The sequence below is a fragment of the Mycoplasma nasistruthionis genome, from assembly GCF_006228185.1.
GTDB lineage: Bacteria > Bacillota_I > Bacilli_A > Mycoplasmatales > Metamycoplasmataceae > Mycoplasmopsis > Mycoplasmopsis nasistruthionis.
Genome location: NZ_CP040825.1, coordinates 173,015 through 230,685, shown reverse-complemented (window position 1 = coordinate 230,685; position 57,671 = coordinate 173,015). Strand labels below are relative to the sequence as shown.

The following is a 57,671-nucleotide window of genomic DNA, read 5'->3' as shown; positions in this document are numbered from 1 at the left end:
AACTTCAAATTCAAGCTAGAATTGATAGCGAATTTGTTGATGTAACTGCACCGGTTTTAAAAAATGCATCATTACACCCAATCACTTTAATCGAAGAAAGATTAAAAGACTGATTTATTCAACACGGATATTATCAACAAGAAGAAGGTGAAATAGTTTCGGATTTATATAACTTCGAAAAACTGAACATTCCACAAAACCACCCTGCTAGAGCGATGCATGATTCGCTTTATTTAAATGCAACCACCTTATTAAGAACTCACAACACAGGAGTTACAGCTAAAGTTTTAGAAGAATTCGCTAATGAAAATATTTCAACTTTTGCTATCGGAAAAGTTTACCGTAATGATGAAGATGATGCAACTCACTTACACCAATTTACTCAAGTTGACTTTGTATGTGTTGGTAATGTTTCGTTTTCTAACTTAATTTGAACTCTTAAAAGTTTATTGTCATATGTTTTAGAAGAAGAAGTTGAAATTCGTTTAAGACCTAGTTATTTCCCATTCACAGAACCAAGTGTTGAAGTGGATGTTTATTACAAAAACCGTTGAATTGAAATCCTAGGTGCTGGAATGCTACATCCAAATGTTTTAAAAATGGCAGGATACAAACCTGAATTTAACGGTTTTGCAGCCGGAATTGGTATTGAAAGAATTGCAATGATTAAATATGGATTTACTGACATTAGAGATTTATACTGTAATGACTTAAGAATAATGGAACAATTTAGAAATGAAAGATAGTTTTTTAAACATTTTACAATCAGAAGGTAAAAAACCATATTTTCAGACAATCATCACGAAACTGCAACAAGCAGAAAAAGACGGTCAAATTTACCCTTATCAAGAAAATATTTTTAGAGCATTTGATTATTTTCAAACAAAAGACACAAAAGTTGTAATTTTAGGTCAAGATCCATATCATACACACGGTGTAGCTGATGGTTTAGCTTTTTCAACACGTCATGATAAAAAAACACCATCATTAAGTAACTTATTTAAAGAACTAAAATCTGATTATCCAAAAGTTAAACTAAACACTACATCATTGGTAAATTGAGCCAAACAAGGTGTTTTATTACTAAATACAGTATTAACTGTCACAGAAGGAAAACCAAACTCACATAAAGATTTTGGATGACAATTTTTTACTAAAAAAGTTTTACAAGAAGTTTTAATAGATAATCCAAACGTAATCATTGTAGCTTTAGGAAAAGAAGCTCAAAAATTTGTCTCAGATTTAAACATTAACACTGACAATTTAATTGAAACTTCACACCCATCGCCTTATAGTTATTCAAAAGGTCTACAAGGATTTAAATTATTCAAAAAATTAATCAAAAACTAGTTAAAAACAATCAAGAACCAATTGATTGAAATCTGGAGTAAGGAGTAATATGATACTTTCATTAAAACATTTAAACAAGTTTTTACCTAAAATCACATTAGATACAACTGTTGAAAAAGCATTTAATAACTTAGGTTTTGAAGTTGAATCAGTTCATCCGTTTTCAGATGTTCAAGGATTGGTTTTTGCTAAAGTTTTAAGCGTTAAACCAAACCCTAATTCAGATCGTTTAGATGTTGTTGAAGTTTTAACAAAACATGGACAAGCAACCATACAAACAACAGATAGAATTTTAAAACCAGGTGATTTAACAATTTGCTTTCCAGTTGGATCATCAAAAGGAAATCAATTATTCAGTGAAGTTAAACTTAAGGGAATTGTTTCACAAGGTATGTTTGCTTCATGAAGTGAAATTGGATATGATTCAACACTTTTAGAAGATGAAGATCATGTTTTAGTTTTACCTAATGATTTTGCTAAATTAGAAGACGATCCGATGGAACTTTTAGGTTTAACTGACTACATTATTGAAATTTCAACAACAGCTAATCGTAATGATGCTAATAGTTATTATGTCTTAGCTAAAGAATTAGCAGCTTATTATCAAACTGAATTTAAGTTTGATTTACACAAACCACAAAACACTTTTGAATCTAAAATTCAAGCACAAAACGGATTAAGCAAGCATTTATCGTTTATTCAAGTTCAAGGTCAAAAACAAACAACACTGCAAGAAAAAATGTTGCTTGCTAAATCAGGTATTGATACTAAATTGGACTGAGCAGTTAATTTAACAAACTTAACTTTAATCAATATCGGAGTTCCTACTCATGTTTATGATGCAAATATAGTAAACAAAGATCTAAAAGCTGACTTATACAGTGGCGATGTAGTTGTTTTAGGAAACAAAGAACTTAAAGTTTCTGATGCTTTAGCTATTTATTCAAATGACAAAGTGGTTTCATTAGCTGCTAATATGGGTCTAGAAGCTTATAAAGTTTTACCTAATCAAACAAACAATTATCTATTTGAAATTGCTAGCTTCGATCCAAAACTAGTTCGTCATACTTCAAAAGAAATTAAATTAATTTCTAACTCAGCAGCACAAGCTGGAAGAGTAATTAGTTTAGAACAAGTTAATTTAGCTATCAAATTCATTCAATCATACTGTCAAGACTTGAAAGTTTCAAGTACTATTAATCCGATTGCTAAAATCAACAGAAATAAAATTGCTTTTGACGCATCTAAATTACGTAAATATGCCAATACAACTAGTTTAAATAAATTTAATGTAGCAATTGAAAAATTACAAAAACTAGGCTTTGACTTTGAAAATGACACGGTAAAAATTCCAAATTATAGATATGACGTTGAGTTATTTGAAGATGTTATTGAAGAAATTTTCAGATTTTATTCATATGACTCATTTAAACCAAAAACATTCAAAAACACTCCTGTTTTAACTCAAAAAAGAGACAACACTAAATCATTGTTCGTTGCTCAAAACTATTCAGAAGTTAGAACATTTACTTTGGTTTCAAAATCAAAAGCACAATTTGATCCTTTTGAATTTAATCAAGACATTGACTTAATGACTTTTGTTTCTAAAGAAAGAGAAACAATCAGAAATTCTATTGTTGTTTCACTACAGGAAGTGGTTGAATATAATCAAAAAAGAAAATTAAATTCAATTAATATTTTTGAAAGAGGAATGATTAACAATAACTTGGAAGTTTATGGACTGGCATCAACCACTAAATCATTCCAACAAATTAAAAGTGATATTTTAAACATCACAAAATTAGACTTAGAATTCATTCCGTTTTCAGATAATAACCAAATTCACCCTAATGTTTCAGCTAAAATTCTTTATAATGGTGAAATGTTTGGTTGAATAGGTAAATTACACCCACAATTTGATAACACCAATGCCTATTATGCTGAATTTTTCAAAACTAATTCATCAAAATCAACTAAATTTACAGATGTGAATTTAGAGCCTTTAAAAACAGTTGATTTAACCTTTGAATTGGGCTTAAATGATCATATAAGTTCATTTATTAGCCAAATTAAACAAGTGGCAAATATTTATGAAATTAATATTATTGATGATTATGTAAAAGCTCAATCGCACAATGTTACTTTGAGAATAACAGCCCAACCAGAATCAATTGACGCAATCAATAAACACTTTAACAAGGAGGCTTAATGTACTCAAAAATTTCATTAAAAGATAAATTAATTGAACAAGCAATAAATGATGAACTAGAAAGACAACAAGATCACATTGAGTTAATAGCTTCAGAAAACTATGTTTCAGAGGATGTTTTAAAAGCTCAAGGTAGTGTTTTAACAAACAAATATGGTGAAGGTTATCCAAAACGTAGATACTACGGAAGTTGTGAAAACGTCGACGTAGTTGAACAAGCTGCAATCGATCGTTTAAAAGAGATTTTTAAAGTGAATTTTGCAAATGTTCAACCTTATTCAGGATCAGTAGCTAATGCAGCTGCTATTGCTTCAGTTGTGCCAAGTGGTGGCAAAATAATGGGATTATCTTTAAATTGTGGTGGTCATTTAACGCACGGTTATAAAATTTCATTTAGTGGTATTTTCTACAATTCAATTTCATACGATCTAAGTCCTGAAGGATTATTAGATTATGATGCAATTGAAAAACAAGCAATGGAAGAAAAACCAGATTTAATTATTTGTGGTTATTCAGCGTACTCAAGAACTATAGACTTTGCTAGATTCAGACAAATTGCAGATAAATGTGGTGCTAAATTAATGGCTGATATTGCTCATATTGCTGGTTTAATTGCTGCTGGTGAGCATCCATCACCTGTTGGTTATGCAGACATAATCACTTCAACAACTCACAAAACTATGCGTGGCGGTCGTGGTGGAATCATCATGACTAATGATGCTGAAATAGCTAAAAAAGTTGATCGTTGAGTTTTCCCTGGGTATCAAGGTGGACCATTATTTCATGCTATAGCCGGTAAAGCAGTTAGTTTTTATGAAGCTATGCAACCAATGTTTAAAGAATATGCTAAAAACATTCGTTTAAATGCAGCTAAGTTTTGTCAAGCTTTTAAAGATAAAGGTGCTTATATAATTTCGGGTGGAACAGACAATCATTTATTTATGATTGATGTTTTAAAAACTTATAACCTAAACGGTAAACAAGCTGAAATTTTACTTGAAAAACTTAATATAACAATTAATAAAAATACAATTCCATTTGATACATTATCACCAAATCTAGGGAGTGGCATCAGATTAGGAACAGCAGCTATGACAAGCCGTGATTTTACTAAATGAGACCAGCTTTCTGATATTATCGATTTTGCTTTAAGAAATCATGATTTTCTAACATCAGAAGAAGGTGAAGCAAAAGTTTTAGAATTAAAAAATCAGGTTTTAGACTTATTGAAAGAGTTTCCAATTAAAAAATCATATTTATAATTTAATGGAAAGAAGTCATGAGAAATGACTTCTTTTTTCATTTTGTTCCATATAAATTTAATTAGATAAAGGTTGAATTTTATAAGAACTTATAATTAAAATAGTAAGGAATAAAATGAAGAAAAGTATTTGAAAATTATTAATTTTACCATTATCAACATTACCTCTAGCAGCATCATGTAATCAAACGCAAACAAAAAATGTTTTACAAGATGATCAACCAAAAAATAACTCTAACACTCAAAACACACCTAAATCAGAAGAAGGGTTAAAAAATCCAAATCAAAGTCCTGATCCCAATCCAAATAATAGCAGCCCAAATGTTTCAGAATTGGAAAAAAATAAGCAAAACCCTGAAGCAACACCAAATGAAGAAATTACTCCATCTGACAAAACTACTAAAGAGCCAACTGCTTCAACAGAAACTGAAAATTCTAATCAAAACCCTTCAGCTGAAACTATCGGCAACAATCAAACTGTTTCAGAAGAAAACAGAAATAATCAAAGCTCAGATTTAACATCAAATGAACAACCTGGTGAAACTCATGGCAATCCTAATGACACTAACACACCACCAGAAACTACTCCTAACCCAGGGGTTACTGGAAATGAAGAAAGAAACAATGAAATAACCGAAGAATCAGATACTGATACTGAAGAATTAACAACTTTATTTTCATTTAAAACAGAAAGCTCTGAAGAACAGTTTAATAACTACTTAGAAAGTCTAGAACTAACAGAAGGTGCTCAAAACGATGAAATAACAGTAAGATTTTCAGTTAATTCTAAGGGCGATTTAACTCTAGCAAAAAGAAATGCTAATATAGAAAATAAAGTTATTTTCAACACAACAGAAGTGCCTGGGCAACAAATTTTTGAAAATGAAGAAGCAAGCAAAAAAACCAATGCAAGAAACCGTTATGTTGTAGGTGTTTACAATAAAAAACGAAAAGATTTCAAGTTTAAATATTTCGATAAAAGAAAAGGTAAACTATTCAGAGAAAAATTCAGTTTTAGAAAACATTTAGCAAAATCTAAAGATGCTGAAATGACTTCAAATATACCTACTCCACAACCGAACAATGAAGTAGTTAGAACAGAAAACCTATCAAACAGTGAATTAAAAACAGTTTATGTAAGACCACCATTTGGAGTTCAGTTTGAAATTAAAAATCTTGATAAATTGCCTTCGATAACAACTATTTTTGGACATTTAGATTCACCAGGTTCTAAAGGTACGAAAAGATATCAAGAAAGTCCTATTTCATCAAAAGAGAACTTGCATTCGGGGGTAAAAGAATCATTAGGTTCACAAGAATTAGCTGAATTTTTAGCAATCCCAACATTAATTAATAATTTCAAAGATCAATCTGATGAAGACTCTGTTGTAATTTTTGGTGGAGATACTAACATTAAAGCCAAGAACTTTGGATTACAAAATTCATTCCCTACTGACATTAAGCCGGTAATTTCTGATTTAGGGACTTCAGATGCTTATAAAACATCTTTAGGTAGAAATAATAATTATTCAGAACCATACGACAAAATTTTCTTCAAAGCAAGTCCTAGCGAAGTTTTAGAATACAGAACACAATTAACCGATCCTGTTTTGGCTTTTAAAAATGATATTCTTAAAGCATTTGCAAATCATACCTTATCTGAGCAAGATAAGCAACTAGAATATTATAAATCTGATGCTAATAATCCTGAATTTTACAATATCAGAAACAGACTTTCAGACCATGCTCCAGTATTTATTGATATTAGAGTAAATGATGAACAATATCATTCAATAAACAATTCTGAAAGCTTAATCAAGGATGAAAAGGCATTAAGAATAGCACACTGAAATGTGTTAAATTATGGTGGTGATAATTTTGATGTTGCTAATGCTTTCAAATACGTTGCAATTGCTAAAATTATTCAATCATCAGGATTTGACATTGTAGGATTGACTGAAATAAATTATGGAGCAAGTAATGATGTTGCCTCATTACTAAGAGAATTAAACAAAAAAGAAGGATCAAATTGACAAATGGTAGCACAAAGTACTACTGATGCTATTTATTCAAATGATCATGAATTTAGTTTTTTAAGTGCAGGGGAAGCAAAAGAGCAAGTTGTTGTAATTTATGATGCTAATGTAGTTGAACCAAAAGCATTTAAAAATCAAAATGTTGGACTATCATTTAAGGATAAAATCAACACCTTTAAACGTTTAGTACCAACTGCATAATTAAAATAAGCCACTGAGTTTTCAGTGGTTTTTTGTTAAAATTATTAATATATTAAAGGGGAACAATGACAGTACAAGACGGTATATTAGCTGCGTTAGGTTTGACAACTTTTATAATGTTTGCACTTTATATTATTTTTAACAGCAGTTTTATTAATCATTCAAAATTAAATCTACAAACTTATTCTGAAAACGATGGTTTTTTCACTAAGGTTGAACTAGATGAGAGAATGTATAAGTACTTTAAATTCAGATTTTATTTATTCTTATTATTTAGTGTTATTTTGATTTTATTATTCTGAACTACAACAGGATATGCTGCTTATTATATTTATCATATTTTTACACTTCCAGCACAAACAACAGCGTCAGGTGCAAATGAAAGTGGAGTTTTAAATAAACTACCAGCTGCCGGTGTTTCATTAGTGGTAGCAAGTATTTGCTTATATTTAACTTATGTTGTGGCTAATTTGATTTTAAGAGACACTTTTCCATTTTATAAATTAATGCAACAATGAGCAATTAATGATTTGGAAGAACCAATTTCATATTTTGATTTTTTAAAATCAAAAGTTTCTAAAAAAGACTTTCCTAAAAAGGTTGATTTAAGCTTAAAAAATATTATCAAAAACAAAAATACAACTCTATCATTCAGACAAACTGCATTTAATAAATTATTTACTAAATTAAATAAAGTTTCATTAAAACAAAATACATTAAACAGATTTTTAAGTCAGTATTACCTAGGAAAAGGTTTATTTAACACTTTATTCTACTATGAAAAAACAACGTTTAATGATGTTAATATCGAAGATACTGAACTAATTGCAAAATTAATCAAGTTATTAGAACAGCATATATAAAAATACAGGTTGCCCTGTATTTTTTAATTCTAACTTTGCGCGTTTTCTGGCGCGTTATTTTCAGAAGTTTGTCTTGTTCTTTCTAAGAATTTACTCATTCTAGGGAATGAACTTAACTCTGGAAACTCATTTGTGTAAACAAAGTATTTGTACACATTATTTAATAATTGGATATTGGTGTTATAAGCAGCATCTTTACGTTCTTCAGAGAAATATTGATCTCTATAAATCATATTAAACGCTTCAGAGATAGGGAAATTAGCCGGATTAACCATTAAAGTAGCTTGATCTGTTGTAATTTGGAATATATCTCTTAGCATCGCAATCGTAGCTAGTAGCACTGTGGACGATGGTTGAACACCAAATAATTGTGTTTTTGATTGTCCATTTTTGAAATCATTTGCATCAAATAAAACAGAAGTATTTGTAGCAATTCTTTCGGCTTCAGCTGCCACAATGTTTTCTCATGAAATTGAAGGATCTAAAATAATAGCTTCATTTTCATGACCATTTGTAAATTCTTTAATAAACTCTACTGCATCAGCATCTCTAAATGCTGGGTGAAGTTTATAAATGTAGTTATATTCAGATGTTGGATATAATTCAAGCATTTTGTTAAAGTACTTATGAATTTCTGCTCTAGGTATTTCTTGAGTTTTTAGTCTCAATTCACCTCTTAATTTAGTAAATAATGACGACCCAATGAAAACTAAGTTTTTCTTAGATTTATCTAAATTATTTGCGCCTGAAACGATTAAATCTTCAAATGACTTACCTTTTAAGTTATATAGTGAAGTTAATTCATCAATATAACGCACAGTGTCAATATTATCAATTGACTTAGCTAAGGTTGTATAGTTTAATGGACTATCTTCAATTTTAAAGTTAGCTCATTCTACACCACGTTGAGCAAATTGTTTTTTAAAGTATTCAACATATTTTCCAGTGATATTATAAATTCTAACTTTGTCAGTATATCTTAAAAAGTTTTGGAAGTGAACTTTATCACCAGTGTCATTGTGATAGTTTTCTCAGTATGTAGCTAACTGACTTGCATCTTTGACTTGTAATCCTTTTTGACCGTTTACAAACTGTGCATAATTACTATTAACAAAATAATATGGTTGTGCATTTCCATCAGATAAAATAACAACTTTATTTGCATATTTTAATAAAGTTTTGTAAGTGTCACGGTATTCCATTTGACTTAAACTTATATCTGGAACATAAAAGTCAAATTTAGTAATACCTTTATCTAAATAAGGTTTTAGGTATGCTTCTAATTCAGCAGGTGATTTTGGATAATCGTTGTAGTCAACATTTTTGATTGTTGAAGTGACTCTGCCAGTATTTTCAGCAACTAAAACTCTACCATCTTCAAGATTTAATGAACCGTCTGCTTTTGTTTTTAAAACGTCTCCGTATTTATCTAATAATACTTTAAAGTTAAATCTTTGTTTTTCGCCAGCTAGGGTTTTTTCATATGAGTTTTGATTTTTGTTAATTACAAAAATTGCATCATTATAAGGTTTGTCTATTTCTTTTTCTGATAGTTGTAATTGTGCAACCATTGACATCATTGAAGCCATAAAAACTTGTGATGCATTACGTGTTAAAAAGACTGATGGATATTCGTTTTGTGCTGATTCAATAATTTCATTTCTAAATGCTGAATAATCAAAAGTACGATCAGCAAATTCTTGATTACGTTTAGTAATACTTCTTTGAATATCTTCTTCTGTTACTGTGTAGCTGTTTAGTGTAAAAGTCACTGATGTGGTTTTTTGGTCATCAAAAATTTGACTTAAAACATTACCATCTTTATCCGCATAAATCCCAACTGGATTTTCAGGTAAGGTTAAATTTAGGTCATAAACAAAGTAATTACCATCACCTTTAGCTTGCAATCTTGGCGAAGTAACTGAAACATTTAAATCACTTAATAAAGTTTCAGGAACAGTATAAGTAAATTTATTAGATTTTTCAGTAAATTGTGTTGTTGAAAGTTTTAATGAGTTTTTAATTATTTCAGGAGTCAATTCTGCCATTTTAACTTCTGACATAGCAGACTTGTTTAAACTTTGTAATAATTTAGTTTCATCAATAACAATGAAGTTTTCTAAATTAAATAAATTTGAATAAGCTGCAGGAGTTAGTCTTAACTTAGCTGAATCATTTAAATTTGCAACCAATAAATTGTTTTGATTATCAGTAGATCTGTAGTATTTAAATCCATCAGGTTGTTCTTTTAAAGAACCAACAACGTTTAATCAAACTTTACCTGAAACAACATCCGCTTTGACTAATTGAACTGAAATATTGTATTTGTAATCAACTGGAATTGATAAAGCTGATTTTAGACTTTCTGATTCATAAGTTCCTTGAATTAATTTAGCAAGAGCTGAATCTGTTTCTAAAGCATTATTAACTTCAATTTGAAGCGAAGTCCCTAATTTTTGGGTAATATTTAATTTATTAACTTCAGCCTCAATATCTTTGAGTGCTTGAGTTTTTGTTAAATAACCACCAATTTCAAAGGTTTTGTCAAAATAAATCTTGTTTTCTGGATATTTTTTATGAATAGCATAAAAACTAACTTTAACCAATGATTTACCTTGATTAATTAAGTCTAAAGCTTCGTTAATTTTATTTAAATCATCTGAAGTTTTTACAATTTTAGCTAAATCAACAACTTCTAAATTGTCATTGTAAAAAACATTGTAAGTTTCTGTTTCTAGGCTGTTTTGTGGCAATTGGTAATCTTCTGTAGATGCTGAATAAACAGATTTATTAGCTCCTATATTTACTTTTAAGCTTGGAGTTAATGAACTAAAATCTATTTCATTTAGTTTGTTATTTTTAACTGTTTCAATTTGGTTAGCTAAATCTATAAACTGGTCAATTTTAGCTTGGATTTGTTTGATTAGATTTTGTATTTCTGAAGCAGAAGTGTTTCTACTTATCTTTTTATTTACTTGGGTTATAAATGTGTTAATTTCTTGATATTGCGGTGTAGAGACACCAATTTTATTCGCAATAGTTTTTAATTCTTCAATTTTGTCTTGATATTGATTTTGTTGTTTTGCATCTGCAGTATTTTCACAAGCAACTACCCCTAAAATGCTTGAACTACTAAAAACTAAAACTCCTCCCAATCTCAATCATTTCTTTTTCATATAATCCTTTTAAATGTCTAGTTTTAATTAATTTATTAATTAAATAATAACTGAATAAAACTTGAAAAAATAAAAAATCGAATAAATTTTTAAAAAAATTCGACTTTTTCAGATATGTCAAATTTTCAGCAGGTTTATTCTGCTGATTTTGTGCTTTTAGTTTATAATATTAAAACTAAATACTTAATTAAGTATTGTTTCACTTTTATTACACTTAATAATTTTTAAAATCAAGGAGAGTTTATGATTCCGACTCGTATTTTTGCACTAGGTGGTGCAGAAGAAATTGGTAAATCAACTTTAGTTGTTGACCATGCTAATCATGTATTTTTAATTGATGCAGGAATTAAATTTGCAGACACTTTTAACACAGGTGTTAGAGGTATTATTCCTGATTATTCTTACTTAAATAAACCAGAAAAAATACTTGAAGGTTTATTTATAACTCATGGACACGAAGATCACATTGGTGGAGTTGTTTATCTGGTTAAACAAACAAATTTAAGCAAAATTTTTGCTCCAAGAATTGCTATTCAATACTTGAAGTTGAAATTTGAAGAACACAAAATCACTCGTAAGATTGATTTTGTTGAAATTGTAAAAACTGATGCTCATAAATTCCCTGAAGGATGTAAAGTAGATTTCTGAACTGCACAACACTCAATTCCAGATGCGTTTGGTATTAGAATAACTACTCCAAACGGTTCTTTAATGTGTACTGGTGATTTCAGATTTGACTATACTCCAATTGGAAACTATACTGACTTTGCTCGTTTAGATGAAATTGGAAAACAAGGCTTAACAGCGCTTTTATCTGATTCAACAAATGCAATGCGTGAAAATCACTCACCTTCTGAAAGTGATATTTTAACCGATATTGAAGCACATATGCGTGCAGCTAAAAAGAAAATTATTATTACTGCATTCGCTTCTAACTTAACAAGAGTTAAGGTTATTATTGAACTAGCTGAGAAGTTAAAGAAAAAAGTTGTTGTTTTTGGTCGTTCAATGGTGCAAGGGATTAAAATCGGTCGTAAATTAGGATACATAAATGTTTCGAATGATGTTTTAATTGACAAAAAAGAACTAAACAATATTAAAGATTCAGATTTAGTTGTTCTAACAACTGGTTCACAAGGTGAACAAATGGCTGCTTTATCAAGAATGAGTTATGGAAAACACAACAGTATCAAAATCATTAAAGGTGATATGGTAATTTTCTCATCAAGCCCAATCCCTGGTAATAGAATGGTTGTCGAACTATTAATTAACCGTTTATACAAACAAGGTGCATTAATCAAAGAAAATGGAATTGATGGATATTTACATACATCAGGACACGCTTATAAATGAGAGCATGATAAAATTTTTCAATTAACTAAACCTAAATACTTCTTACCATACCATGGTGATTACAGAATGTGTGTTGAGCATGGGAAAACCGCAATTGAAAATGGTGTAAAGACTGAAAATGTCATGGTGCCGCGTAAAGGTCAAGTTTTTGAAATGTTAAATGGTGAAATTAAACCAACAAATTCGTTTGTTAAATATGGGCCTATTTACATTGACGGAAACTCAGTTTTAGGATTGTCAGAACAAATACTAGAACAAAGAGCACAGTTAAAAAATGCTGGTTTTGTTAACATCATTTTCTTATTAGACAAAAAGAAAAACACTATTATAGGACGTCCGCAGATTGTTACTAGAGGTAGTTTCTTTGTTAAAACTTCAAAAGAATTAATTGAAGAAGCCAAGAGAATAGCGCATGGTGCTGTTTTATACCACATTAAAAACGCTAAGGCTAATGGAAACAACAAAAGTTGAACTACACAACAACTAGAAGAATTAATTAAAGAACGTTTATCAGCTCTGTTTTATAAAGAAAAAAGACGTAATCCAATTATTGTACCTACAATAATTTACACAGACGAACCAGATGATGCTGATTTTAAACAACAAAAGGTTAAATTTATAACATATAAAGAATATGAAGCTCAAAAAGAAGACGAGCCTAAATCAAGAAGCACAAAATCTAAAAAAACAGCCAAAAATCAGCTAGAAAAAGCTAAAGAAGCTATATTTGGTGAAGTAGATCAAGAAGAATTAGAAATCGACGAAGAAGATGAAATTTAAGGATAATCATGAGTCAAATTCAAGATTTTAAAAAACGTTTAATTACCTACATGAATATTGAAGCAATGTCTAGATATGAAGAACCGGTTGTTGATGAACTTAAGAAAAACATCAACGGCTTTAAAGTAATGCGTGATAAATTAGGTTCAGTAATTTTCTACAAAAAAGCAAGCGTAGAAAATGCGCCTAAAATCATGATTGCAGCTCACATGGATGAAGTAGGTTATATTGTCAGAGACATTCATAACACTGGTCAAGTTCTTTTAAGTCCAATTGGTGGTATTTGACCAACAGTTGTAGTAGGAACAAAAGCAAAACTAATCACTGAAGATAATAAAGTTTTTGAAGGTGTTTTCGGACACACAAGTATCCATATTATGGAAAATCACAAAATTAGTAAAGCAATTACTAATGATGAACTTTATGCTGATTTTGGATTTGAAAACAAAAAAGATGCTTTAAGACACAATGTTCAAATTGGAGACAGAGTTCAATTGACTGGTTCAGTTGTTCAATTCCACAATCCTGATTTAATTGGTGGAAAAGCAATGGACAACCGTGCTGGAGTTGCAGTTTTAGAAAGCATTGCTAAAGAAGTTGCTCACTTAGACTTACAAGCGGACTTATACTTAGTTGGAACAGTACAAGAAGAAGTCGGAACACGTGGCGCTAAATCATCAGTGTCAGTGGTTAATCCGGATATTGCTATCGCATTAGATACAACATCATCACATGACACAATCGGTACAATTGCAGGTACTACTGCTTTATTTAAAGGAGCAGCCTTAAGAATTAAAGATGGTGGTACTTTAATGGATACTAAATTAGTGGCACATATTCAAAATATTGCTAAGAAAAACAAAATAAAAGCTTATAAATTCGTAGCGATGGGTGGTGGAACTGATGCTGCACAATTGCAGTTTGCACAAGGCGGAGCTGCTACTTTAACTCTATCATTACCACAACGTTATTTACATAGCCCTATAGGTGTTTGTTCTGTTTCAGATTTACTAGCAACTAAAAATCTGTTGGTTGAATTTGTTAAAAACTTCAATGAAACTGAATTTAATACTATAAAATATAAATAATTATCATAAAGGAGTTTATTATGGTTAATCTTTCTACAGGAGCATTTGTTGGTGTAATTTTAGCTTGTGTTATTTTTACAGCCATTGTGGCAGGTATTTCTGTGTTTTTCATAACAAGAAATATGTTTAAAAAACAACTTAAAGAAAACCCACCAATTAATGAAAAAATGATCCGTATAATGTTCAAACAAATGGGGCGTACAGCTTCAGAAACTCAAATTAGACAAATTATGCGCTCAATTAAGGGTGAACAATAATCAAATTTGACAGGCAAACTACTTTGGTTTGCTTTTTATTTGCCTTTTTTCAAGGTTTATATATTTAATTTTGCTGAATGAATTTGAATAAAAAATATGGTAATTTTCACAAAATTAAACAAATTATAAAATTTGCTTATTTGTAAAATGTGGAACAAGTCTGAAAATGTGGATTTTTATGGTTTTATTTTCCTCTTTTTGTGCTATCAGTGTTTAATTTTTAAAGGTATATAAATACGATTAATTAAAAGAATATTATTAAAGTGTAAAGGAGGTAAAATGAATAAAAGACGTATATACTTTTGAAATGAACCTTCAGTTCAAAGTGAAGCTAAATACTATCGCCAATATTTTCAAAATGACCATTTTCATTTGGCTAAAACCGATTTTAAACTTCAAGAATTTGTTTACCTTCTTTCCAGAAAAGATGAGTTCTTAAATTTAAATTACACCGTTTTAGATAATTCTTTTTTAATTAAAAGCGTACCTAATCTAGTGACTTGTTCTTTTTTGCTAATTAAAAAGTGCATTGATAAATTTAATGTTCCCAAATTTTTATGAAAAGATATAGTTAACAAACTAAAAGACCTAATTAGTAGTTATTATGAGCAAGGGTTAAATCAGAATAAAGATGATTATGATTTGTTAGTTTATATTTTGGATTTCTTTTTCCAAAGTTCCTACGATTCAGTAATTAAACTAAACTTTACGTTTGCTTTTCTGGTCGTTTTTTTAAACTCTTTTAAGATGCTGATTTTTAAAGATTTAAACAAAGACACGATTAGTTATCAAGTTTCAAGCTTTTCATTTGTAGCACTAAATGATTATTCATGAGTTATAAAAAACTGAGCAAACTCTGTTTTAGCTAAAGAAGAGCTAGCGATTGAAATGAAGAGATTTATTTAGAAAACACTGAGTTAAACATAGAACCAAATAAAGTTAAACCACCTAAAATCAAACGTAATAAAACAATTTTAGATGGCATTATCAATGAAATAGAAACTTCAACAGCTAACTTATTTAACCATCCAAATTTCGAATTTGTATCTAAAACAATTAATAAATTAACTAATAAATAAAAAACAAAAACACAAAAGCACCAAGTTCAAAATTGGTGCTTTTTGTTTCCGATAACCTAAAAATAATTTAACTTTTTTTATGAAAAAGTTAAAATTATATATATTAAAATCGGAATTCCTTCAAGGAGGTTATTTGTCCAATTTCATTGATAAAACTAAAAGGAAGGTTGCTAGAAGTAAGTTTTACCGTTCAATTAGTTATTTCTGACATTGAAAAAACAATATTTCCAAATTAAAGTATTTATTATTTGTTTATTTTTTAATTATTGTTTTATCTTCAATTATTTTATTTTTACCAATTTCTCAAAATGCAAACCAACCTAAAATAAGTTATATTAATGCTGTTTTTACTACTGCTAGTGCATTTAGTGACACTGGGTTAGTAGTAGTGGATACTTATAAGCATTGAAACGATTTAGGACAAGCTGTAATAGCCATTTTGATACTAAGCGGTGGAATAGGTATTTTTGCTTTAAAATTCTTTATTATTAATTATTTATTTGGTAAGAAAACAACTTCTGTTGTTGAAATGAAACTACTGCAAACTGAACGTGGTGGTTCAGATATGTCAAAAATGATTAAACTGATAGTTTCATCAGTTAAGTTCATTTTTATTGTAATTTGCTTTTATAGTATCATTTTGACACTATATTTTTACTTCTCGCCATTAAAACATACTAAAGGTATTCAATTAATGTTAAATGGTGATTTTATAAGCCCACAATACAATTGAGGCTTATCGCTTAAATTTGGTATTTTCCATACAATTTCAGCCATTAATAATGCTGGTTTTGATATTATGTCAGGCTTTTCTTTAATGCCTTATTATCAAAACTACTTTTTACAAATAAGTTTTATTATTCTGCTAATTATTGGTGGTGTTGGTTACCCGGTTTTATATGACTTATTAGAATGAATCAAACATAAAATTCATCGTAAGCCTACTCAATATAAGTTTTCACTTTTCACTAAAGTATCATTAACTGCTTATTTATTAATTTTAATTGCAGGATTTTTAGCTTCAATAGTATTTGAAACTACTTCTTCAAATCCATATACTTTATGAAATCAATATTATATTCCTGAAAACTTATCAGACAGTGTTTATACAACTTATACTAAATGATTTAATGATGGAGCAGATTTAACTAATGTTCCTGATAAAATTAAACAATATGTTGAAAATGGACACTTATATGGAAGTGATTTTGACAAGTTTTTTGCAGTAGTGTTTAGTAGTTTTTCAACCCGAAGCGCTGGTTTTGCTACTGTAAATATCAAACACTTTACACAAGGTACTACTTTTATTTTTATTTTAATGATGATTATTGGAGCAGCTCCTGCTTCAACAGGTGGAGGAATAAGAACAACTACTTTTGCATTAATGTTTATGTCGATTGTAAGAATTTTATTTGGTTGACCTAAAGTTAGAATGTTTAAACGTTCAATTCGTCAAGAAACAGTTAATATGTCAAGTCAAATAATTGCCATTACTTTAATCATTATTCTGCTCGCATCAATGATACTGTTTTCATCATTTGACACTTATAAGGGTCAAATTAAAACAGACTCAATCTTTAATAATGGAAATGAAGTCTTTGGAACTGAAAACATTGTTTTTGAAGTAGCTAGTGCCTTTGGAACTACTGGTCTGTCATCAGGAATAACCAAGAATTTAAATGTAGCTTCAAAAATTACATTGATTTTAGTTATGTTCATTGGACAATTTGGAATTAGTTCAACCTTACAAGTTTGAAAACGTAAAAAGAGTTATAAACGTACATTTGAATACATTGATGGTGATATAGCCATTGGATAGGAAATTATGAAAATTAAACATCAAGATGAAATCGCTGTCATTGGTGCTGGACGTTTTGGTCAAGCAGTTATTGACCAGTTGTTAAATTTAAATAAAAATATTGTTATTTTGGATGAAGATCAAAGAAACTTAAAACGTTATGAAGAAGACATTGACAGAATCTTTACTGGTGATGCTGCTGACACAAAAGTTTTAATGGGGATTGGTATAGATAATATTGATACTGTAGTAGTTGCTGTATCTGAAAATGTTGAAATCGTTTCAGCTCTTCAAGAGTTAAAAGTTAAAAACATTATTGCTAGAGCCATTTCGGCTCGTCATGCACGTGTATTAAAACAAATTGGTGCTAATGTTATCATTAAACCAGAAGCAGAAGCAGGAATTAGAGCTGCTTTAATAGCTGCTAATAACAATTTCATTAAGTATGGTCAAAACCTGCAAGAAATAGGTGATAATTTCGTTATTGGTTCAACTTCTATTAAAAATGAAACATTGATTCAAAAACAAGTTAAGGACTTAGGTTTAAACGAACGTGGAATTACTATTGTTTTAATCAAATCTAATGGAATTTCTAAACGTGCTACTGGTGATGTTAATCTAAAGATGAATGATGTTATTACAATCATTGGTGAAATTGGTGATGTAACTAATGCATTAGCATGATTTAATAATGAAAATTAATTAATCATATTCAAAAAATAAGACGCAATAAGTGCGTCTTTTATTATGCAATTTTATAGCAAATAAAAAAGCCAAATTAATGGCTTTTTGGCTTTTATTATTGCTGTGAAGTTATTTCTTCAGTGTCAGCATGAGTTTCTAAAGCATCTTGGTGAGTAATTACTTCAACATCAACGATTGAATCATCGTCTTTTAAGTTAATTACCTTAACTCCTTTAGCAGCACGACTAATTACTGAAATTTGATTAATAAATGTTCTAATTGTTGCTCCAGATGAAGTAATTACTAATAATTCATCATTTGGATTAACAAATCTAGCAAACACCAAGTTTCCAGCTTTAAGAGGATTGATACCTGTTACACCTTTAGCACCACGTTTAGTAATGCTAAATTGATCAGGAGTTGATAATTTACCAAATCCTTTAGCACCTAGAGTTAGAATTAATTCACCTTCACTTTGTGCAGAAGCCGAAATAACACGATGATCATCAACTAGTGTAATTGCCTTAACTCCTAAAGCGTTTCTTCCTTTATCGTTTACATCGTCAGCCTTAAACATAACAACGTTTTTATAGTTATTAGCTACTAAAATAACATCGTCATTGTCAACAATAAAGGCTCTGACTAATTCATCATTCTCTCTTAAACCGAATGCTTTAAGACCATTTTTACGAATGTGAGAATATGAATCTAGTTTAGTTTTCTTGAATAATCCGTTTTTAGTAATGGTTGCTAAATATTGATTATCATCATAACCATCAACTTTTAAAATTGAGACAATTCTTTCATTTAATTCGACATTCAAGTTAGGTAAGATATTGATAAATGATGAACCTTTAGATTGTTTAGAACCTTCAGGTATTTCATGTCCTCTTAACTTGTAGGCTTTTCCTAAGTTAGAAAATAGCAAGATATCAGTATGAGTGGAAGCATGGAGTAACAATGAAACATCATCATCTTGGTAAGTTTTAATTGAACTTGAACCCATACCACCACGTTTTTGAGCATTGTATTCTGCTAGGTCAGTTCTTTTTACATAACCTTTATTTGTAGCAGTAATAATAATAGGTCTTTCAGGAATTAAATCTTCATCTGAAATAACCCCTACTGCTGTTTCATCAATTTTTGTTCTTCTTGCGTCAGCAAATTTTTCTTTTAATTCATTTAATTCTTCAATAATTTGGTTTACTAAGTTTTGTTCAGAAGATAAAATGAAATTGTAGTGGTCAATACGAACTTGTAGCTCTTTAAGTTCTTCTTCCATTTTTGTAATACTTAAACCTGTTAAACGAGCTAAACGCATTTCTAAAATAGCTTTGGCTTGAATTTCAGTTAATGCAAATGTTTCAATTAATTGAGTTTTTGCTAAATCCTCATTCTTTGAACTACGGATTATTCTAACAACTTCATCAATGTTGTCAACTGCGATTTTTAAACCTTCTAAAATATGTGCTCTTTCTTTAGCTTTATTTAAATCAAATGTAATTCTTCTAGAAACAACATCTTTTTGATGATCTCAAAAGACATTTAAGGCTTCTTTTAAGGTTAAAATTTTAGGCTCATTATTTACAATTGCTACAAGGCTGTAGTTGAATGTTTTTTGAAGTTCTGATTTTTGATATAGCTTATTAAGTAAAACATCAGGATTATATCCTTTTTTAACATCTATAACAATTCTGATTCCTTCACGGTTTGATTCATCGCGTAAATCAGAAATACCTTCAATAACTTTATCCTTAACTAAGTCTGCGATTTTCTTAATTAATAAGTTCTTTTGTAGTGCATAAGGAATTTCAGTAACAATAATTCTGTATTTACCATTTTTTGTTTCAACGATTTCTGTTTTTGCTCTAACAGGAATTGAACCTTTTCCTGTTGAGTAAGCATCATAAATTCCATTAACTCCTAAAATTGTTGCGCCAGTAGGAAAATCTGGTCCTTTAATATGTTGCATCAATTCTCTAACTGTAATTTCAGGGTTATGTGCAATAGCAATAGCAGCATCAATAGTTTCAGCTAAATTATGTGGTGGAATATTTGTAGCCATACCAACAGCAATACCTGAAGCACCTGATACTAATAAGTTAGGGAAACGGCAAGGTAAAACAGTTGGTTCTGTTTCAGTTTCATCATAGTTACTTACAAAGTCAACTGTATTCTTCTTAATTCCTTCTAGCATTTCAGCAGCAATTTTTGACATTCTTGCTTCTGTATAACGCATAGCAGCAGCTTCGTCCCCATCAATTGAACCAAAGTTACCATGTCCATCAACTAATGGATAACGCATTGAGAAATCTTGTGCTAATCTAACCATAGCATCATAAACTGAACTGTCACCATGAGGGTGGTATTTTCCTAAAACATCCCCTACAATTCTGGCACTTTTACGATGCTGTGAACCAGGTGTAATTCCTAATTCAGACATATCATATAAAATTCTACGGTGAACAGGTTTTAAACCGTCTCTGGCATCAGGTAAAGCACGTGAAACAATAACACTCATTGAATAATCTAAAAATGAAGTTTCCATTTCGTTATCAATAACAACTGGATAAATTCCATCTTTTGGATCATATAAGATTTGAGATTGAACTTGATATTCTTCGTTGTTTTGAGGAATTTCTTCTTCATCTTCTTCAATTTGAGGTTTTACTTCTTTTGCTTTAAAAACTACTCTAGTATCATCATCAAAATCAATATCATCTTCAGTAATTAAGTGGGTCTTGTTTTCTGAGTCAATATCATTTAATAAGTTTTTGTCTTTGTTTGTATCTTCCATAGTAAACCTTAATGTGTTTAATTAATAAAATAAAATTTTATTAATTATATCGTTTTCTGTAAAAAAGTCAAGACCCCAACGGCGCAAAAAAAGATCCGATTAGGATCTTTTAATTCTTACTCACTCATGCAGGTTTTTAATTTCTTTGATTGTTAGTGGTCTGAATTTACCTTCGGGTAATTTTTCAACTGTTACACCTGCGTATTCCACCCTTTTTAGGTTAATGACTTTTTTATTAACGAATTCAAATAATCTTTTTACGTGGTGATATGTTCCTTGAGATAAAACAACGAAATAACTTTTGGTATCAGCAGTAATAACCATTTGATTTGAAATTAATCCTTCTTCAAGTTCTACAGGTCCATTTAATATCTTCAATTCTTTCTTTTCAAGTGGTTCATTTAAACGAGCACGATAAACTCTTTTAACTCCATAAGAAGGGTGCATAAGTTTATTCGCCAATTCTCCATCATTTGTAAAAATTAACACACCTGTTGTGTCGTAATCCAATCTTCCCACAGGGAAGACACGATATGGAACATCTATTCAGTTCATAACGTTATCACGATTTCTAGGGTCTTTCATTGTTGTTAAGGTGTGTTTTGGTTTATTTAAAACGTAATAAACTTTTCTTTCTTGTTCAATTGGAATACCATCAACTTCAATATTGTCAGTAAAACTTGCTCTTTGACCTAATACGGCTATTTCGCCATTAACCCTTACCCGATTGCTTAATATCATCTTTTCAGCTTCGCGACGTGATGCTATTCCTGCTTGTGATAAAAGCTTTTGTAATCTTTCTTTTTCTTGAATCATTAGAATTTACCTCATTTACGATATAAAGATTCTTGTTTTTGGTCAAATTCTACGCCTTTATCAATGTTGAATTGGTATGTATATTTGACAACTTCTTGAAAACCGGCTTCTAAATCTTTGAAAGTTAACTCTCTAACTTTTTGGATTCCAGGGAATTTACGACCTTGGCAAATTTTATCAGCAATAAATAAAATTTTGTCCAATGAAGTCATATTTTCAGCCATAGAAGTATGAATTTTAATAGCATTTAAAATTTCTTGATCTTCTAATAAATAACCATATTTTAGTCAAATATAACCTGCGTATTGGTGTAATTTATACTTCGGATATTCAACATCCATATCTGGTTCATTATTTAAAATTCACTGTTTTTGTATTTCAGGATCAATTTCTTTTGCAATATCATGAAATATTCCAGCATAATACGCCTGTCTTGCTGAAAACCCGTGCGCTTTGGCTAGGTTTGCGGCAAATTCGCCAGTAGCCATGCAATGTTTGGCTCGTTTAGCTGATAAATAGTTATGAATAATTTGTTCGGCATATAAAAAGTGTTTTTGAATGTAATTTTGAACCTCAGGTGAAACTATTTCAAAGACTCCTTTTTTATAAATAGTTGAAGAAGCTTCAATAGGTTCATTTTTTAGCAAAACACCATTATATTTTTAATGTTAATTTTATTAATTTTGTTTGACCGTCTAACAACTGCGATTTTAACCAGCGAAGCAATTTCATCAATGTTTTTTCATTTATTTAAAGTAGGTACATTGTCGCTACCAATTATTAAAAAGATTTCATCGTTTTTGTATTTGTTTTTGAAATATTTGACCGTATCAATGGTATAGCTAACTCCTTGACGTTTAAGTTCAAAATCAGAAACTTCCATTTTTTGTTCTAAAGACATTGAAATCATGTTTAAACGGTGTTGATTTGATGCAACTTTGTTGTTTTTTTTGAATGGTGACAAGTTTGCTGGAACGAAAATTAACTTATCTAAATTAAGTTCTTTAATAGCATTTTCAGCAGTCTTAATATGCCCAATGTGGATCGGATCAAAACTACCACCGTAAATTCCTATTTTCATTTTCCCTACTTTCTATATAGTCCAAAAGTTGTTTTATCTTTTGATTCTTGTTCATTTTCGAAACTTAAATCAGCTAAAACCAATAAAGCTTTGCGATGCAAGTCAGAACCTTGCTCACTTAAGACTTGTTCAAACAATGGTTTGCTGTTTAATTCTTGTAAGTTAAATAGATTTATTGGTTTATATAATTGTTTAACTGGTTTTAGTGAAGTTAATCTAACTCCAATACCTATAAAATCTTTGTTGTTAAAATATTTTTTAAATATATAATAAGCTACACTATAAAGTTCCTGCGCACTGTTTATGTATTTAGAAAGCTTCATTTGTTTAGAAATTCAAACTTTATTTCTTTCGCGAATAGTGACTACAACTACATCACCTGCTAAATTTTCAGCTCTAACTCTTTTTGAAACTTTTTCACTTAATTCAGTTAATGCATTAACTTTATACTCTAATGCTAAATCATAATCAGTAAATGTTTTCTCATTACCGATTCCTGAAGGCAATTCTTCCTTATAAATTACATTTTCTCAGATATCAGGATTAAGTTTATCTAAAAAATCTTGTAAAGTCCTACCAAAAATTGCTTGCAATTTAAGGTCTGAAATTTCGCACTTAGCAAAATCTCCAATTGTTTTTATCCCTATATCCTTAAGTTTTTGAGAATTTTTACGACCAATTCCATGAAATTCTTTAATGTCAAGATTGTAAAATTGATCTTGATAATTATTTTCATCAGTAAATCCAATACCAAAAGGTTTTGAAATGTTGGTAGTCATTTTTGCGAAAAATTTATTATGTGAAATACCAATAGTAATCGGAATTTGAAATACATTCAAAATATCACTTTGCATTTGTAAAGCAAGTTCTTTAGGTTGTATTTGTTTTTGCTTAATTAAATTTGTTACATCTAAAAAACATTCATCAATCGAAGCTACTGAAATGTTTTGACTATACTTATTTTTAATGTAACTAAAAATTTTATTAGATAAACTAACGTATAAATCCATGTCAGAAGGTATAAAAATGGCATCTGGAACAATCTGCTTAATTTCATAATTTTTCATTCCAGTTTTTACACCTTGTTTTTTTAATTCATAACTTACAGAAACCGCAATTGCATGACTTTTATCCCTTGAAATAGCAATTGGAAAATTTTTTAGTTTTGGATTTTTAACTCTGGCAGCACTAACAAAATAACTGTCGAAGTCAACATGGAAAATAACAGGCTTCATTATTTTTTAAGTGCATTAGGTGTTAAAAGAGCGCAATTAACTCTGTTTAAGTGTTTCTTAACATTAAAGAAAACTCATAAATCACCTAGTGACTGAATTTCAGAATCACTTAATTCTTTTAAATTTACAAAACGATCAAACAGCATTGCTAAGTCATTGATTTCCTGTTGTGTTTTCCCTTTTATGATGTTTAGAAAAATATCTGTAGCACCCATAAAAATAGCACATCCATGACCGTCAAATGAAACATCTTGTAAAACATTATCTTTTCAAGTTGCTTTAAGCATTAATTTATCTGAGCAAGTTGTGCTGAAAAAAGTTTCAAAATCTGATTCTAAAGTTGTTTTATTTTGTGGTTTTGAATAATGATTCATAATTAGTTCGCGAGCTTCGTTTGGATTAAAATGCATAAAAATCACCTCCGTTTTCTAATTCATGAATTAATTTATCAATGTCTTCAAAGTTATTGTATATTCCTAACGAAATTCTTAGGAAAGAATAGTTTTGTTGAATATTTCTTAAGTAAGGTGCACAAAAAATTCCAGCGATTGTCACAATGCCTTTTGTCCCTAGATAAGTGGCAACATCTTGCGCATTTATATCTTTAACATTAATTAAAGCTATATAATCACCTGATTTTGAAAATACTTCAACATTTTCTAATTTATTAAGTTTTTCATGTAAATATTTTGATAAAGTGTTTAATTTACTTTGTGTATAGTTATAACTAATGGATTCAAAAAAGTCTAACGATTTATCAAACATGAAAAAACCGGCAATATCAGGTGTCCCTGGTTCAAATGCTGAAATTGTTTTCTTAAGCGACCAAGTATTATCTTTTAATATCTCATTAACTGAGCCCCCACCAAATTTAACAGGTCTAAGCTTTGTTAAAATAGGTTTTTTAATAGCCAAAACACCCATTCCAGTAGGCCCGTAAAACTTGTTAGTGCTAAAAACCACAATATCTGAAAGTTCCATAGAAACTTTTTCATGACTTATAGCTTGAGCAGCATCATTAAAAATGATAGTGTTATTTGCTTTAGCTAATGCAGATATTTGATTAATATCAAAATGCTGATTAAAAGTATTTGTTTCTTGTGCAAAGGCTACCAATTTAATTTTTGAACCTAGTTTTTGCATCTCGCTTGTAATATCTTCAGAAATTATTACTTCAGCATCTACTTCTTTAGCCATTTCAAGTCAAGGAATAATGTTAGAGGAGTGATTGTATGCATTAAGTAAAATAATATCTTTTGATTTAATCAACTGTTTAAACATTTGCGCAAACAAATTAATTGATTCAGTAGTTCCACTAGTAAAAATAATTTCAGATGGACTAGCATCTAATAAGTCTGCAACTTTATCTCTAACACGATTAATAGTTGAATTAACCAAATTACCCATAGGCGTATCAGCGCTTCTTGAAGATGTTGCTATGTTTGTGTAATAATCAACCATCGCATCAATCGCTACTTGAGGTTTTAAAACTAAAGCAGCTGAATCAAAATAAGTAACTTTCTTTAATGAAGGAAACTGGTCTCGAATATCTTGACTTTTCATAAAGTTTTAAAGCACCTTTCTAAGTAATTTAATCAAGATTAAGTTGTAATCTGGCTTGGTTTGAAAATGGTCTAAAAAACGATAATAATGTTGGCGTTTTGCGTTGTTTAAGTTAATTTCAAAAATTTTTCTTTTTTCTTTACGACCTGAATAATTTGAATCATCTATTGATAAGTCAATTAAGTTGTATTCAAATTCTAAATTAGCTTTGTTGAAATACTTAACGAATGTTTGATAAAAAAAGAAATAATAAAATGAAAAAATCATTTTTTTATCTCTTTCTGAAACTTCTTGGAACTTCAAGTTATTATTAAATTTTCTAATTAGTTCATTTAAATTTTTGGCTTTTAAAACATGTTTCTTAACAACTACTTCGTTCAAGTTTTTTTGTTGCAAAATATCCATGTCATAAAAGGTTTGTAAAGTAAAATTTAATTTTTTAACTAAACTATCATAATGTCAACGATATGAAGCTCGTAGAAAAAGCAGTTTAATTGCATTAAACTGTTTAATTATCATTTTCAACATCAATACGTTCCATTTTTAGTAGAACTTTATATGCGTTTTCTAAAATTCCATTAATGAATTTGTAGTAATTGCTTTCGTTAGTTTTTCAACCTAGGTCGATTTCTTCTTTTGTATCAACTAGGAAATATAATTTGGTAATTTCAATAGCTTCATTAATAACAATTTTTGGATGTAGAGTGAAAAATTCTTCAACACCATTAATTAAAATTGCTCTAAGCAGTGGAGAAACTCTGTTTCAATCTCAGTTTGTGTTAAATAATTTAATTAAAATTGTATCTTTGAAAAAATCATAATTATCTTTTATGTTTTTAATTCTAGCTAAGTCTCTTTGAGTCAAATCGCTATTCTCATTGAACACTTCAACTAGGTCAATTGGTTTACCTAAAAGTTCATACTTATAAATAACGTTTATTATGTCAATTCTGACCTGACGTCTTGATTTTTTGGCTCTTTCTGAATGCATATTTAACCCCTTTAATAAGTCTTTTTTAAATTATATATTTTTTTAACTTTTAGTTAAAAAGAAAACTAGAAAATGATAAAAAGTTGGATTTATTTAAAAAAGCAAGTCAGAAACTTGCTTTTTAGTATTTTCCTTTTTTGTTTTTAGAAACAAAATTATTTTGAATAAATGATAAAGCACCATATAAACTTAGTAATAAAAATGTATAAACCGGAATTGCAATTCCAGATCTTAAAACTATTGGAATCATTAATATGACAAAGTTATCTTTTACTGTATAAGTTCTCCCTAAAAATGCATTTGCATAATTAATGTATAAAATTGGTCCACCTAACCATCTAACAATAATAAAAATCGAAATAACTAATGATAAGAGTTTAACAAATAAAATGCTTTTATCGTAGAAGTTATCTTTTACTAAATGACTTGCAAAAGCTAGTTTTTTATTAATTCAATTAACTTTTGTGTTTTGATTTTCTTTTGAATCGACTCTTAAGCTAGATCATTTAATCAAAGTTAAGATTATTGTGAAACTAATTAGTAAAAAGATTAAAAGTCCTACTAACGCAGTGATTATGGTCAATGTTCCACTGCTTAGGCTTTTGAAACCAAATGTTTCACTAATTCTAATTAAAGGATTTTCTGTATTGAGCGTTGATATTGATTTTTTAGAACCCTCAACTTTCACTTTAGCATAAAATGCTTCATTATTTGAATCTAAAACATAGATATATAGGGCTAAAAAGATAATGAATGATATTACAATAATAGAAATTGCTACATAAGCACTTCAAAGTTTTTTATTTTTCAGCAGATAAATAAAACCTTTTGTAATTAAAACAATAACTATTCCAACTAATGCATACATTCAGTAGTAAGATCAAATTCTACCAGTAAATAGTAGTAAACTAAAATCAGCAATAACTGCAAGAATCATAGCTTTAACAATTGGTAAAAGAAGGGCAAAAACAATATAAAAAATATATTCTAATGAAAGACCTATTTTACTTGCTCCAGTTGTTTTAGTAATTGTAGTTACTAATAAAAATAAAGCTAAGGCAATACCTGAAATTGCTAATTCTTGAATGGTATAAATTAAACTTGATTTGCTTAAACGAGCAAGTGTGCTATCTTCTTGATTGTTTAAATAACTTAAAACTGTTTTTTTAAAATAACTTTTGTCTTCTAAATATTTTTCACCCTGAATTTCTTGGTTAAATTGATTTGTATAAGTAGTTTTGGATGCTAATCAGAGTAAAATCGGTCAGTTTATAAAAAATAGAAAAACTGAACAGAAATAATAAACAAATACCCCTGATTTATTAAGGAATAATTTCATTAATTTATTTCTGAACTTTTGTTGCGTTTTTGAAAAATCAATTTTGGCAGTTAAAATCGCATCTGCAAATAAGACATATTGATTTCAAGACCTCAACATCGAAACAGAGGCTAAAAACACGAACCCAACAAAGTATCAAATATAATTTGATATGCCTGCTAAATTCTTTTTGTCATTCTTAATTTCGCCAAATACATCGAGTGCACTAAGAATTGCAAAAGTTAAAAAAACTAGTGCTAAAAGCATAATAACACTTGAAATAAGGAACGAAAAGCTAATTTTAACTAGATGGTATTTTTTAAATTTTAAATAATAATTTTTATTTTCTTGACTATACCGATTTTCTGAATCGTTTAAGTCAATTTCTTTTGAATTTTCATTTATATACATAAAACTAATTATAAGTTATCTAAATTTATAAATTTTAAAAAACTTACTTTTTTAAAAAATTCCATTTAAAATGGGAATTTATAAACGGTATGAAACAGTAGTAGAGCGATAAAGTTTGTTTTTAAGAATAATGTTAAATGAATTTAAGATTTGTATTTCATTCATTGGGTTAATTTTATCTTTAAAAATATCGTCATGTATATAGAAAGTATCATTCAAAAACAGTTTTGCATCTGTTTTATAAATTCATTCAAAATTAACAAAATAATCAGTATTTTTCTGAGTGATTATTGGTGATAAAAGATGTACACCATTGTTTTTAGTATATTTTTGCACACGACAAAAATATACAAAGTTGTCTTTTTCCATTATTGGCAGTACATAAGTTTTATTTTGCTTACCTTTAAATAATGCATAATTAAATTTTTCTTTCAGTTGGTAAAGGTTGAATAAGTAAATTTGGTTCATTTTAACTCCTCATTAAATAAGTAAGAATTTAAACTAATTGAACTAAATAAAAAAATAATGCTATTTTTTACTAAAAAATTAAGCTGTTGTTTAGTAAGCAAATAAATTAATATATAATTTAAAAAATATCAACAGACTAAGGAGAAAAACATGGTTAATGTAAACGAATTTAAACCAGGTATCACTTTCCAAGATGAGGGTGAAATTTTTGTTGTATTAGAAGCAACACACTCTAAACAAGGACGTGGACAAGCTAATGTTAAAGCTAAAGTTAAAAACTTAAGAACAGGTTCAACAACTATTAAAACCTATACAGGTGGAGATAAAGTTAAACGTGCTCACATTTATAAAAGAAAAATGAACTACCTATACTCTGATGGAGAAAGCATTATTTTAATGGATAATGAAACATATGAACAAGTTTCAATCCCTGTTTCATTAGTTGAATGAGAATTAAACTTCTTAAAAGAAGGTAATGAAGTTCAAATCAGAAAATTCCAAGAAGAAGTTTTAGATATTGAATTACCAGTAAATATTGATTTAGTTGTTACAGTAGCACCTGATGCAGTTAAAGGAAACACAACTAATAATCCTCAAAAGAAAGTTACTGTTGAAACAGGTTTCGAACTAGAAACACCTATGTTTATTAAAGAAGGAGACGTAATTACAGTTTCATCTGAAACAGGTAAATACGTTGGAAAAGCAAATAAATAATGAATTGAATTAATGTTTCATATAATTCAAACCAAACTTATATAGTTCAAGAAAGTGCGCTGTTAAATGCGATTGAACTAGTTATTTCAAGCGCAAAAAATGTCATTAAAAGTTCTGTGCCTAAATTAGAGATAGATCCAGATCATTCAAACTTAAACATTTTAATTGAAATTAAGTTAAAAAACATAACTAAAGAGCATGACCCTTATTCAATTGTTAAAGATTTAACCTTTGATATTGAAGAAAGTGTTCGGGCACTAATTGATAAAAAACCTAAAAATGTTCAAGTAATTTTATTAGATATTTACTAATGAAATCAGATAATTTAAATTATGGTTTTTATCGAAGTTTCTTTATTCGTGAAATTGATAATGAAATTGAGAAACTACAACTTAAAGCCACTAATAAATTATTTAAAAAAAACACTAAGCAATACTTAAATCAACTCATCAAATTAAAATCTGAATTACAAAAAAACAAAATCAAAGATTCAAATCTCAGTGCTAACAAGCTAGTTTATAACAAACTTAAGCGTAATTTCTATCTTAGAAAAGCAATTTGAAGTTTACTTTGTGTTTTTTTTATAGCAATCATAGTTGGTATAAGCATAGCTTTGATAGTGTTTTTTTACAAAAGGTAAAGGATTAGAATTATGAAATTATTTTTAAGGAATTTTTTATTTTTCAATAAAATCGATTGATATTGTTTTTCAATCGGTGTTATTTTATTATTAACTTATCTAATAACAACAATTTTAGAATGACATTTTAGAAGTGTTAAAGTTTATGAAGCCTTCGAATCAGTAAGTAAAGTAATAGAATCAGCAAACATTGATAGTAGTGTTAAAGAAACTTATATTTACCCTAATGCAACTGAAATTTTTTGAGGTGGTTCAACGAAGTGATTTACTTTTATTAGCAACTTAACTATGGCTATTTCACTTGCCACATTTCCATTTTATAAAAATTCATATCGTGCTCAAAAGTTTTATTTTGGTTCATTAGTTTATATTATCATCACAGTGCTTGTTTACTGAAGTGGAGTGGCAGTTTATGATGGGATTTTTACAAATCAAAATATTTTTGAAATGGTTAAAACATTAATCATGCACGCTTTTGCCCCTGCTTTAGGTCTGTCAACATTTTTCTGACTAAGACACTATGTTAAAATATCGAATAATGCTATTTGATTCTTGGCTATTTATCCAGTTTCATATTTCTTTTTCACTTTAATTATTTATTTCACTGGTCATAAATTTATGGATTTTGGTGGAACTGAGTTAGATCGTGGTGTAGTTATATACAAAGTTGTTTCTTTTTATGAACCTTTAGGATACAACGGTGGAGATACTTTTATTGTCGTTTTACTAGACATTATTTTATTCTTGATGGCTTTTTTAACAGCCCCAATTATTGGATTTTGCTTAAGAAAATTCTTCAGAGTATTGCAACCAAATCAAAAAGCTTTACAACCATTTTATTTTGTCCATCCAGACTTAAAAAACAAACTACACTTACATTTACAATCACTTAAACACCACGCAATAAATTCACAAGAAGAAGGTTTCTTTGATGAACAATAAAAAAGATTATACAGCAGCATATTTTGCTAAAACTGCTAAAGTTCTAGCTTCTAAAAAGCCAAACAACGTCATTGTTATGCAGTTTTTTCAACGAAAAGACAATTCGATATTAGCTGGAATGAAGCAAGTTTTAGAACTTTTAAAATCAGAAACAGATACAAGCAAATATTCTATTAAATATCTACCAGATGGTGCAAAAATCAATAATTTAGATATTGTTTTAGAACTAGAAGGACACTATCAAGATTTTGGTATTTGAGAAGGAATGATTGACGGTATTTTAGCTAGATATACATCAATTGCAACCAATGCCTATCACTGTGTTCAAGCTGCTGGAAATAAACCTGTTATTTTTATGGGTGATAGAGCTGATCACTATTTAAATCAACCTGTTGATGCGCAAGCTGTTGAAATAGGAGGAATTAAAATAATGTCGACTTTAGCCCAAAAACAAGCAATCAATCATAATGAAAATGCGGTTTTTGGAAGCATGCCACATGCTTTAATTCAAGGTTTTGATGGTGATGTAGTTGAAGCTGCTAAAGCTTATCATGAAATTTTCCCAAATGACAAACTGATTGCTTTAGTAGATTATCATAATGATGTTATAAAAGATTCTTTGAGAGTATATGAAGCTTTAAAAGACAAAGTTTGAGGTGTTAGAGTTGACACTTCAAAAAACATGATTGACCATATGTTTGATAATCAAGAACCTAAATTCGGAGTTAATCCTGACCAGATAATTAACTTAAGAAAAGCTCTAAATCAAGCAGGGGCTAATGACTATAAAATTGTAGTATCGTCTGGCTTTGATGCGCAAAAAATAGCCTTATTCGAAGAACTTTCAGTTCCGGTTGATTATTATGGAGTAGGGCAAAGTATATTTAAGTTAAATAACTCGTTTTCTGCTGATGCAACTATATTAAACGGTAAAAAACAAGCAAAAGAAGGTCGTTTTTATCGTTTAAATCCTAACTTAATTAAATACAATAAATAGTTTATTAATTCTCGTGATTACGAGAATTTTATTTTACTTTTAGTCTATATGTCTTTATAATTTAAATAATATTAGCAACAAATTTATTGTTATAAGGCAAAAAGAAAGGATCACACCTATATTTTTGTAGCGGTATCAAATGGGTTTGCTAAAGGTTATAGCAACCAAATTGGTATTGGTAGATTAGAAAACCTAGAAAAACTAAACCCAGATCCTATAAGTACAATTAGAAATACAATTGAAAATATTTCAATTACTGAAAATAAACAGTATGTTAAGGAATTAATCTTAAAAAACTTAAGTGCAAATTTATTGGAAACAAAGATAGTTAATTATGGTGTATCTGTCTTAGAAAACATTATAAATCAACTGAACTTATTTGGCTTCGCCAATAAAATACAACAAAAGAAATTAACTACTTTTGTGCTTAACTATTTCATACAAAATAATTTCATCTTTAACTTAAACAGCAGTGACGTAGAGCTAAAAGATTTAAAGTTAATTAATTTACTGACTGAAAATAAAGACACTATTTTAAGCAAAATAAATCAAAATTCAAATGATAGCTCAATTAATAATATTAAAAGTTTGAATGATATTATGATTTTGATTTTAAGAGCTATTTTTGAATATATTGTTTTAAAAGTTAGTCTAAAATACCCAGAATTTAAAAGTTATACTCCTTTTGAATGTCTAAAAGTATTTCAAAACACATTAAAAGTAGTTGAATCTTTAAATGGTGAAATTGTCAAAGAAATATTTATTACAAATCAACAAAATAAGGCTTATTTAGAATATTTCAACTTAATCAAAATAACTTTTTTAAATAACAAAAAGCAGACTAAATAGTCTGCTTTTATTATTATGATTTTGCAATAACTAGGTAATTTAGGATTAAAGGTTTGTTTTCTTTATTAACTAGTTTTAAACTATGATGATCATCAGCTTCAGAATTATCTAATAAGTATTGGAAAATGTTAGTATTCATTGAAACATTAGCAACGTTAGTTGAAACATTTTCTGCTACTAATTTATCATCTACATAAACATCAAAAGTACTGTTTTGCGGAGCTTTTTTACCCATGATTGCAAATGAATTACCAACAAATGGAATTATTAGAGAATCATTAGCATTTGAACTTTTAGCTGAAGCATTGTTTACTATTGAATTACTTTCACCACTTGAGTTATCTAAAATATTTCAGTTTCCTAAAAAAGTGTTTTTATCATTATTGATCGGTATTAAATTAGTAGGAACAACATTGAAACCAAATTTCATTTCAGCTAAAATTAACCCATTTTGATTTCTGGTTTGTAATCTGATGTATTTTCTACTTCTTGAAATAATAACTTCAACAGCTTTTAATTTATATGCTTTACTAAAGTTAAATCTTCTTGAAGCTTCTAGACCGCTAGTTGAAAATTCAACTGAACCATCTGAATATTCATCAGCTTCATTACCATATAAGATAACTTTGTTACCATTTTCTAAAATACCTGTGATTTTTAAGGAATTGGGTGCAAATTTTGGGTGTTCATTATGTCTAATTAAGTCAACATAATTAATTGTTTCAGGTTGTTCGAAAGTAATTGTAAATTCAGCTGAATTAGTATGTCAGTCTTCAAAACGAGTATTGTTTTTACCATCAAACAAGTTGCTTAATTTTGTTTGCTCTTGATTATTTACGCTTGTTGAATCAGAAGCTTCAACTGTCCCTGTTATATTATGATCATATCTAGTTAAAATAGATCTTAATTGATCCGGAGTTCTTTCGGTTGTAGGTCTGAAACGTGGTTTGTATTGTCATTTTGAATTTAAATCTAGAAGTTCATCAACAGAAGTTGAAATTTTAGATGCATCATATGTAGGCAGTAATGAATAATGTTCTAGGTAATAAATTTTACCTGCAGAATCTGTGAAATGGTAAAGCATTTTACCACCATTACCTTGGTTAAACACGTTTATTTCAATATCATAAATTTGTCCTTTAACAAATTCATAAGTACCTAAAGCTTGTCATCCATTGTGATATGAATCTCTTGTTTTGATAATTTGACCATTAACTTTTCATTGGAATAAATCATCAGCATCAGCATTCATGGTTAAAGTCCCTGTTACTGGTGCAACAAATTTCATTTGAGCTTGTACTAAACGATCATGAACATCTCTGTCAATAGCTTTAAAGTTGTTTACTACACCATTTCTGAAAGTTTGCACAATTTTTAATGGTGGTTTATTGTCAGTTCTGTTTTCCACAGCATTTAAGACATCTGCCATTTTTCTCAGTCCACCTTGTACAGGAGCATGCACTATATAAATAGGACGATTAACCACATTACGAACTTTTATCTTAAATTTATAAGCTGGCACATAATTTTGTGGTTTACCAGCAAAATTTGATGGATAAATAGTAACATCAAATTCATCAATTTTATCTAATTGATCCTTATTAGCACTATAAGTCACTTTTTTGCCGTTGACACTTAATGTTCCACCTCATTTTGTAGTTGCTGAAACTTCTAACCTATCTCATGCGAAATTCGGATTCATTGATGAGATATTTTTTTCAAAGTCAAACACATAATCTTCAAATGCTGGAATTTGCATTTCTGCTTGAACGTCATCGCCATATTCGAATTCTCTAGTTTCAGAATTATATAAATAATTTCCTACAGCATATAAGTTTCCTACAAAATCAATTGCCGGATAAGCATCTTCGATTTTCTTAAGTTCTTTCTTAATGAAACCACCATCATATTCTAAGTCATTAAGTTGAGATTTATCAGGGAAAGCTAATCTGAAGTCTGCTTTATCTCTGACTAAACCAGTAAATGTTGAACCAGCATAATATAGGTTTAATTTAAAGTAGTTTGATAAAAACTTCATTGTTTCAAGTTCTTGATTGTGCTTTCCAGCAACAGCTGAAGCTTTGACTCAATTTACAAAGTTTTCTGCGCCTAGTGTATAAATTAAAGCTCCATAAAATGAATATCAGTCATTATTTCTTTTTAATTTTGAAATTGTATATAAATTACCTAATCTAGCTCAACCAGAAGATCAGTAACCTTCATAATTCAATTCATTTCTAAAGCTTGTTTGGTCATTGATATATGACAAGTTAACTAAAGAAGGAATATTTGTTCAACCATGATCTCTAATATTAAATGGATCTTGAATTTGTTCAAAGTTATGGTTTACTTCATGGTAATTTCCTCAGTTATCAAATCCGAAATCATCTTCACCTTGGAAATATCTTTTAGCTCATTGAATATATGCATAAAGATTATCTCCTCCACCTCAAGCAAAAGCACCATCAAATACGTCATCACAATAGTTTAAAGCAATTTTGTTATGATTGTAATTACTTCAAGTAAATGATGTTTGATAGAAGTTATCTCACTTGTGCATATTTTCTTCTGGGAAAATAAAGTCTTGAACTTTTAGACCTTTTAAAGTCTTTTCAGTTCCATTATCAAATGGAATTAAGATTGATGAATAATTAGTCTGCATACTAATTACAGGTGCTGTAATTTTGCCACTTATAACTCTTTGAATTTGGTCATCTCATTCTTGTTTTGTTGTAACGCCATATTGATAAAATAGCATTTCTACAGCATTGTAAATTTTAGCTTTAAATTCCATTGGAGCGCCATTTTTATCATAAAGTTTTTGTGGCAGGTTAATTGTTATTGACCCACCGAATGGTGAACCTATTTTGAAACGTCTATTAGTTGCTTCAGAAAGCTTGTATTTGAAAGTTGAAATTAAACGCGGATATCTATTACTAATCATTCCTGAGTTATTAAACTCTTTATTATCTCAATAGTTTTTATTTAAGATGAATTCAATTGGTAATTCTCTTTCAGTTCCATATTGAGACAACATTTGGTTATAAAAGTCTTCATCCAACTCTATTTCAGCTACTTCTCCAGCAGGAATATATAAACCAACTTGGTTATAACCAGTCATAGCAGTTGATAAAACAATGCTTTTTGTAACTGTTTCAGTATTTGTCTTAACATTGTTTACGTAAAATGTTTTGACTGCAGGGTGAATTTTTAAATTGTTTTGAGCGATTTCGCTTTTAATTCAATCAGTATTGTTATAAAAAACCGATTTATTATCTACTGTTTCATTTAACACTAAATTATGAATATTAACTCTTTGTGAAGTCCCTGAAGCATCAGTATAATTTAAAAATGATTCAGAGTGACTGTTTCCACCATTTTCATAGTTTTTATCATATCCTGGGTATTTAAAACCATATTGTTGATATGTTCTTAATAAATTAGTGTCATAATATTGAGTTTGAATGTTGGTTCTTGGTTTTCTGTCAAGAATTTTTATTTCAGAAGTTGATAAATTAGCTTCTTTGCTTAATTTAGCGGCAAATTGAGGATTATTATTTCTAATTTCCATTGCTGAAACATGAACTGAATTTGTTTTAAATTGAACACCATTAGCGTTAATTAAAATTGCATGGTATTCTCCGTCAGATGTAGCTGTATAAGTTAAATTGTTTGTAGTAGAAAGCTTACTTTCTCCACTATATCATTCAACTGAAGTTATTGCTGAATTTTCAATTCCAGTTATATTTAAAATTGCTTGATTATTTATTAATTGTCCGTTATTTGAAGCATTTAAAATTGCATTAGCCAATGGATTAACGTTGAATATTGTTATATTATCAATCGTTCTAGAAATTATCTCGTTATTAATTTCACTAGAAACTTTAAGTGAATAATTTGTATCTTTAACAATCTGTGGTCTTGTGATTGTTAAAGTGTTGCTTGTTTGATTATAAACTTCTTGTCCATCTGCATATCAAGTAAAAGTTGCAGGACTTAGTTGCGCATCAAAGTGTTCAAGCGATAGTTCAATTGCTGAATTATTATTTAAGAAATATCCATTGTTTGATTTAGTAACATTTAGTTGATTTAATAAAGTGTTGATTAATTCTTTTGTTCTATTTTGTCTGTCTAAAAATCCTGAAATTTCAACAGTTTTAGGTTCTGAAATTAAATTATTGCTTTTGTCTTTTAAATTAAATTTAATACTTAAAATAGTATTATTAGGATTTAAAATAACGTTTTCTACTGAATATGTTTCTTCATCGTAATTAGTAAAGTTAATTTGGGTTTCTTTTACTGAATCGGAAATAGTTGTTTCGCTTGAACCATTAAAAGCAACTTGAATTTTAGCTAATTGAGCATTTAAAGCATCAATCGAAGCACTATCGCGTTTAAAACCATCAATTGTTGTTGTTTTTAAATCACTTAATGCAACAACTGGTTCATATCTTTTATCTTTAATTTTAAAAGAAACTTGAATTGAAGTATCTAAAGGTTGAATTTTTAAACCTATAACTTCATATTTTGAATCATCTAAATCACTGAAAATCAGTTGACTAGTTACAACGTTTGTAGTTAAAGTTTCTGCTCTATTCCCTTCAAAGTCAACGCTTATATTTGGCAATATTTCATCAGTCAATTTCTTAGATATTTTTTCTTCAGTGGTAAACTGATTTAATTGTGGAGTAAATGTTTTTGAAGGGTAAAATTTAATATCTTTTGCTTTTACTTTAATTTCAGCAACCACTTGATATGAATTGTTTTTTCTAACTAAATTATGAGTAATTTCATATAGATTTTTATCATAATTATCAAATCCAAAATCAGATGCGTCAATATCATCAATTAATTTAGCTGGTTCAGATGCTTTTTCTACTAAAGTTGCATTATTCAACGCGCTTTCAGCTTGTTTTCTAAGAGTTCTTAATTCTTCGGCTTCTGGGTCTTTAAAACCTGTAATTTCATTTGTTATTTCTTGTGAAATTAATTGATCATTGTTTTTTAATTGTAATTTAAAAGCAACAAATATTGATTGTGGTGTTTTATTTGTGATCTTTTTGTCAATAACTTGATATTTGACGGTGTCAAAATTTACAAAAATAACATTGTTTATATCAGCGTCACTGGCTAAAACAGTTTCTTTTCCTGAATAAGAAACTGATACTTGTGATGCTACATTATTTAGTTCTTTCAACTGACTTTCAGTGTTTAAAACATGTTTCGGTTCATTACATGCTGTTAAAAAAGAAACTGAAGTTGCGGCAAATGTTGTAAGGACTAAAGCCTTTTTTCAAAGACTTATTTGATGTTTCTTTTTAGTCATATTTCTCTCTTCTCATCATTGTTTTGTATATTATATTACTTTCTATTGTAATACACAGAAAAAGCATCCGGTTAAGGATGCTTATTTTTGTATTGCTAAGTAATTTAAAGTTAGTTCTTTATTTTGCTTATTAACTATTTTTAATCTGTGTGGTTTTGATTTTTCAGTTGGGTCAAATCAAGTATATAAAGTACCATTTAATGTTTTTGTATTATAGTTTGTTTTAACATCAGCATCGATTACAACATCGTCTAAATAAACATCAAAAGTAGAGTTATCAGGACTAGATTTTCCAACAATTGAAAACGCGTTACCGTAAAAATCTACTTCTAAATAATCATCTTGATGATTTGACACTAAAGCAGAATGATTAATTAATGAACTGTAATTTTGTTGGTCGTTTTGTTTGATCTCTCATCTACCAAAGAAATTATTATTGATGCTATTAAATGGAATAATTTCATTTGATTTAATAGTGTTTCCAAATTTTAATTCAGCAATTACAATTCCCTTGCCTTTGCCGTTTTTCTTAGCCATTTCTACTTTGGCTTCCTTGATTTTAGCAGGCTTATTAAATCAAATTTTGTAGTATGAATATCATTCAATATCGCCTTCAAATAAAACTATGTTTTCATTTGTATCAGCATCAATTCCAGTAATTCTAAATCAATTAGGTCTGCTTGTAGCATGCACTCATCAGTATCAAATTTCTAAATTATTAACTACCGTAGGTTCTGAAAAACTTAATCTTAGCGCTGCTTCATTTCTACTTCAGTCTTCGTATCTTGTTTTTAAAGAACCATCAACTACGTGTGGTATTGAGATATCTGATGTGTAATTAGTTGGAACATTTGTTCATTTTAATTTTGTTACAGTATCAGTTACTGGGGCAGGGACTAATGATTGAATTTGAGATTCACTACGATTATTTGTGTCTCTATATCTTCTGTGATAGTGATATTTTTCATCTCTTAATAATTCTAAGTAAGGAACAGAAGTTTTGTCAGGACTATAATTTCAAGCAATTGCATAATCTTCAAGCGGAATTACTTTTTGGTTTTCATCTTCTAATCAAATTTTTGATTTTCCATAATATGACTTGTTGAAAATATAAACTTCTAGATCATATAAACGATCTTTTTCAAAAGTAAAATCAATGATTTTAGCTCTTCCTCCACGATATTCATTTCTGGAAATTATTGTTTGACCATCAATTTTGATTAAGATGTAATCGTCTATATCACCGTAGAATGATAAAGTTTTGCTTGCGGGCCCAACAAGTTTTTGTTTTAAAACAACCATGTTTTTATCAATTGGTTTATTTCTACCTGTAACTAAGTAATTAAATGTACCTAAAGGTGCATTTTGTAGCACTCTAGTCACTTTACTTTTGTCGTTTTCTACTCTTTTACCAAATTTTTCAATCGCTTCTTCTACAGTGTTTATGTCAGCTTCAAGATAAGAATCATAAACGTCTAAATTACCTTTATTTACTACATTTCTAATCTTAACTTTAAATTTATAACCTGGCACATAGTTAGCTGGCTTTTCATTTCAAGAATCGGGTATTATTTCAACATCAAATTCATCAATTTCGTGCAAGAAGTCATTGTTAGCAATATATTTTACTTTTTTGCCGTCTTTTATTAATTTTCCACCTCATTTTGTAGTGTTAGGAATTTTTAATTCACTTCATTTGAAATCAATGTTTAGTGATTTGATTCCACGTCTAAAATCAAACTCATAAGGTTCAAAAGCAGCTACTTCAAATGCTGGAGCATAATCTTGTGGATAAACATATTCTTGATTTACACTATCTCAATAATAACTTCCAGACGCATAAATATTTCCTACAAAATCTACTGCAGGGTATTTTTCTATTTCATTTAATTTTGCTCTAACTTCTGGTGTAATTTCAGCACCTAGTGGTACTGCATTTCTATATCTTTGAGCACGATCAGAAGTACCTTGTCTTGGTCTAGTAATTGGTTTTAATGCGTTGTAGAAATTTAACTTAAAGTAATCTGATAAAAATTTGGTAGTTTCTAAACCTTGTCCATGTTTACCGGTTTGAGCTGAATCTTTAACTCAGTTAACAAAATTTAATGAGCCAACTGAATAAACTAAAGCACCATAAACTGTATATCAATCAGCTTCACCATTTAATAGTGCCATTGTATATAATGATGATAATCTAGCTCAATTATCTCCAAATTCACCATCATAATTCAGTATATTACGATATCTTGTGTGGTCGTTAATAAATGAAAGGTTAACTAAAGAAGGAATATTTGTTCATCCATGATCTCTGATTTCGAAAGGATCTTGATTAGCTTGAAAATTGTGATTGATTTCATGATAATTTCCTCATTGACTAAATCCAAAATCATGTTCACCACCAAAATATCCTTTACCTCAACTAACTGGAGATCATAAATTACCTCCACCACCTCAGGCTCCTGCCCCCCCTCAGATCTCTTCTAAATAATTAAGGGCAATTTTTCCATCTTTGAAATCGTCTCATAATGATGAAAGTTCATAAAAACTGTCTCACTTACGCATGTTAACTTCTGGGAAATTCATATTATCAATTTTTAAGTCTAAAATTGCACGTTCTGAAGCGTTTGCACCTTCAGGATTAAATGGAACTAAAATTGATGAATAATTTGATTGAAGTGATACTACTGGAGCTGTTATTTCACCACTTTTAACTCTTGCGATTTGATTTTGTCAATCTTGTTTAGTTGTAACTCCGTATTGATAATATAAAGCTTCTACACCATTTCTAAAAGTAGCCCTAAAATCAACTGGTACTCCTGAATTATTGACTAAATTATCATCTATTTTAACAGTGACTGAACCACCAAATGGTGAACCAAAATAAAGTTTTCTATCAGAACCTAGTTCTGATAGTTTGTAAGTAAATTCAGACATTACATATGGATAACGTCTAGAAGTTTGTCCAGTGTTGTCATATTCATAAGTGTCATGGTAGTTTTTGTTAATAAAAATTGTAAAAGGTAAATTTTCATTAGGTTGATAATTAGCTTTTAAAAAGTCATAAAATTGTTGGTCTAATATAAATTCACCGACTTCACCGGCAGGAATATAAATTCCTGTACCATTGTATCCTGTTTTTACTGTATTGATTTTAATGTCTTTAGCAATTGCTTGAGTATTGTCTTGAACGTTGTAACGATAAAATCCATCAGCGGCTGGATGTTTCTTTAAAACACCTTGGCGAATTTGATCTTTAATTCAAGTTGGGTTAGCATATGTGTAGTTTGTACCAGGAACTTTTTCATTTAAAATCTCGTTGGCTATGTTAACTCTAGTTCCGTTATGTATAAAGAATGAGTTTTGCTTATTGTTTCCTTTGTAGTCAAAATCTCATGCTGGATACTTGAAGTTTGGACCATATTTTTGTTGCATAGGAGCATCATAATATGTTCTATTCGGTGTTCTAGCATAACGTTCAACAATTTTAATATCAACACTTGATTGTTCTACTTTGTTTGATAATTTAGAAACAAATTCATGGTTTAGTTTCAAGTTAGGTAGTGGTGAAAGTTCAACGATGTTGGTTCTGTGTTTAATGTTGTTTTTACCATAAATAACAGCATAATATCTACCAGGTGTTTCTGTTGCAAAATTAATTTCGGTTGATTCATTAACTAATTGGTCAAATCTATACCATTCAACCTTACTAATTTCTTCTTGATTTAAATTACTAATTTGTAACCTTCCTTGATTTTCTACAATTAATCCTCCATTAATACCGATTAATTCAGAATTAGGAAAAGGACTAGAATTAAAAACAGTTAAGTGGTCAATTATTTTAGTATAAGTTTGACCTTGGTAACTATAAGTTAATTCAATTTTGTAATTAGTATCTTTAATAATTTGATTACGTAAAATTAATAAAGATGGATCAGTTTGATTTGAAATTTCAACATCATTACTAAATCATTTAATTTTTAGATTTTCTTTAATAATGTCATCAATATTTAAAACATTTAACTCTACAGGAATATCATTTGATTCAAAGTAACCTTGATTAGATTTTTCAACTTCTATTTTGTTTAATAAGGCATTAATTAATTCCGGAGTGATAGTTGATTTATCTAAAAAGCCTTTAATTGTAATTGTTCTAGAATTTGAAATCAATTCAAATTCAAGATCTTTGAGCGCAAAGGTTACATCTAACGATGATGGATTAGGTGTTAAAGTAATATTTGTGGGTTGATATTTATTTATATCAAAATCACTAAATAAAATTTTATCAAGCTCAACTAATTCAGACAAAGTTGAAGCCTTATTGCCTTCAAAGTCTATATTTATTAAGCCTAATTGTTCATTTAACTTTTGACTATGAATTGGATTTAGTTTAAATCCGCTAAATTCCTGAGTTTTTGTAGTTGTAGATATAACATCTGTTGTGTAAATTTTATTTTTTAGCCTATATGAAATTGCCAAAGAAGTTTCAAAACGTTGTATTTGTAAATCAACTACTTGATATATCTCAGAATCAAAACCCGAAAATTCAAAATTATCATTAACTACATCAATAGTTAATGATTCAGCTGGTAAAAGAGTTAAAGTTGCGTTAACTGATTTTAATTGATCATTAGCTAATTTTGAAGCTGTTTCAGCTGTTAAAAAGTTAGCATTGTCAACTTCTTTTTCAACTGAAATAATTTCATTGAATTCATTTTCTCTTAAAACGAATTTGACTTTGATATTTGAATCAACTAAGCTAAACTCTGTAATCACAGGAGTATATTTGCTTTTATCATAACCATTAAAAACAACATTGTCTCTAGTTAATTCAGTAACTAATATTTCATTCGGTTGTTTGTTAAATGAAACAAACACGCTGTCTACTGCTTGATCTAGGTTTCTTTTTATTTCTAGCAGTTTATTTTGATAAACAACATCAGGGCTTACATAATCTTTGAAACCACCAATTGAAACTGTAAAGTTTTCAAAATAAGAAGGATTTTCTTTGTATATCAAGTTATATGATAAATAAACACTACCAGCATTTTGTTGATCAACTTCAATTGAAACTATTTTAACTTCATATTTATTTTTATCTAAGTTATCAAAGATAAAATTCTCAGCCACTGCTTCAGAAGCGTTTGTTTCCATTTTATCTTTATATAAAATGTTTTGATTTAAAGAATGAGCTTGTAAAGCTAGTTCATTAGCTTCAGGCTTAGCTTTATTATCTTGAACAGCAACATCACCGCATGAAACCAAAGCAGAAGTCATTGTTGCGGAAAAAAGCAACAATGAAGCAGATGCAATTCATTTAAACTTTTTTGATTTATTCATATCTACCTCTTTTCAAATACTAATCAAACTTAAAATTTATCTATTACCTTTAATAAAGGTAATTATAACCAAAAGTTCATTTATTAACTAAATTTTGATATTTTTTGTAGCTTTTTCGAAAAATATTGCAATTTATTAAAAATGATTTTTTCTTTAAAAATGATTTTGAAATAAAGAATTGCCTAAATTTAAAAATTTATTTTTTCAGTTTTTCTTTCATAAAAACTTTTTGAAAGTGAAAATATTACCAACTTACACCTTATCTTGTCATATTCAACATTTTAAATTTATATATATATATATATATAAATAAAGAATAATTAAATCAAAGTTAAAAACTTTTTTAGAAAATAAATAAATATAAAAATATGCGACAAAAAATAAAAACAAGAAAGTGACTATAAATTAAAATGAAAAAATCATTAAAATTTTTAACTAGTGTATTTGCTGGTATTTCACTTACAGCACTACCGCTAGTTGCACTATCATGCGAAAACGGAAAACCAGGACCTAAAGGTGATACAGGAGCAAAAGGTCCAATCGGTCCTAAGGGAGATAAAGGAGATCGTGGTTTACCTGGAACAAAAGGTGACAAGGGTGACGCCGGAGAACAAGGAGTAGCAGGTCCTGCTGGTCCTAAAGGTGACAAAGGTGATGCAGGTAAAGATGGGAAAGACATCGCCGGGTATTCATTAACACTTAAACAAAAAGATTTAGTAGTATACAAAGGTAAAGGTAAGGTTGCTACTGACGCTCAAGCAGATAACTGAGTTAATTTTAAAGATGGAATCACAATAAAACCAGGTGATACAGTCACTGCAAATATTTACTTTTTAGGTAATGCAGATGTTGGAAAATATTTAATTAAGGCTTCATTCCCTGTTTATACTTTTTCAATTAATGAAACAAACGATGTTGATAGAAGATTGGTACAACTAATTGCTGCAAAAGGTAAGCAAACTCCAAACGGTTATGGACATGAATTGGTAAATACTTATCCGGTTGCTGTTGAATATCAATTGGCTGCTTCAAAAGTGAAATTAGAATCTATTAAAGTTCAAGTAGGAAATGATTGAAAAGATATTACAAGCTCATTTAGAAGTGCTGGTGAAAACTTATCAAGCTTTACTTTAACAATACCAGAAGTTGAAGCATCAGAAAAACCTACCCCAACAACAGAAACCACAACTAATCAACCAGCTGAAGGTGCTACAGCTACACAACCAGCTCCAGCAGCTTAATAATTTAATTAGAAAGAAATTTAAAAGGGTGAATTTTCATCCTTTTATTTAGAAATATGAAAAAAATTATTTTATTAGCTCTGCCTGCTCTTTTAGTTTTTTCAAGCGCTACTATTGCATGTGAACATCCTAAAAGAATCAAAAAATCAGTACTTTTCGAACAACCTGTTAAAAATCCTGAAAAAGATAAACCAACAATTCCGGTTGAACCTATTGAACCAATTAAGCCAGATTCAGAAGAACTGATAAACTTAAAAAACAAATTAATTGATAAATCTAATCAATTAATAAATAATTTGAATAAGTTACAACAAATTTATTCATCTGAAACTTTAACCACTTATAACACTGAAGCAAAAGAAAATTATTCTTATAACTTAAACAAATTAAAAAACGTTTCTTTGGAAGAAGTTAAACAAAAAATTGCTTCAGTTGATGAAATAAGTAATATTGCTTATTCAGAATTGAAGCCAGAAGTTGTAGATTTATTCAAGAAAGCAATTAAAGATTTTGAAAAAACAAATCAAAATAATTTATTATTTTCAGAATTACCATTTGATGAATCGGATTTAATAAATGATGAAAAACCAAAATTAAATCTTGATTTTGAAATAATGAAGATTGCATTAAATTATCAAAAATACAAAAATGCTTTAGACAAGTATTTGAAAACCGTTGAAATCAACGCTAAAACAAATGATTTAGTAAAATGAATTTTAGATAAAAACACTAATAATATAGACTATTTATTAGATTTAAAATCATTTATTTCTTTATACCAATATCTTGGAAAAATAGAAAATTTAATGCCTATTCATTTGTTTAATGATGTTGAAAATACACAAGAACAATATGACTTTGATGATCTATTAAACAAAAACAATACTGTCGCTAAAAGATTTTTAACACCAAGCGAAAATATTGTTTTAAACATCTATAAACCAAACATTAAAGATGATGCAGATACTAATAGTTACAACAAATTAGCTGCAACATTAAAATCAGGTTCTTTACCAGTTATAGTTGTTGCTAAAAATATTCAAACCAATAAAGTTTCTGTATATCCAAAATTAATTAACTTTTCAAACAATGTTCCTGAATTAAAAAGATTAGTTCATTTATATGATAATAATGTTTTTCCAGGGCCAAGCAACGGTTCACACTCATATCGTATACCAGGAGCTATTAAGCTAGATAATAATGAAATTATTATAAAAGCTGATAAAAGAATTAAAAGCAATTTTGATGCTGGTTATATAGACCAAGTTTTAAAAAGATACACTAATTTAAAAGAACAAAATAATAATCAAGAATTAATTGTAACAATTGATACTGGTGCTAGACACAATCACGAAGGTCAAACGGTCGATGGTCAAATAACAAAAGTTACAATGCCCGATGGTTCAAGTAAATTAATTTATCTATTTGGTTTATTCAAGAAAAATTATCATGTTATGTTTAACTCAAATGACAATACGTTATGAACAAATGATAATGATATACCTGAAAACACTGACTACAGCGGTTTTGTAAACAAAGGAAAATGAAGAAAAATTGAACTGCGAGGTAACAAAGCAACTAAAATAATTGCCAAACCTATTGTGGTTGATAATAAAACAAATTGATGAAAACTATTTAAATTAAAAGATCAAACAATCTTAGCTAAAAATATAAATGATCAAACAGAATTAATCCCACTTAATGCTGTTATTGATAACTCTTATGACCCCGAAACTAGAAAAATTACAGGAAGGGTTTATGACAACATTCCAAGTTCGATTTTTAATGCATTCGGAGAAAATAGCACTTCAACAAAGACACAAATTCAACAATATATAACACAAGATAGTGTTTGAGATGGAAATTCAAAATATAATTTCCAATTTACTGAATATGAATTTATGTTAGAAAGTACTGATAATGGTCATACATGAGGCAACTTGCGTGACTTTTATCCATTAATAGCTAATGATGTTCCTAAAAAGACACAAGAATACTTCCTAAACTCTGTTGGTAATGGTGTTCAACTAAAATATCAAACTGGTGAAAATGCAAAATATAACAACAGAATTCTTTTACCTTTATATAAAAAAGAAAATAAAAAAGAATCAACATTGTATATTTACAGCGATGATTTTGGACAAACCTGAAACTATGTTGAATCAGGAATTGATAATGTTTCTGAATCGCAAATGTTTGAAGGTTTAGATGGCACAATTTATTGACATATGCGCCAACACAAAAGCAATACCCTTTCTTTAGCAATTAGCAAAGATGGTGGAAAAACTTTTGTTCGCCATCAAATATCTGCACCAGAAATATTTGATAACCAATTCAGTGGTATTGTTGTTTCAACTAGACCAAACAAAGACAATTATGCCATTATATCTTCTGCAACTAACGGTTCAAGACATTTAGGTTCTTTATATTTAACAAATACAGAAACCTTAAAAAATCCTGAAACTGCTAATTTTGTTAAATCTTACGACATTCGCAATTACTTAAGTGTACATGGTGAACCTACTGAATCATTCTTATATTCAACTCCTTTAATTGTTAATCAAACAGATAATTACATTGACGTTGCAATCTTTTTTGAAGTTGATTTAGAAGGACACTTCAATATCACAAGTAGAACTGTAAGAATCTTTATCTAATCTATTTTAAAAAAACACCTCAACAGGTGTTTTTTGTACATTGAAAAGTAATTATTTAGCATAATTTTGCAATAAAAAAGAAACTGAAATTTTTAGTTGATTTTTTAAAATGTTGGTATATAATAAATAAGCAATATATGAAGACAGTAACTGCATTTAATATTTATTTGCTTAATTTGTTACCGAGTGTATAACTTTGTTCAACTTGTATTGCGTTAAATTCATTTTGAAAGGGGGCATATATGTCAGAATCAAAATTTAAAGCAGCTAAAAAAGAAGTTGTTTTAGAAATTGTTGACAAAATTCAAAGTTCACAAGCTGTTGCTTTTGCTGAATACCGTGGTTTAACAGTTTCAGAATTAGAAGAATTCAGAAAAGAAGCTAAAAAACTTGGTGTAGAAATCAAAGTTTTCAAAAACCGTTTATTCAAGCTTGCTGCTGAACAAACTGGATTTGGTGACTTAGACCAATATTTAGTAGGACCAAACATTTTCGCGTTTTCTACAAACGATGATATGTCAGCTGCTAAATTATTAGTAAAATTCGCTAAAGCGCACAAATTAATGGTGCTTAAAGCCGGAACTTATGAAGGACAAGTTATTGATGCTGCTGGAATTAAACAAGTTGCTTCATTACCTACATATGAAGAAGCTCTTGGAATTCTTGCACGTTCAATGATGGCTCCATTACAACAAATTTCATTGTCACTTAAATTAGTAAGTGAAGGTAAAACAGAATAATATTTAACAAGTAAGAAAGGAAGAAAATATTATGGCTAAATTAACAAAAGAATTATTCATCGAATCATTAAAAGAAATGTCAATTAAAGAAGTTATGGAACTAGTTGACGCTATGAAAGAAGAATTCGGTATCGACCCTATGGCTGCTGTAGCTGTTGCTGCTGCTCCAGCTGAAGGTGGAAGTGAAGAAAAAACAAGCGTTAAAGTTGTTTTAAAAGCTGACAACGGTAAAAAAGTTGCAATCATCAAAGCAGTTAAAGAAATCTTAGACATCGCTTTAATGGATGCTAAAAAAATCGTTGATGCATTACCTGCTGTTATTAAAGAAAACATTAAACCAGAAGAAGCTGAAGCTATTAGAGCTCAATTAGTTGAAGCTGGTGCAGACGCAGTTGTTGAATAATTAACTTACACAAAATCATTAAATCTCAGTATTGAACTGAGATTTTTTAATGCTTTTAGGTCTACAGCACTGATTTAAAGATACTTTTTGAAAAGTTTTTTCGCTTTAAATAAAATAATATAAAATAAATATAACAATATTTGTAAGGAGTTAAAATGTCAAAATATCAAGTGCAACATTTAACCGAAATTATTAATGCTTTTGGTGGTACAAATAACATCGTTGCTTACAACAACTGTGTTGACCAACTACGTTATGACTTAAAAGATTTAAGCCTACTTAATACAGATGCTTTAAAACAACTTGGAGCTGGTTCAATTAATGTTTTTGATGGCGCAAAGCACGTTCAGGTTACTTTTGAAAACGCAGAAGAACTAAATCTAGCAATTAAACAAAATTTAACTGAAATAGCAAGCAAATGCAACAATCAACAATCATCAGAAAACTGTGGTTGTGATTCTAAAAAAGAAGTTAAACAAGAATTATCAAATGATTTTTATGCACCACTATCAGGATTGGTTTCATCATTAGATTCATTAAATGATGATGTTCTAGCTAAAAACTTAGTTGGAAAAGGTTTTATTATTCAAGCAGATAAATCATTAAACAAAGTAGATGTTTTAGCTCCTTTTGATGCTAAAATTACAATGATGCCTGCTAATAAATCTCAAGTTATTTTAAAAGCAAACAATGGTGCTGAGTTAGTAATGTTATTTGGTTTAGATTCATATAAATTAGATGGAATTGGTCTAACATCTCCAAAAGCTTTAAATGACACTATTAAGGCTAATGAAGTATTAATGCAATTAGATTTAACTAAATTTAATGAATTAAATGTAAAACCTAACATAATAGTAGTTCTAACAGCAGATTCAAAATATCAAGAATTTACAGAATTATCTGACCAAGCAATTCAGGGACAATTACTAGCTAAATTAAGCTAAGAATAAAATAAAAGTTGACATTACGTCAACTTTTTTATTGGATTATATATCAATTTGTTGGTTGCTTTGATTTTCAACATCATTTTGACTGTTCGAATTTTCTAGAAAACTCTTTTGTTCTTTTTTAAATTTAGACCTTAAAATAGCTAATGTTTGTGAATTTAACAACACCAAGCTTGTAAAATATAATGCAGCATAAATTATAAAAACTACTAAAACATCTAGTTTAAATAAGATTCAGTTAATTGAATAACTACTTATTTCTCCATTTGATGTTGTTTCAGTAGTTGAACTTGTTGTCGGTATTCAAAACAAGGTTGCAAAAACACCTGTGATAAAAATAAAGTTTGCAAATTTGTAAATTGACACTTTGTTTTTTCATACCAATATTGAAAACCAACTAAAAATAATAATTGGTGAAAGTACTGAAATTACAATTCTAGCAACTATTGGTAATTCATAGTTGCTATTTGGAATAATAATTTTTCAAGGCAAAATTGTTCCACTAATTAATAGCGTTGTAATAATTCATAAAATAAAAGCTATTTTAAAAATATTGAAAGCTAATTTTTTATTAAATATTTTGAATTTATTACTAATTTGCTGATTGAGCTTATTCACGTGAATCTCTCAGTCTCATCATTTTTATAACAAAATCATTTAAAGGCATTGTTGTGGTTTCTTGAGATCCATATTGACGATAAGAAACTGTTTCTTCAAGTCTCTCTTTTTCACCAACAATAACTTGGAATTTTGATTTTGACATTTGGGCTTCACGAACTTTTTTACCTAAACGTTCATCACGTAAATCGGCTTTAGCTCTAAAATCAGCACTGAATAATAATTTTTGAACTTGATTTGCATAATCAATATCTTCTTGACTATTTGTTGCAGGAATAATGGTAAATTGTTTTGGGGCTAGTCAAAATGGTAGCACACCTTTTGTTTGTTCAATTAAAATCGCCACAAAACGTTCATATGTACCGATTAGACCGCGGTGAATCATAACTGGACGTTCTAATTCATTATCTTTATTAGTGAAGCTAATATCAAATCTTTCAGGCAGTAAGAAATCTAATTGTAGAGTTGAAACAGTCACTTCATGTCCTAGAGCTGTAAAGATTTGAATATCCATTTTTGGACCATAAAACGCAGCTTCGCCCGTTTTTTCTTCATACATAACGCCTAATTCATTAAGCACATTTCTTAATTGATCTTCTGCTTCATTTCACATTGAATCATTGTCATAGTATTTGTCTTTATTTTCTTTATCTCTAAGACTTAAAGAAACATAGCTAATTTCGATTTTAAACAAATCTAAGGTTTCTTTAATTAAGTTGTACATTGACTTAAATTCTTGCGCTATTTGGTCTTTTCTAACAAATAAGTGCCCTTCTGTTAGAAGCATTCCTCTAACTCTTTCTAACCCTGTTAGAGCACCTGATTTTTCATAACGATATAGCTGTGATTGTTCTGAATATCTAATCGGTAAATCACGATATGATCTTTTTTCTGTTTCATAACAAATAATGTGATGTGGACAAGTCATAGGACGCGCGATTAAACGCTCATTTTCAACAACAATAGGTTTAAACATGTCATCTTTGTAATGAGCTAAATGTCCTGAAATTTTATAAAGTTCTTCTTCTCCAAAGTGAGGGGTTAAAACTTCTGTGAAACCATATTTACGATCCATTTGTAATATGACTTTTTTAATTTCGTTATGAATATACATTCCGTCTTCTAATCAAAACGGTAAACCTTGTCCGCCTAGACGATTAAAAGTAAATAATTTCATTTCTCTACCAATTTTACGGTGATCTCTTTCTTTACGATCTTGTAAAATAGCTAAATAATCATCTAATTCTTGCTTTGTTTCTCAAGAAGTACCATAAATTCTAGTTAACTGAATATTGTCACTGTTTCCTCTTCAGTAAGCACCAGCTAATGATAAAAGTTTTAAATTCTTAATGTTTTTGGTGTTTTCAACATGACCACCGGCACACAAGTCGACGAAAACAATTTCTTGATTTAACGGATCTTTTAAAGCATAGAAAGTAATGTTTTTGCCTTGTGATACTAATTCATCAAATAATTCTTTTTTGTATGGTTTATCACTAAAATCATATTGTGATGCATCAACTTGAATCATTTCAAGGTTTCTTGATGCTAATTTTTTCATTAATCTTTCGATTTTTGCTAAGTCTGTGTCACTTAAAGGCTCAACAAACTCAAAATCATAGTAAAATCCTTCATCTGTTGCTGGACCAAACCCTAGTTTAACACCTGGATACAGCATTTGAACGGCTGCGCCTAGTAAGTGGCTAGTTGTATGGTTTAGTTCTTTATTTGCTTTCATATTACTCCTAAAATCCCATTTTTTGCATTAATTTTGCTAAATGATAGTTTGCTATTTGGCTTGCTTTTTCAGCTCCTTGCGATGTAACAACATCGATTTGAGCTAAAGCTGTTTGATAATTTGATTGAATTTTGATTAACAACTCTTTAACACTTACAGCAACTGCCTCTTTAAATTCTTTATAATTCTTGTCTTTAAATAAAGCTTCAGTTTCTTGTAAGGTTAAATCATTTAAAGCTGCATAAATATTAAGTAAGTTTAAAATTCCTGGCTTGTCTTTTGAAATATAAACTTTGTTTTCAGAGTCAGTAACAGCTTTTAAAATTTTGTTATATGCTTGGTTTGGATCTTCTAATAAATAAATGGTTGATTTTGTACCATGTTCACTTTTAGACATTTTAACTTCTGGATTGGTTAATGATTTGATTTTTGAACCTACAGGAGGCACATATCCGTTTGGTAAAGTGAACTTAGTTTTATATTTTGAATTAAATCTTTCTGCTATATTACGTGTTAATTCTAAGTGTTGCGTTTGATCTTCACCAATTGGAACTAAATCAGGATTATATAATAAAATATCAGCAGCCATTAAAGTTGGATACATTAATAAACCTGTTGGAATTTTATTAGTTCCATTAGCTTGTTTTAATTTTAAAGATTTATCCTTATATTGCGTCATCCGTTGTAATTCACCAACTGTTGTTTCGCTCGTACACAATCATTGCATCATTCCATGAGCTGGTACTTCTGATTGATAAAATATAACGTTTTTCTCAGGGTCTAAACCACAAGCTAAATAAAGTGCAACTGTAGTTTTACGTGCTTTTAAAAGTTCCTTAGGATTAACCGAACCAGTTGTTAGAGCATGTAAATCAGCCACAAAAACATAAGAATTATATTGCTCTTGTAATTTGACAAAGTTTTTAATAGCACCAATATAATTACCCAATGTTAAATCACCAGTTGGTTTAATACCACTTAAAATAGTTTGTTTTTCCATAATTATTTAGATCCTTTTGTCTATAAATAAGTTATTTAAATTATATAAAAGTATGATGATAATTTAAGCAATTTCCTAAATTTATAGATATTTTAGCAAAATAAAAAATGGTGCATAACACCATTTAGTAAACTGCTTTAGAAATTGATTATTTATATCAATCTTTATAATTAGGAGTTTTGTTGAATTTTGAAATATTTATCCGCTGAGGAAAATCATTGTGTTTTTCCAAACCATCCACTTGTCTAGTGATTTGTTGAAAATCTAAGCTTGTATCTTGAAATTGATTGTTTTGGCATAAACTATATGCAAAAGGGCTTTCGTTGTTGTTAAACAATGTTTGCGCTTTTAAGCAAGAATTTAGAAATTTTTGCATTGACTCACTTCTTAAAAAAGGAGAGTAAGGTGATGAAATAAAAGCTTGAACTTTAAAAAATGGGAATTTTGGATTAACATTTACAGGTTTAAAACTAAGGAAAAAACTGTCTTTAGTCAACTTATTTGTTTGATTAAGTTTATTAAATAAATTAGCAACAAACTTTTTAAATAGCTCTTTGTTTGCTTTTTTATCGTATACTAAGGTTAAGTATAAAGCAATATTTTCATTGCTTGCTTTGTGAAAAATAGAACTATTTAATAGACTGTTTATAGAATCAGAATATCAATCTTTTTGTTTGATTGATATGAATAGTAGTTTAAAAAACTATCTTCTTGATTTTGTAGTTGACTGTCGATTGAATTAAGTTCATCTATTTTTAAAGGCTTTTTAAATTCAGATTGATTAACTAATTCTGCATAAGACATAAATAAATTATTTAAATTTAAACCAACCAAAGTTTGTAGTTGGTTTTTATTTAAAACGGAATTATCCGCTAATAATTCATCTAAAATTATTAATTGATGATTTAAACTTGAAAAAGATGTTGAAAAGTTAGCATTACAGTATGAATCTAAGAAATTCAAAATCACATTATTATCAATAAGTGAAATATTTATTCCATGTAGGTTTTTAAATACAAACGTAAAAATTTTATTGAACAATTTTTTTAAAAAAGTATTATTAAATTCAACTTGAGATAAATTAAAAACATTTAAAAATATTAATTCTGATAAATCCGAATTTGCAACTTTCAAATTATCAGTTAAATATTTATACAAATCTGCATCATTTGATAAATTTTCCAAAACTTGGAAGGGAATATTAAATGTTATAAAATCTAAATTTTTAGAATTTTTTAATGAACTTATTTGTTTACCTCAGGTTAAAATTACAACTTGTTTTAACCTGTTTTTATTTGTGTTATTCATTATTTATGTAACAACCTAGACTTGAATCATTTTTTAACAACAAATCATGGTTCTTTTGGTAAAGCAAAAACAATTCTGCTTGCCACAGTGTTGTTTTGATTACTTTCAACTTCCATATTGTTAGACATCAATATTGTTTGTTGAATGATTGAATCTTCCAATTCAAATAGCATATTACCACTATTTTTATTCAAGTCGATCACTGAAAGTTCAATTTCTAAGTCTGATTGGTGGTTTTTTAAAAATAATTGTTTAACTAAGTTTGTAAATAAAGCATTTCCAGTAAAGGAAATAAATTGTAAATTGTTGATTAACTGTATTGCTTGGATTTTTTTAACATTTTTGTAAATGAAATTTAAGATTCCGTCAATGAATTTTTTATAGTCCTCAATTAGTTGATTTTGCAAATCAACTTCATATGATTCATCTAAATAATTAGGATTATATAAACCAAAACTATATGTGTTTAAATCAAATTCACTAAAATCTTGCAATTGTAAATTTCTTAAAAAATCTTTAAGAAGTTTAATGCTAATATGATTTGTATTAGCCATTTTAGTCAAAATATTGTCAAAATCAAAATCGATTTTGTCATAGTAAATAATTGACTTATTATAACAAGCATAAATACCCAAATAGTTGTCATTTAAATCAACAACAACTGCTTGCTTAGCTAAATCTGGATAATGACTAGCATTAACTTGTGATTTTAAGTAAATCTTGACTTGATTTTCTTTTAAGTTTAACTGAAGTAATTGTTTAATAACACTTCAGTCTTGGGAATTTTTAGCACTAAGCAAACTATGGTATTCTTTTAAACTAGTAAATTCTCGATCATGCGGAAAATGTAAATAGTCTTTTTCAATACCATTTAAAAGAGTTGAATATTTCAAAGTAGAAATATTGAATAAAGTATTTAATTCTTGTTTTTGTGTTTGAAATTGTTTATCAACTTCAAAAAAACCATTGACATAGTTATATCTAGGATTTTTAGTAAAGTTATTAATTTTAACTTCACAACTAATTGACTTAAATAAGTCATCATCAACAACAATTGCCACTTGTAAGTTAGACAATTGTTTGATTTGAAACACGATTGCTTTGTATCATTGATATCATTCTTTTCAAGAATAAAAAGTTATCTTATTTAACAAAACATCGTTGTTTAGAGGTACATAGAAATAAGATGAATTATTAAAATTAACTAATTCAAAATTGCATGATTGTTTTTGAAGATGAAACACCGCAATATGCTTATTCATAAATACCTCCTTTGTTTTATTTCAATTTCTTAATTATTCTTAATTTAGCACTTCTAGATCTTTTATTTTCTAAAAGCTCTTGTTTAGAAGGTTTAACTTGCTTAATTGAATAATTTTTAACTTCTTGAATTGGCATTTTTGATGGAACTTTTGAAGTAGTTATTTCTTTTTGAAGTTCCTTAACCAATTTATCTTCAAGTGAATGGAAAGTGATAATACTCAAAGTTCCATTAACTTCTAATAAATCTAAAGCATCTGTTAGAAGCTGTTTTAATGAATCTAGCTCATTATTTACTTCAATTCGAATCGCTTGAAATATAGCTTTTGCTGGATTTTTTTGACGTAATAATGCTGCTGGATATGCTGATTTTATGACGTCAACTAATTGTAATGTTGTAGTTATAGGGCGTGCTGAGACGATGGCTTTAGCAACTTTCTGGTTGAGTTTTACATCAGCGTAGTCTCAAAAGATTTTTGCCAGTTTTTCTACAGGATATTCGTTGACAACATAATATGCATCTAAGCTTTGACTTTGATCCATTCTCATATCTAAACGTGCATCTTTGTTATAACTAAATCCGCGTTGTGCTTGATCTAATTGTGGTGATGAAACACCTAAATCGGCAATAATACCATTTACTTTAAAGATGCCTAATTGAGCTAGTTTTTGTTTAATATCTTTAAAATCACTTTGAATTAAAGTAAAGTTTCAAGAAATTTGTTCTAGCCTATTTTGTGTTTGAGAAATAGCATAAGAGTCTTTATCAAATCCATATAAATGACCATTAGTCAATTTTGCTAAAATAGCTGATGAATGACCACCCATTCCAATAGTTAAATCTACATAAATCCCTTCTGGATTTATGCCTAATGAATCGATTGTTTCATTTAATAAAACTGAGTAATGTAATTTATTCATTTTTTCCTTGAATTAATTGAGCGATATCAGCGATTGTTTGTGCATCAAATTGAGCCTCAAGCATTTGATATTTTTCTTTTGGTCATAGTTCAACAATTGAACCAACACCAACAAAAACAACTTCTTTAACAATGGATAGTTCTTCGAAAACAGTTTTAGGAATGCTAATACGGCTTTGTGAGTCAAGTTTCATTTCGTAAGTTTTACCAAAAATATATCTAGCAACTACACGAACTTTTGAGTCAAAACGTGATTTGTTTTCAATGTTTTGTTTATATAAATCAAACTCTTGAGCTGAACGAAGTTCAGCATGACCGTCGAAACCAATTGACAGATAAAAAGTTTCACCAAGCTGCTCTTTAAAATTCGGTGGCAAGACTACACGCTTTTTGTCGTCAATACTTCTTGTGTGTGTACCGTACATTCCACTTCCTCCCACTATCCACCATTATTTTACAATAATTTATTAACAAAAATTTTGTAAATTAACAAATTTATTTAAATTTATTTTTGTTGCATATTGTTCCAGAACATTAGCTAAATTATGAAAATATTTTTCAGATAAAGTTAAACCTAATTTTTATTTATAAAAATTAGTAATTTTACAAGATAAAATTTTGATACAAAAATATTTTTATTTGCTTAAATTCTCAAAAAAGCAAACAAAAAAATCGCTGACAAGGCGATTTTTTATTTTTTACTGACACTTTCTCCTGAAAAGTGTAGTTTTATTTTTCTGATTTCATTGATTGGTTTAATTCTTTTAGTTCTGCTAAAATTAGCTCTTCTGTTGTAGGAACAACTGGAGCTGGTTCAGCAACAACGACAGGTTTTCTTGATTCTTTGTAGTTTTTAATCATGAAGTATGTAATCATAATAGCAAATAAAACTAATGAAACAATAATGAAGTTAATTACTGTTCCTAAGAATTTACCTACTAACATTCCTCCAACTTCTCAGTCATTTAAGCTTTGAGCTCCGAAGGCTTTTGAAATAGCACTCATGATAATGTCGTTTGCTAGAGATGAAACAACAGCGTTGAATACAACCCCAAATAAGAAACCAACCGCTAATAATAAGATATTTCCTTTTTTAAAGAAATTCTTTGCATCATTTAGTGATTTTTTAAACATGGACTTTATTATATCAGAAATATTTTTATAACACAACATAAATATTGTTATTCCATGTATGGTGGAATTTTAATTTGTGCAACTA

Annotated in this window: 46 protein-coding genes (1 of these 46 cut by a window edge); 23 read left to right on the top strand and 23 right to left on the bottom strand. The window is 28.8% G+C overall.

From position 1 onward, the window contains the following. The 6 genes from pheS to FG904_RS00915 all read left to right on the top strand — a co-directional run. Positions 1 to 746, top strand: partial view of a phenylalanine--tRNA ligase subunit alpha gene (gene pheS, locus FG904_RS00940; protein WP_139592067.1) — the 3' portion only. It extends 208 nt beyond the left edge of the window; the window shows 746 of its 954 coding nt (coding positions 209–954); its start codon lies beyond the left edge, outside the window; it ends in the stop codon at positions 744 to 746. Continuing rightward, positions 736 to 1,350, top strand: coding sequence for a uracil-DNA glycosylase (locus tag FG904_RS00935; RefSeq protein WP_139592066.1), 615 nt, complete (start codon positions 736 to 738; stop codon positions 1,348 to 1,350). The genes pheS and FG904_RS00935 overlap by 11 nt, the downstream gene beginning before the upstream one ends. A gap of 49 nt (positions 1,351 to 1,399) precedes the next feature. Continuing rightward, positions 1,400 to 3,559 carry a phenylalanine--tRNA ligase subunit beta gene (locus FG904_RS00930; protein ID WP_139592065.1) on the top strand — a complete coding sequence of 720 codons (2,160 nt, stop codon included), beginning with the start codon at positions 1,400 to 1,402 and terminating at the stop codon, positions 3,557 to 3,559. Then, on the top strand, positions 3,559 to 4,821 hold the full coding sequence (gene glyA / locus FG904_RS00925) for a serine hydroxymethyltransferase (RefSeq protein WP_139592064.1): 1,263 nt from the start codon (positions 3,559 to 3,561) through the stop codon (positions 4,819 to 4,821). The genes FG904_RS00930 and glyA overlap by 1 nt, the downstream gene beginning before the upstream one ends. A 115-nt stretch (positions 4,822 to 4,936) precedes the next feature. After that, positions 4,937 to 7,057, top strand: coding sequence for an exonuclease/endonuclease/phosphatase family protein (locus FG904_RS00920; protein WP_139592063.1), 2,121 nt, complete (start codon positions 4,937 to 4,939; stop codon positions 7,055 to 7,057). Between the two features lie 65 nt (positions 7,058 to 7,122). Beyond that, complete coding sequence (locus tag FG904_RS00915) at positions 7,123 to 7,920, top strand: hypothetical protein (RefSeq protein ID WP_139592062.1); 798 nt, start codon at positions 7,123 to 7,125, stop codon at positions 7,918 to 7,920. Positions 7,921 to 7,949: 29 nt separating this feature from the next. Here the strand turns inward: FG904_RS00915 and FG904_RS00910 are convergent, their stop codons facing one another. Continuing rightward, positions 7,950 to 11,096, bottom strand: coding sequence for a hypothetical protein (locus FG904_RS00910; RefSeq protein WP_139592061.1), 3,147 nt, complete (start codon positions 11,094 to 11,096; stop codon positions 7,950 to 7,952). A gap of 243 nt (positions 11,097 to 11,339) precedes the next feature. On the opposite strand from FG904_RS00910, the gene FG904_RS00905 reads away from it, so the two are divergent. From FG904_RS00905 to FG904_RS00880, 6 genes are all read left to right on the top strand, one after another. After that, a complete protein-coding gene (locus tag FG904_RS00905) occupies positions 11,340 to 13,229 on the top strand; it encodes a ribonuclease J (protein WP_139592060.1) in 1,890 nt (629 codons plus the stop codon). An 8-nt stretch (positions 13,230 to 13,237) separates the two neighbouring features. After that, positions 13,238 to 14,317 (top strand): M20/M25/M40 family metallo-hydrolase, encoded by a 1,080-nt coding sequence (locus FG904_RS00900; protein WP_139592059.1) that lies wholly within the window; start codon positions 13,238 to 13,240, stop codon positions 14,315 to 14,317. Between the two features lie 20 nt (positions 14,318 to 14,337). Further along, positions 14,338 to 14,574 carry a YneF family protein gene (locus tag FG904_RS00895; protein WP_139592058.1) on the top strand — a complete coding sequence of 79 codons (237 nt, stop codon included), beginning with the start codon at positions 14,338 to 14,340 and terminating at the stop codon, positions 14,572 to 14,574. Between the two features lie 279 nt (positions 14,575 to 14,853). Next, a complete protein-coding gene (locus FG904_RS00890; protein ID WP_139592057.1) occupies positions 14,854 to 15,480 on the top strand; it encodes a hypothetical protein in 627 nt (208 codons plus the stop codon). A gap of 306 nt (positions 15,481 to 15,786) precedes the next feature. Continuing rightward, positions 15,787 to 17,472: a TrkH family potassium uptake protein gene (locus FG904_RS00885; RefSeq protein WP_246051811.1), complete on the top strand. Its 1,686-nt coding sequence runs from the start codon at positions 15,787 to 15,789 to the stop codon at positions 17,470 to 17,472. A gap of 6 nt (positions 17,473 to 17,478) precedes the next feature. Continuing rightward, a complete protein-coding gene (locus tag FG904_RS00880) occupies positions 17,479 to 18,153 on the top strand; it encodes a potassium channel family protein (protein ID WP_139592055.1) in 675 nt (224 codons plus the stop codon). A gap of 97 nt (positions 18,154 to 18,250) precedes the next feature. Here the strand turns inward: FG904_RS00880 and gyrA are convergent, their stop codons facing one another. From gyrA to FG904_RS00830, 11 genes are all read right to left on the bottom strand, one after another. Beyond that, a complete protein-coding gene (gene gyrA / locus FG904_RS00875; RefSeq protein WP_139592054.1) occupies positions 18,251 to 20,932 on the bottom strand; it encodes a DNA gyrase subunit A in 2,682 nt (893 codons plus the stop codon). Positions 20,933 to 21,031: 99 nt separating this feature from the next. Beyond that, on the bottom strand, positions 21,032 to 21,748 hold the full coding sequence (locus FG904_RS00870) for a pseudouridine synthase (RefSeq protein ID WP_139592053.1): 717 nt from the start codon (positions 21,746 to 21,748) through the stop codon (positions 21,032 to 21,034). Further along, positions 21,748 to 22,395 carry a bis(5'-nucleosyl)-tetraphosphatase (symmetrical) YqeK gene (yqeK, locus tag FG904_RS03440; protein ID WP_338044339.1) on the bottom strand — a complete coding sequence of 216 codons (648 nt, stop codon included), beginning with the start codon at positions 22,393 to 22,395 and terminating at the stop codon, positions 21,748 to 21,750. Before yqeK ends, FG904_RS00870 begins: the two co-directional genes overlap by 1 nt. After that, positions 22,389 to 22,829 (bottom strand): nicotinate (nicotinamide) nucleotide adenylyltransferase, encoded by a 441-nt coding sequence (gene nadD / locus FG904_RS03435; protein ID WP_338044338.1) that lies wholly within the window; start codon positions 22,827 to 22,829, stop codon positions 22,389 to 22,391. The genes yqeK and nadD overlap by 7 nt, the downstream gene beginning before the upstream one ends. Positions 22,830 to 22,834: 5 nt before the next feature. Then, positions 22,835 to 24,064 carry a Y-family DNA polymerase gene (locus FG904_RS00860; protein ID WP_139592052.1) on the bottom strand — a complete coding sequence of 410 codons (1,230 nt, stop codon included), beginning with the start codon at positions 24,062 to 24,064 and terminating at the stop codon, positions 22,835 to 22,837. Further along, positions 24,064 to 24,474 carry an iron-sulfur cluster assembly scaffold protein gene (locus FG904_RS00855; protein ID WP_139592051.1) on the bottom strand — a complete coding sequence of 137 codons (411 nt, stop codon included), beginning with the start codon at positions 24,472 to 24,474 and terminating at the stop codon, positions 24,064 to 24,066. Before FG904_RS00855 ends, FG904_RS00860 begins: the two co-directional genes overlap by 1 nt. After that, on the bottom strand, positions 24,464 to 25,627 hold the full coding sequence (locus FG904_RS00850) for an aminotransferase class V-fold PLP-dependent enzyme (protein ID WP_139592050.1): 1,164 nt from the start codon (positions 25,625 to 25,627) through the stop codon (positions 24,464 to 24,466). Before FG904_RS00850 ends, FG904_RS00855 begins: the two co-directional genes overlap by 11 nt. A gap of 6 nt (positions 25,628 to 25,633) precedes the next feature. After that, positions 25,634 to 26,155: a hypothetical protein gene (locus FG904_RS00845; RefSeq protein ID WP_139592049.1), complete on the bottom strand. Its 522-nt coding sequence runs from the start codon at positions 26,153 to 26,155 to the stop codon at positions 25,634 to 25,636. Continuing rightward, positions 26,136 to 26,618, bottom strand: a complete 483-nt coding sequence (locus FG904_RS00840) for a transcription antitermination factor NusB (protein ID WP_139592048.1) — start codon at positions 26,616 to 26,618, stop codon at positions 26,136 to 26,138. Before FG904_RS00840 ends, FG904_RS00845 begins: the two co-directional genes overlap by 20 nt. A 121-nt stretch (positions 26,619 to 26,739) precedes the next feature. Continuing rightward, positions 26,740 to 28,347 (bottom strand): hypothetical protein, encoded by a 1,608-nt coding sequence (locus tag FG904_RS00835; protein ID WP_139592047.1) that lies wholly within the window; start codon positions 28,345 to 28,347, stop codon positions 26,740 to 26,742. 78 nt (positions 28,348 to 28,425) lie between these two features. Continuing rightward, positions 28,426 to 28,815, bottom strand: coding sequence for a hypothetical protein (locus FG904_RS00830; RefSeq protein ID WP_139592046.1), 390 nt, complete (start codon positions 28,813 to 28,815; stop codon positions 28,426 to 28,428). 150 nt (positions 28,816 to 28,965) lie between these two features. Between FG904_RS00830 and efp the strand changes: the two genes are divergently transcribed. The 6 genes from efp to FG904_RS00800 all read left to right on the top strand — a co-directional run bounded on the left by efp (position 28,966) and on the right by FG904_RS00800 (position 32,957). Beyond that, positions 28,966 to 29,529, top strand: coding sequence for an elongation factor P (efp, locus tag FG904_RS00825; RefSeq protein ID WP_139592045.1), 564 nt, complete (start codon positions 28,966 to 28,968; stop codon positions 29,527 to 29,529). Beyond that, positions 29,529 to 29,840, top strand: a complete 312-nt coding sequence (locus FG904_RS00820) for an MMB_0454 family protein (protein ID WP_139592044.1) — start codon at positions 29,529 to 29,531, stop codon at positions 29,838 to 29,840. Before efp ends, FG904_RS00820 begins: the two co-directional genes overlap by 1 nt. After that, positions 29,840 to 30,169, top strand: a complete 330-nt coding sequence (locus FG904_RS00815) for a hypothetical protein (RefSeq protein ID WP_139592043.1) — start codon at positions 29,840 to 29,842, stop codon at positions 30,167 to 30,169. The genes FG904_RS00820 and FG904_RS00815 overlap by 1 nt, the downstream gene beginning before the upstream one ends. Before the next feature lie 12 nt (positions 30,170 to 30,181). After that, positions 30,182 to 31,111 (top strand): MAGa3780 family membrane protein, encoded by a 930-nt coding sequence (locus FG904_RS00810; RefSeq protein ID WP_139592042.1) that lies wholly within the window; start codon positions 30,182 to 30,184, stop codon positions 31,109 to 31,111. Then, on the top strand, positions 31,101 to 32,108 hold the full coding sequence (locus tag FG904_RS00805; RefSeq protein WP_139592041.1) for a nicotinate phosphoribosyltransferase: 1,008 nt from the start codon (positions 31,101 to 31,103) through the stop codon (positions 32,106 to 32,108). The genes FG904_RS00810 and FG904_RS00805 overlap by 11 nt, the downstream gene beginning before the upstream one ends. Positions 32,109 to 32,420: 312 nt before the next feature. Then, the gene (locus tag FG904_RS00800) at positions 32,421 to 32,957 is read left to right on the top strand and encodes a hypothetical protein (protein WP_139592040.1); all 537 of its coding nucleotides are present in this window, start codon (positions 32,421 to 32,423) and stop codon (positions 32,955 to 32,957) included. A gap of 13 nt (positions 32,958 to 32,970) precedes the next feature. Here the strand turns inward: FG904_RS00800 and FG904_RS00795 are convergent, their stop codons facing one another. Then, positions 32,971 to 38,283, bottom strand: coding sequence for a M60 family metallopeptidase (locus FG904_RS00795; RefSeq protein WP_139592039.1), 5,313 nt, complete (start codon positions 38,281 to 38,283; stop codon positions 32,971 to 32,973). Positions 38,284 to 38,364: 81 nt separating this feature from the next. Next, the gene (locus FG904_RS00790; protein WP_139592038.1) at positions 38,365 to 43,620 is read right to left on the bottom strand and encodes a M60 family metallopeptidase; all 5,256 of its coding nucleotides are present in this window, start codon (positions 43,618 to 43,620) and stop codon (positions 38,365 to 38,367) included. A gap of 410 nt (positions 43,621 to 44,030) precedes the next feature. Here FG904_RS00790 and FG904_RS00785 point away from each other — a divergent pair, with 410 nt between their 5' ends. From FG904_RS00785 to FG904_RS00765, 5 genes are all read left to right on the top strand, one after another. Next, the gene (locus FG904_RS00785; RefSeq protein WP_139592037.1) at positions 44,031 to 44,861 is read left to right on the top strand and encodes a collagen-like protein; all 831 of its coding nucleotides are present in this window, start codon (positions 44,031 to 44,033) and stop codon (positions 44,859 to 44,861) included. A gap of 56 nt (positions 44,862 to 44,917) precedes the next feature. Further along, entirely contained in the window at positions 44,918 to 47,518 is a 2,601-nt protein-coding gene (locus FG904_RS00780) for an exo-alpha-sialidase (protein ID WP_139592036.1), read from the top strand. 242 nt (positions 47,519 to 47,760) lie between these two features. Continuing rightward, the gene (gene rplJ, locus FG904_RS00775) at positions 47,761 to 48,258 is read left to right on the top strand and encodes a 50S ribosomal protein L10 (RefSeq protein ID WP_139592035.1); all 498 of its coding nucleotides are present in this window, start codon (positions 47,761 to 47,763) and stop codon (positions 48,256 to 48,258) included. Positions 48,259 to 48,289: 31 nt separating this feature from the next. Beyond that, complete coding sequence (rplL, locus tag FG904_RS00770; RefSeq protein WP_139592034.1) at positions 48,290 to 48,661, top strand: 50S ribosomal protein L7/L12; 372 nt, start codon at positions 48,290 to 48,292, stop codon at positions 48,659 to 48,661. Between the two features lie 155 nt (positions 48,662 to 48,816). After that, complete coding sequence (locus FG904_RS00765; RefSeq protein WP_139592033.1) at positions 48,817 to 49,605, top strand: PTS glucose transporter subunit IIA; 789 nt, start codon at positions 48,817 to 48,819, stop codon at positions 49,603 to 49,605. A 42-nt stretch (positions 49,606 to 49,647) separates the two neighbouring features. Here the strand turns inward: FG904_RS00765 and FG904_RS00760 are convergent, their stop codons facing one another. The 9 genes from FG904_RS00760 to FG904_RS00720 form a co-directional block, all read right to left on the bottom strand. After that, positions 49,648 to 50,226 carry a hypothetical protein gene (locus FG904_RS00760; RefSeq protein ID WP_139592032.1) on the bottom strand — a complete coding sequence of 193 codons (579 nt, stop codon included), beginning with the start codon at positions 50,224 to 50,226 and terminating at the stop codon, positions 49,648 to 49,650. Then, positions 50,219 to 51,964 (bottom strand): threonine--tRNA ligase, encoded by a 1,746-nt coding sequence (gene thrS, locus FG904_RS00755; RefSeq protein WP_139592031.1) that lies wholly within the window; start codon positions 51,962 to 51,964, stop codon positions 50,219 to 50,221. The genes FG904_RS00760 and thrS overlap by 8 nt, the downstream gene beginning before the upstream one ends. A gap of 7 nt (positions 51,965 to 51,971) precedes the next feature. Next, complete coding sequence (gene trpS, locus FG904_RS00750; RefSeq protein WP_139592030.1) at positions 51,972 to 52,964, bottom strand: tryptophan--tRNA ligase; 993 nt, start codon at positions 52,962 to 52,964, stop codon at positions 51,972 to 51,974. Positions 52,965 to 53,112: 148 nt separating this feature from the next. Beyond that, the gene (locus tag FG904_RS00745) at positions 53,113 to 53,340 is read right to left on the bottom strand and encodes a hypothetical protein (RefSeq protein WP_139592029.1); all 228 of its coding nucleotides are present in this window, start codon (positions 53,338 to 53,340) and stop codon (positions 53,113 to 53,115) included. Positions 53,341 to 53,609: 269 nt separating this feature from the next. Then, positions 53,610 to 54,272, bottom strand: a complete 663-nt coding sequence (locus FG904_RS00740; protein WP_139592028.1) for a hypothetical protein — start codon at positions 54,270 to 54,272, stop codon at positions 53,610 to 53,612. After that, complete coding sequence (locus FG904_RS00735; RefSeq protein WP_139592027.1) at positions 54,272 to 55,534, bottom strand: MAG3720 family protein; 1,263 nt, start codon at positions 55,532 to 55,534, stop codon at positions 54,272 to 54,274. The genes FG904_RS00740 and FG904_RS00735 overlap by 1 nt, the downstream gene beginning before the upstream one ends. A 16-nt stretch (positions 55,535 to 55,550) precedes the next feature. Next, on the bottom strand, positions 55,551 to 56,453 hold the full coding sequence (rsmH, locus tag FG904_RS00730) for a 16S rRNA (cytosine(1402)-N(4))-methyltransferase RsmH (RefSeq protein ID WP_139592026.1): 903 nt from the start codon (positions 56,451 to 56,453) through the stop codon (positions 55,551 to 55,553). Next, positions 56,446 to 56,892: a division/cell wall cluster transcriptional repressor MraZ gene (locus FG904_RS00725; protein ID WP_246051810.1), complete on the bottom strand. Its 447-nt coding sequence runs from the start codon at positions 56,890 to 56,892 to the stop codon at positions 56,446 to 56,448. The genes rsmH and FG904_RS00725 overlap by 8 nt, the downstream gene beginning before the upstream one ends. Positions 56,893 to 57,181: 289 nt before the next feature. Further along, positions 57,182 to 57,586, bottom strand: a complete 405-nt coding sequence (locus FG904_RS00720) for a large conductance mechanosensitive channel protein MscL (RefSeq protein WP_139592025.1) — start codon at positions 57,584 to 57,586, stop codon at positions 57,182 to 57,184. Positions 57,587 to 57,671 lie beyond the last annotated feature (85 nt).